Source organism: Pseudomonas sp. UFMG81 (genome assembly GCF_015354575.1).
Taxonomy (GTDB): Bacteria; Pseudomonadota; Gammaproteobacteria; order Pseudomonadales; family Pseudomonadaceae; genus Aquipseudomonas.
On sequence record NZ_JACAFQ010000050.1, the window covers coordinates 1 to 46,357 of the forward strand.

Annotated in this window: 31 protein-coding genes and 5 pseudogenes; 23 read left to right on the forward strand and 13 right to left on the reverse strand. The window is 65.2% G+C overall.

The genetic code is table 11. The features are described 5' to 3' along the window. Positions 1–119, forward strand: a pseudogene (locus IX761_RS25000) (LysR family transcriptional regulator); the annotation flags it as partial. 1,153 nt (positions 120–1,272) lie between these two features. Next, positions 1,273–3,453: an ATP-binding protein gene (locus IX761_RS25005; RefSeq protein WP_194792170.1), complete on the forward strand. Its 2,181-nt coding sequence runs from the start codon at positions 1,273–1,275 to the stop codon at positions 3,451–3,453. Between the two features lie 76 nt (positions 3,454–3,529). On the opposite strand, the gene IX761_RS25010 is transcribed toward IX761_RS25005, so the two are convergent. Further along, the gene (locus IX761_RS25010; RefSeq protein ID WP_194792171.1) at positions 3,530–3,946 is read right to left on the reverse strand and encodes a hypothetical protein; all 417 of its coding nucleotides are present in this window, start codon (positions 3,944–3,946) and stop codon (positions 3,530–3,532) included. 185 nt (positions 3,947–4,131) lie between these two features. Here IX761_RS25010 and pvdM point away from each other — a divergent pair, with 185 nt between their 5' ends. The 6 genes from pvdM (at position 4,132) to IX761_RS25040 (ending at position 13,287) form a co-directional block, all read left to right on the forward strand. Further along, positions 4,132–5,475, forward strand: coding sequence for a pyoverdine-tailoring dipeptidase-like protein PvdM (pvdM, locus tag IX761_RS25015; RefSeq protein ID WP_194792172.1), 1,344 nt, complete (start codon positions 4,132–4,134; stop codon positions 5,473–5,475). Positions 5,476–5,493: 18 nt separating this feature from the next. Then, positions 5,494–6,777 carry an aminotransferase class V-fold PLP-dependent enzyme gene (locus IX761_RS25020; RefSeq protein WP_194792173.1) on the forward strand — a complete coding sequence of 428 codons (1,284 nt, stop codon included), beginning with the start codon at positions 5,494–5,496 and terminating at the stop codon, positions 6,775–6,777. Between the two features lie 23 nt (positions 6,778–6,800). After that, entirely contained in the window at positions 6,801–7,697 is an 897-nt protein-coding gene (locus IX761_RS25025) for a formylglycine-generating enzyme family protein (protein ID WP_194792174.1), read from the forward strand. A gap of 82 nt (positions 7,698–7,779) precedes the next feature. Next, positions 7,780–9,111, forward strand: a complete 1,332-nt coding sequence (locus IX761_RS25030) for a lysine N(6)-hydroxylase/L-ornithine N(5)-oxygenase family protein (RefSeq protein ID WP_194792175.1) — start codon at positions 7,780–7,782, stop codon at positions 9,109–9,111. A gap of 9 nt (positions 9,112–9,120) precedes the next feature. Continuing rightward, a complete protein-coding gene (locus IX761_RS25035; protein WP_194792176.1) occupies positions 9,121–10,767 on the forward strand; it encodes a cyclic peptide export ABC transporter in 1,647 nt (548 codons plus the stop codon). A 129-nt stretch (positions 10,768–10,896) separates the two neighbouring features. Then, positions 10,897–13,287: a TonB-dependent siderophore receptor gene (locus tag IX761_RS25040; RefSeq protein ID WP_194792177.1), complete on the forward strand. Its 2,391-nt coding sequence runs from the start codon at positions 10,897–10,899 to the stop codon at positions 13,285–13,287. A gap of 263 nt (positions 13,288–13,550) precedes the next feature. Here the strand turns inward: IX761_RS25040 and IX761_RS25045 are convergent, their stop codons facing one another. Both IX761_RS25045 and IX761_RS25050 read right to left on the reverse strand, forming a co-directional pair. Beyond that, positions 13,551–14,015: a hypothetical protein gene (locus tag IX761_RS25045; RefSeq protein WP_323744614.1), complete on the reverse strand. Its 465-nt coding sequence runs from the start codon at positions 14,013–14,015 to the stop codon at positions 13,551–13,553. 4 nt (positions 14,016–14,019) lie between these two features. After that, positions 14,020–14,646 carry a glutathione S-transferase family protein gene (locus IX761_RS25050; RefSeq protein ID WP_194792178.1) on the reverse strand — a complete coding sequence of 209 codons (627 nt, stop codon included), beginning with the start codon at positions 14,644–14,646 and terminating at the stop codon, positions 14,020–14,022. 264 nt (positions 14,647–14,910) lie between these two features. On the opposite strand from IX761_RS25050, the gene IX761_RS25055 reads away from it, so the two are divergent. The 4 genes and pseudogenes from IX761_RS25055 to IX761_RS25070 form a co-directional block, all read left to right on the forward strand. Beyond that, the gene (locus tag IX761_RS25055) at positions 14,911–16,077 is read left to right on the forward strand and encodes a DUF1624 domain-containing protein (RefSeq protein WP_194792179.1); all 1,167 of its coding nucleotides are present in this window, start codon (positions 14,911–14,913) and stop codon (positions 16,075–16,077) included. Between the two features lie 62 nt (positions 16,078–16,139). Beyond that, on the forward strand, positions 16,140–17,483 hold the full coding sequence (locus IX761_RS25060) for an OprD family porin (RefSeq protein ID WP_194792180.1): 1,344 nt from the start codon (positions 16,140–16,142) through the stop codon (positions 17,481–17,483). 233 nt (positions 17,484–17,716) lie between these two features. Further along, positions 17,717–18,706: pseudogene (locus tag IX761_RS25065) on the forward strand (FecR family protein); the annotation flags it as partial. Between the two features lie 10 nt (positions 18,707–18,716). After that, positions 18,717–19,001 (forward strand): annotated as a pseudogene (locus tag IX761_RS25070) (peptide ABC transporter substrate-binding protein); the annotation flags it as partial. 177 nt (positions 19,002–19,178) lie between these two features. Here IX761_RS25070 and IX761_RS25075 read toward each other — a convergent pair. Together IX761_RS25075 and IX761_RS25080 are read right to left on the reverse strand one after the other, a co-directional pair. Next, positions 19,179–19,445: pseudogene (locus tag IX761_RS25075) on the reverse strand (Na+/H+ antiporter NhaC family protein); the annotation flags it as partial. Between the two features lie 32 nt (positions 19,446–19,477). Further along, positions 19,478–20,797 (reverse strand): Na+/H+ antiporter family protein, encoded by a 1,320-nt coding sequence (locus IX761_RS25080; RefSeq protein ID WP_194792182.1) that lies wholly within the window; start codon positions 20,795–20,797, stop codon positions 19,478–19,480. 586 nt (positions 20,798–21,383) lie between these two features. Here IX761_RS25080 and IX761_RS27760 point away from each other — a divergent pair. Together IX761_RS27760 and IX761_RS27765 are read left to right on the forward strand one after the other, a co-directional pair. Then, positions 21,384–22,349 (forward strand): annotated as a pseudogene (locus IX761_RS27760) (HAMP domain-containing protein); the annotation flags it as partial. A 102-nt stretch (positions 22,350–22,451) separates the two neighbouring features. Continuing rightward, the gene (locus tag IX761_RS27765) at positions 22,452–23,207 is read left to right on the forward strand and encodes a methyl-accepting chemotaxis protein (RefSeq protein ID WP_416366816.1); all 756 of its coding nucleotides are present in this window, start codon (positions 22,452–22,454) and stop codon (positions 23,205–23,207) included. A gap of 42 nt (positions 23,208–23,249) precedes the next feature. Here the strand turns inward: IX761_RS27765 and IX761_RS25090 are convergent, their stop codons facing one another. Then, the gene (locus IX761_RS25090; protein ID WP_194792184.1) at positions 23,250–25,166 is read right to left on the reverse strand and encodes a S8 family serine peptidase; all 1,917 of its coding nucleotides are present in this window, start codon (positions 25,164–25,166) and stop codon (positions 23,250–23,252) included. 111 nt (positions 25,167–25,277) lie between these two features. Continuing rightward, entirely contained in the window at positions 25,278–27,167 is a 1,890-nt protein-coding gene (locus IX761_RS25095; RefSeq protein ID WP_194792185.1) for a S8 family serine peptidase, read from the reverse strand. A gap of 168 nt (positions 27,168–27,335) precedes the next feature. Between IX761_RS25095 and IX761_RS25100 the strand changes: the two genes are divergently transcribed. The 5 genes from IX761_RS25100 (at position 27,336) to IX761_RS25120 (ending at position 32,091) form a co-directional block, all read left to right on the forward strand. Continuing rightward, a complete protein-coding gene (locus IX761_RS25100; RefSeq protein ID WP_194792186.1) occupies positions 27,336–28,349 on the forward strand; it encodes an ABC transporter substrate-binding protein in 1,014 nt (337 codons plus the stop codon). Continuing rightward, on the forward strand, positions 28,346–29,194 hold the full coding sequence (locus IX761_RS25105; RefSeq protein WP_194792187.1) for an ABC transporter permease: 849 nt from the start codon (positions 28,346–28,348) through the stop codon (positions 29,192–29,194). The genes IX761_RS25100 and IX761_RS25105 overlap by 4 nt, the downstream gene beginning before the upstream one ends. Before the next feature lie 105 nt (positions 29,195–29,299). Then, positions 29,300–30,163, forward strand: a complete 864-nt coding sequence (locus IX761_RS25110) for a LysR family transcriptional regulator (RefSeq protein WP_194792188.1) — start codon at positions 29,300–29,302, stop codon at positions 30,161–30,163. A 351-nt stretch (positions 30,164–30,514) separates the two neighbouring features. Next, entirely contained in the window at positions 30,515–31,432 is a 918-nt protein-coding gene (locus IX761_RS25115; RefSeq protein WP_194792189.1) for an AEC family transporter, read from the forward strand. Between the two features lie 47 nt (positions 31,433–31,479). Beyond that, on the forward strand, positions 31,480–32,091 hold the full coding sequence (locus IX761_RS25120; RefSeq protein ID WP_194792190.1) for a cell wall hydrolase: 612 nt from the start codon (positions 31,480–31,482) through the stop codon (positions 32,089–32,091). Between the two features lie 168 nt (positions 32,092–32,259). Here IX761_RS25120 and IX761_RS25125 read toward each other — a convergent pair whose 3' ends face one another. Next, positions 32,260–34,422: a TonB-dependent receptor gene (locus IX761_RS25125; protein ID WP_194792191.1), complete on the reverse strand. Its 2,163-nt coding sequence runs from the start codon at positions 34,420–34,422 to the stop codon at positions 32,260–32,262. A gap of 249 nt (positions 34,423–34,671) precedes the next feature. Between IX761_RS25125 and IX761_RS25130 the strand changes: the two genes are divergently transcribed. Further along, positions 34,672–35,529, forward strand: coding sequence for a CAP domain-containing protein (locus IX761_RS25130; protein ID WP_194792192.1), 858 nt, complete (start codon positions 34,672–34,674; stop codon positions 35,527–35,529). 10 nt (positions 35,530–35,539) lie between these two features. Here the strand turns inward: IX761_RS25130 and IX761_RS25135 are convergent, their stop codons facing one another. Both IX761_RS25135 and IX761_RS25140 read right to left on the reverse strand, forming a co-directional pair. Then, positions 35,540–36,232: a DNA-binding protein gene (locus tag IX761_RS25135; RefSeq protein WP_194792193.1), complete on the reverse strand. Its 693-nt coding sequence runs from the start codon at positions 36,230–36,232 to the stop codon at positions 35,540–35,542. A gap of 94 nt (positions 36,233–36,326) precedes the next feature. Continuing rightward, the gene (locus tag IX761_RS25140) at positions 36,327–37,265 is read right to left on the reverse strand and encodes a Dyp-type peroxidase (RefSeq protein WP_194792194.1); all 939 of its coding nucleotides are present in this window, start codon (positions 37,263–37,265) and stop codon (positions 36,327–36,329) included. A 296-nt stretch (positions 37,266–37,561) separates the two neighbouring features. Here IX761_RS25140 and IX761_RS25145 point away from each other — a divergent pair, with 296 nt between their 5' ends. Then, the gene (locus tag IX761_RS25145; protein ID WP_194792195.1) at positions 37,562–38,350 is read left to right on the forward strand and encodes a formate/nitrite transporter family protein; all 789 of its coding nucleotides are present in this window, start codon (positions 37,562–37,564) and stop codon (positions 38,348–38,350) included. 209 nt (positions 38,351–38,559) lie between these two features. Here the strand turns inward: IX761_RS25145 and cydB are convergent, their stop codons facing one another. The 3 genes from cydB to IX761_RS25160 all read right to left on the reverse strand — a co-directional run bounded on the left by cydB (position 38,560) and on the right by IX761_RS25160 (position 43,405). Beyond that, positions 38,560–39,576 carry a cytochrome d ubiquinol oxidase subunit II gene (gene cydB, locus IX761_RS25150; RefSeq protein WP_194792196.1) on the reverse strand — a complete coding sequence of 339 codons (1,017 nt, stop codon included), beginning with the start codon at positions 39,574–39,576 and terminating at the stop codon, positions 38,560–38,562. A gap of 14 nt (positions 39,577–39,590) precedes the next feature. After that, positions 39,591–40,982 carry a cytochrome ubiquinol oxidase subunit I gene (locus IX761_RS25155; protein ID WP_194792197.1) on the reverse strand — a complete coding sequence of 464 codons (1,392 nt, stop codon included), beginning with the start codon at positions 40,980–40,982 and terminating at the stop codon, positions 39,591–39,593. Between the two features lie 98 nt (positions 40,983–41,080). Continuing rightward, complete coding sequence (locus IX761_RS25160) at positions 41,081–43,405, reverse strand: FdhF/YdeP family oxidoreductase (protein WP_194792198.1); 2,325 nt, start codon at positions 43,403–43,405, stop codon at positions 41,081–41,083. Positions 43,406–43,679: 274 nt separating this feature from the next. On the opposite strand from IX761_RS25160, the gene IX761_RS25165 reads away from it, so the two are divergent. Next, positions 43,680–44,579 (forward strand): bestrophin family protein, encoded by a 900-nt coding sequence (locus tag IX761_RS25165; protein WP_194792199.1) that lies wholly within the window; start codon positions 43,680–43,682, stop codon positions 44,577–44,579. 90 nt (positions 44,580–44,669) lie between these two features. Continuing rightward, complete coding sequence (locus tag IX761_RS25170; protein WP_194792200.1) at positions 44,670–46,046, forward strand: OprD family porin; 1,377 nt, start codon at positions 44,670–44,672, stop codon at positions 46,044–46,046. Positions 46,047–46,357 lie beyond the last annotated feature (311 nt).

A 46,357-nucleotide genomic window follows, 5' to 3' on the forward strand; every position in this document is an offset into this window, starting at 1 on the left:
GTGCGTTACCGATTACCGATTGCCAGCGGCATTTGACCGAGACGCTGGTGTGCCTGAGCGAGCAGCGGACGCGGCGGGTGGTGGCTACGTTTCTGGAGATGGTGCGGGAGGGGGGGTGAAGTTCCGAGTTCCGAGTTCCGAGTTCCGAGTTCCGAGTTCCGAGTTCCGAGTTCCGCAATTTAGACTATTTGGGTGTTGGTATTGCGTGAATATCCGTTGGCGATGGAGACGCCTATTCACCTTTCCGCCCTTACGGCGGCTTACTTTTTTCTTGGAAAAAGTAAGCAAAACCGCCTGCTCCCATCATCCGGCCCCTACGCTTCGCTTCGGGGTTCCCTCACTCCGGCCTTGCTCCCGCGTGGACGCACCGAAGGGCCATCCATGGCCCATCGGTGCTCGATGGGCATCCATGCCCATCGCCCCGCTCCGCAAGTCCTACGCTCGGCCTCCTGAAGTCGCGTTTGGCGGTGACTGGACTATTGCGCGCTTAGAAGCAAGAGCAAGAGCAAGAGCAAGAGCAAGAGCAAGAGCAAGAGCAAGAGCAAGAGCAAGAGCAAGAGCAAGAGCAAGAGCAAGAGCAAGAGCAAGAGCAATGAGTGTTCAATTGTTATTGATGTATTGTTTGTAATGGCCTCATCGCCGGCAAGCCGGCTCCCACAGTGACCGCGTAAGTTTCGAGTTCAGCGCAGTACCTGTGGGAGCTGCGGTTCGCCGCTGCGACTTTCCAGCGATTGCAATTTGAAGTCCAACAAAACAATCAACTAGCGACAGCTGCGCCAATATAGGCGCCGCCCCTAACTTCGCGACTTCAGGAGGCCGATCGGAGGGCTTGCGGAGGGAGGCGACGGGCATGGATGCCCGTCGAGCACCGATGGGCCATGGATGGCCCTTCGGTGCGTACTCCCGGGAGCAAGACCGGAGTGAGGGAACCCCGGAGCGCAGCGCAGGGGCCGTATGAATGGAGCGAGCATTTTTTGGTTACTTTTTGATGCTTCAAAAAGTGACCCGCCGTAAGGGCGGAAAGGTGAATAAGCGTCACCAAAGCAAATGGATATGCTGGGAGTTATAAAAACCAATCCAAGCAATTAAGCAATTAAGCAATTAAGCAATTAAGCAATTAAGCAATTAAGCAATTAAATAAACTTGTAAGCAGACAAATAAGTGACAAGTGATTATTCATACCCCACCCCACCACGACCGTGAAAAAACCCTCGCCAACGCCCCCATCTCAGTGCACCCTGATATCTCCCCGCAAAAGGACCGGCACGACCCATGGCGAAATGGCTAGACGGCGGAGGCCTCATGGCCGATAGCATCCGCGATCACGACTGGGTATCGACCCCGCTCGGCCCACTGGACACCTGGCCCGACGTACTCAAGACCTCCGTCGCCCTGTGCCTGGCCTCGCGCTTCCCACAAGCCGTGCTGTGGGGCAATTCGCTGATCACCCTGCACAACGACGCCTTCACCCATATCCTCGGCGACAAACCCACCGCCCTGGGTCGGCCGTTCAGCGACGTCTGGCAGGAAGCCTGGAGCGAAATCCGCCACATGGCCCAGCGCGCCCTGGACGGCGAAGCGGTGTACATCGAAGACTTCCCACTGCTGATCGAACGCCACGGCAGCCCCGAACGCGCCTATTTCACCTTCTGCTACAGCCCCATTCGCGACCATGACGGCCGCGTCGTCGGCATGCTCGACACGGTCACCGAAACCACCGCCAGCGTGGTCGCCAACCAGCGACTCAACTTCCTCGACAGCCTCGGCCGCGCCGCCGCCAACGCCACCGACCCCGAACGGATCATGGCCACCACCACCCAGCTGCTGGGCGAGCACCTGCAACTGTCCAGTTGCGCGTACGCCGTCATGGACCCGGACGAAGACGGCTTCACCATCTGCGGCGACTGGGTCGCCCCCGGCTCGCCGCGACTGATCGGCCAGTACCGCCTGGCCGACTTCGGCCAGCTGGCGGTCAATCGCCTGCGCGCCGGCCTGCCCCTGGTGATCAACGACAACCTCACGCAGCTGGCGCCGCTCGAGTCGGCGACGTTCCAGGCCATCGGCATCACCGCGACCATCTGCATGCCACTGATCAAGGACGGCCACCTCACCGCGCTGATGGCCATCCACGACCGGCAGCCACGCAACTGGACCCACTACGAGCAAGCCCTGATCGGCGAGGTCACCGAGCGCTGCTGGGCGCATATCCAGCGCTTCCAGGCCCATGCCGAGGTCAACCAGGCGATGGCCGCCCTCGAAGCGCTCAACACCACCCTCGAACAACGGGTCGAAGAGCGCACCACGCAGTTGCTGCACACCGAGGCGGTGCTGCGCCAGACCCAGAAGCTCGAAGCCATCGGCCAGCTCACCGGCGGCGTGGCCCATGACTTCAACAACCTGCTGACCATCATCCGTTCGTCGATCCACTTCCTGCAGCGCCCGGACCTCGATGAAACCCGCCGCAGCCGCTACTTCAAGACCGTTGCCGACACCGTCGACCGCGGCGCCAAGCTGACCGGCCAGTTGCTCGCCTTCGCTCGCCGCCAGGCCCTCAGCCCGCAGGTGTTCGACGCAGGTCCCCGGCTCGAGGCCATGGCCGACATGCTCGACACCGCCACCGGCGCACGCATCCATATCCAGATCGAACTTCCCAAGCAGCCCTGCCACGTGCACGCCGACCTGGGCCAACTGGAAACCGCGGTAATCAACCTGATGATCAACGCCCGCGATGCCATGGCCGGCGAAGGCACGCTGTGCCTGCGCCTGGAGGCGGACAAAGCGCTACCCCTGCTGCGTGGCCAGGCCGCACAAGCGGGACCGTTCGCTGCGATCTCGGTGATCGACAATGGGGTCGGCATCGCCCCGCACCTGCTCGAGCGCATCTTCGACCCGTTCTTCACCACCAAGGCTGCCGGCCATGGCACCGGCCTGGGGCTGTCCCAGGTGTTCGGTTTCGCACGGCAGTCCGGCGGCGATGTGCAGGTGCACAGCGTCGAGGGCCAAGGCACCACCTTCACCCTGTACCTGCCACAAGTGCCCATGACCGAGGTGCAGGCCATCGGCCCGGGCACGCCGCTGGCCCCGCACGGCGCAAGGCGGCGCATCCTGGTGGTGGAAGACAACCCGGACGTTGGCGGCTTCACCGCGCAGATCCTGCGCGACCACGGCTACCAGATCAGCTGGGCAACCAGTGCCGAGGAGGCGCTGGGGCAGATCGCCACGGCGCAAGAGCCGTTCGATGCGGTGTTCTCTGACGTAGTGATGCCGGGCATCGGCGGCCTCGCCCTGGCCCGTGGCCTGCGCGACAGCCATCCGGCGCTGCCGGTGATCCTCACCTCGGGGTACAGCGAAGCCATCGCCGAGGGCGGGCACCAGGGGTTCGCATTCCTGGCCAAGCCTTATTCGGCCGAGCAGGTGTGCCAGATGCTGGGCAAGGTGCTGGGGGATACATGACGTATCGCGGGGCAAGCCCGCTCCCACAGTGAGGTTGTGGGAGCGGGCTTGCCCCGCGATAGTGCGCGCAGACCGATCAGGCCTGGGTGCTGACCATGCCGCCGGCGCTGCTGCCGCCGGTCTTGGTCAGGGCTTCGAGCAGCTCTGCGGTGGCCGCCTGGATCTGCCCGCTGAGGGTGGCGATATTGGCCTGCTGGGCGGTGATCGCCGCCAGCTTGGTGGCTTCGTCGGTCTTCTGCGCAGCGATCTGCGCCAGTCGCTTCTGCGCCTCGGCCAACTGCTTCTGCAGCTCTTTGATCATCTCGCGCATCTGCTGGATGTGCGCCGGCTCGCCACTGCCACCGCCCTCGGCCTTCTTGGCGTCCTGGGTCTTGCCCGTGTCACGCACGCCGCTCATGTCGACGCCCAGGGTCGCCTTGGCTTCGCCCTGCTCGCTGGCCTTGGTATTCGCGCTGGTGAGCGCGCCGATGTTCAGATTGCTGATACCTACCATGTCCTTTACCTGCCTTGGGTGGGTCCATTCGATAACCTGGCTATCGGCCATCTCGTGCAGAACTTGAACCACCGTTCAACGATAAATTTGCCCCCTCGCCATTCGTCCACCTGATACCCGAGCCCCGCCCGGGCGCACGTGCGCCGCCGGTGGGTCGATCCGATCAGCCCTGCAACGAGATGGCAATGACCAAGACCCGTTCCCGCAAAGCCCTGTACATCGGCCTGCCCCTGGCCCTGGCGGTCGCCCTGGGGAGTGCCGCCGGCTACTTCTACTGGCAGCAGGAGGCCGGCTACCCACGCAAGATCGTCCAGCAGGCCGACGCGCTGCACGAGCACATGCTGTCGTTCGACAGCCACATCACCGTGCCGCTGGACCTGGGCAGTGCCGGCAACGAGCTGGACAAGGACGGCCCGGGCCAGTTCGACCTGGTCAAGGCCAACCGCGGGCGCCTGTCGGGCGCGGCGCTGACCATCTTCGGCTGGCCGGAAATCTGGAACGGTGCCAACGCCCCGCACCGCCCTACCCCCGGCTTCGTCGATGCCGCGCGCAACGAACAGGAAGTGCGCTACAAGATCATCAGCGGCATGGTCCGCGACTTCCCCAACCAGGTGGGTATCGCCTACACCCCCGACGACTTCCGGCGCCTGAACGGCGAAGGCAAGTTCGCCATCTTCATCAGCATGCTCAACGCCTACCCGCTGGGCCACGACCTGTCGCAACTGGACCTGTGGGCCGCGCGCGGCATGCGCATGTTCGGCTTCAGCTACACCGGCAACAACGACTGGGCTGATTCCTCGCGCCCGCTGCCGTTCTTCAACGACAGCGCCGACGCCCTGGGCGGGCTGTCGCCGCTGGGCGAGCAGGCGGTCAAGCGCCTCAACGACCTGGGCGTGATCATCGACGTGTCGCAGATGTCCACCCTGGCCCTGGAAGACGTCGCCCGCCTGTCGCGCGCGCCCATGGTCGCCTCGCATTCGGCGCCACGGGCGCTGGTGGACATCCCGCGCAATCTCTCCGACAAGGAGATGCAGCTGATCAAGGACAGCGGCGGGGTGATCCAGGTGGTTGGTTTTGGCCAGTACTTGAAGCCGCTCGGCAAGCCGGTGCTGGACAAGCTCGACGCCCTGCGCGCGCGCTTCGACCTGCAACCGCTGCAAGGGCTGGCCAACGCCCTGATGCCGGGCGACGCGGTGATCGCCATCTGGCCCGAGGCGCGCTTCGGCGAATACGCAAGCTCGCTGTACGGCATCCTCGAAGAGGAGCCCAAGGCCACCCTCAAGCAATATGTCGATGCCATCGACTACACGGTGAAGAAAGTCGGCATCGACCATGTCGGCATCAGCTCGGACTTCAACGACGGCGGCGGCCTGGACGGCTGGAGCAACGTCGGCGAGATCCGCAACGTCACCGCCGAACTGCTCACCCGAGGCTACAGCGAAACGGATATCGCGAAGCTCTGGGGCGGCAACTTCCTGCGCGCCTGGGCACAGGTGCAAAAAGCCGCCCTCCCCGTCGCCAACCGTTGATCAAGGCCCACTACGTTCATGAGCAATCGCCGCAACTTCCTCAAGCAGGCCGGCCTGCTGGCCGCCACCCTGCCGATGCTGCCCCACGCCCTGGCCAACACCCAGGCCCCCGTCGCCCTCACCGGCAAGGACAAATGGCGCCAGCTGCGCAGCCTGTTCCCCCAGGCGCCGGAGGTGATCCACTTGTCCAACTTCCTGGTCACCACCCACCCGCGCCCGGTGCAGGAGAGCATCGACCGCTTCCGTGCAGAGCTCGACCGCAACCCCGCGCAGTGGATGGACTGGCACAGCCAGGCGGTGTGGAAGCGTGAAGCCGAAGTGCGCGACTGGGCCGCGCGCTACCTGGAGGTCAAGCCACGCCAGATCGCCCTGACCGGCAGCACCACCGAGGGCCTGGGCATGATCTACGCGGGGCTGCAAGTGGCGCCGCACCAGGAGATCCTCACCACCGAGCACGAACACTACTCGGCCAACACCAGCTTCGATTTGCGCCAGCGTCGCCAGGGCACCCAGGTGCGCAAGATCCGCCTGTTCGACGAGCCGTGGGACATCAGCACCGCGCGCGTGCTGGAAACCCTCGACAAGGCCATCCAGCCCAACACCCGCGTGCTGGCCATGACCTGGGTGCACTCGGGCAGCGGCGTCAAGCTGCCGGTGGGGCAGATCGGCGAACTGGTGCGCAAGCACAACCGCAACCGCGACGAGAAGGACCGGATCATCTACGTGGTCGACGGCGTGCACGGTTTTGGCGTGGAGAACGCACGCTTCGCCGATTTCAACTGCGACTACTTCATCGCCGGCACCCACAAGTGGATCTTCGGCCCGCGTGGCACCGGCCTGATCTGCGCCGCCAGCGAAAAGCTCCAAGAGCACCTGGTGCCGACCTTCGCCACCTTCTCCGAGGACGAGGACTTCGCCACCATCATGACCCCCGGCGGCTACCACGGCTTCGAGCACCGCTGGTCGGTGGGCAAGGCCTTCGAGCTGCACCTGCAACTGGGCAAGGCCGACGTGCAGGCGCGCATCCACCAGCTCAACGACTACTTCAAGGAACGCGTGCGGGAGAACAAGCAACTGCAATTGGTGACCCCGCGCGGCAACGAATACTCCGCCGGCTTCACCTTCTTCCGGGTCAAGGCCCAGGAAGACCAGGACCCGTACGCCAACTACCTGATCGAAAACAAGGTGATGGTCGACGCCGTGTACCGCGATGTCGGCCCGGTGATCCGCACCGCCCCGGGCCTGTTGAACAACGAGCAGGAGATCGACCGCACCCTCGCCCTGCTCACCCGCAAGCTCTGAAAGCCAAAGGAAGGAACTGCCCCATGCCAGTGAACCTGCTACGCCCGTTATCGCTGCTCGGCCTGCTCGGCTGCCTGCTCGCAGGCCCGGCGCAGGCCGCGCACGAACACAAGCCCGGCGAGGTGTTCAAGGACTGCAAGGATTGCCCCGAGATGGTCGTGCTGCCCGCCGGCAGCTTCCAGATGGGCAGCCCGCCCGATGAAGTCGGCCGCCAGGACGACGAAGGCCCGATGCACCTGGTGACCTTCAGCGACACCTTCGCCATCAGCCGCTTCCACATCACCGCCGGTGAGTGGCAGGCCTACCTCAAGGAGACCGGTACGGTCATCGCCGACGGCGACGACCGCCCCGGGCGCGAATGCAAGAACAGCATCCCGCGCTACAAGATGGGCCCGCGCCAACCGGCCGTGTGCATGAGCTTCAAGGATGTCGAGAACTATGTCGCGTGGCTGTCGAAGAAGACCGGCCACACCTACCGCATGATCAGCGAGGCCGAGCGCGAGTACGCCGCCCGCGCTGGCAGCACAGGGCCGTTCCCCTTCCCCATGGACCCGGGCGAGGACTACCAGATCACCCAGCACGCCAACGTGTATGGGCCGCGCGACGGCTACAGCTACACCGCCCCGGTGGGCAGCTACCCGGCCAACGCCTTCGGCGTCTACGACATGCACGGCAACGTCTACGAGTGGACCGCCGACTGCTACCACGACAGCTACGTCGGCGCCCCCAGCGATGGCAGCGCCTGGAAAGCGGCCAACTGCGAGCTGGTGCAACTGCGCGGCAACGACTGGGGCGAGGCGCCGGTGTTCTCCCGTTCGGCCAACCGCAACCAGACCTACCCCGAAGACCGTGGCGACTGGATCGGCTTTCGCGTAGTGCGTGAACTGCACGCTGAGAATCGTTCTAAATTGCACGGCTGACGGCTCGTTCTATCGGTGTACTTGTGCAGGACCGGGCGCCCCATGGGGCGCCCCACCTCCGACGAACCCGAGGAACCGCCCCATGAGCCAGACCCGCACCCCTGACACCCTCCACGACCTGATCGGCGTAGGCTTCGGCCCGTCCAACCTGGCCCTGGCCATCGCCCTGGAAGAACTCGCCGAAACCAACGGCTACGCCCTCGATGCGCTGTTCATCGACAAGCAGCGCGACTACCGCTGGCACGGCAACACCCTGGCCACCCAGAGCGAGTTGCAGATCTCCTTCCTCAAGGACCTGGTGTCGCTGCGCAACCCCACCAGCCCCTACAGCTTCGTCAACTACCTGCACCAGAAGCAGCGCCTGGTCGACTTCATCAACCTGGGCACCTTCTACCCCTGCCGCCTGGAGTACAACGACTACCTGCGCTGGGCCGCCGAGCACTTCGCCACCCAGGCCGCCTACGGCGAGCAGGTGCTGCGCATCGAGCCGGTGCTCGAAGGCGGGCGCATCGCGCACCTGGCGGTGATCTCCCGCGACGACAACGGCCATGAACTGCGCCGCCTGGCCCGTTCGGTAGTGGTCGGTACCGGCGGCACGCCGAAAGTGCCGGCGACCTTCGCCGCGTTCAAGGACGACCCACGGGTATTCCACCACTCCAGCTACCTGCAAAGCCTGGCCGCCCTGCCCTGCGCCGAAGGCAAGCCGATGCGCATCGCCATCGTCGGCTCCGGCCAGAGTGCCGCCGAGGCATTCATCGACCTCAACGACAGCTACCCGTCGGTGAAGGTCGACATGATCGTGCGCGCCTCGGCCTTGAAACCGGCCGACGACAGCCCGTTCGTCAACGAGATCTTCGCCCCGCAGTACACCGACCTGGTGTTCAACCAGACCCTGCCCGAGCGCAAGAAGCTGATCGACGAGTACCACAACACCAACTACTCGGTGGTGGACGTCGACCTGCTCGAGCGCATCTACGGCATCCTCTACCGCCAGAAGGTCGCCCACCAGTACCGCCACGCCGTGCTCTGCCGCCGCCAGGTGGAGGCCGCCACTGCCACCGCGCAAGGCATCGAGCTGACCCTGCAGGACCTGGCCACCCACCAGATGCAGACCCACCGCTACGACGCGGTGATCCTCGCCACCGGCTACGAGCGCCGCTCGCACCGCGACCTGCTGGCGCCGCTGCAACAGCACCTGAAGGACTTCGTGGTCGACCGCGACTACCGCGCCCTGGCCAGCGACGACCTGCAAGCGGCGGTGTACCTGCAAGGCTTCTGCGAAAGCTCCCACGGCCTGTCCGACACCCTGCTGTCGGTGCTGCCGATGCGCGCCAGCGAGATCGGCCAGTCGCTGTACCAGACCCTGGCCAGCCAGCGTGCCGGGCTGCGCGACGCCGTCGCGGCGCTTTCCTGAGGACGGCTGATGAGCTCCACTAAGGCAACCACCCGTGAACTGCTGGCGATCCTGCGCCCGCTGCTGCCGACCCTGGGGGTTTCGATCGTCCTGGGGATCGTCGGCGGCCTGAGCGTGACCGCCCTGCTGGCGCGGATCAACACCCTGATGCACAGCGGCGAGGCCATCGGCAGCGCCGTCATGCTCGGCTTTGCCGGGCTGTGTGCGCTGGCGTTGGGCTGCGCCATCGCCGCCAACATCGGCACCAACTACGTCGGCCAGCACGTGATCGCGCGCTTGCGCGTGGCGCTGGGCGGCAAGGTGCTGTGCGCGCCGATCGAACAGCTCGAACGCTACCGCAGCCACCGCCTGATCCCGGTGCTGACCCACGACATCGACACCGTCAGCGACTTCACCTTCGGCCTGCCGCAGTTGATCGTGTCGCTGACCGTGACCCTCGGCTGCCTGGGCTACCTGGCCATGCTCGACGGGCCGATGTTCCTGATCACCGCCAGCGCCGTGGTGCTGGGCTGTATCGCCCAGTACGTGGCACGGGCCAAGGGCATGGGCGGCTTCGAGGCCGCGCGCGAGGAAGAGGACCAGCTGCAGAAGTTCTACCGCGGCATGGCCGAGGGTGCCAAGGAGCTGCGCATGCACCGCCAGCGCCGACGCACCCTGTACCGCGAGCAGGTGATCCCCACCGTCGAGCGCATCGCCAAGCTGCAGATCCGCTCGGTGAACATCTTCCTCAGTGCCAGCACCTTCGGCTCGCTGCTGTTCTTCATGGTCATCGGCATCTGCCTGGGCCTGCAGACCTGGGGCGTACCGGTGCAGAGCAGCGTGCTCAGCGGCTTCGTCATGACCTTGCTGTTCATGAAGGGGCCGATGGAGTCGGTACTCGGCCTGCTGCCGCTGATCAGCCGCAACGCCGTGGCGCTCAAGCGCATCGCCGAGATGAACGCCGCCTTCTCCACCCCCGAGCCGCACCTGCTGCCCGACCGCGAGGCCGGCGAACGCCAGGCGCTGCACAGCCTGGAACTGCGCGAAGTCAGCTACACCTTCCCCAGCGTCGACGGCCTGGCGCCGTTTCGCATGGGCCCGCTGAACCTCAAGGTGCAGCCGGGTGAGCTGCTGTTCATCGTCGGCCACAACGGCAGTGGCAAGACCACCTTGATCAAGCTGCTGCTGGGCCTGTACGAGCCCGACGGCGGCGAGGTGCTGCTCAACGGCCAGGCGGTCGGCGCCGCCCAGCGCGACGACTACCGCCAGCTGTTCACCACGGTGTTCGCCGACTTCTTCCTGTTCCAGGAGCTGCTCGAACGCAAGGGCGTATTGCCCGAGCACACCCAGGCCTACCTGGAACGCCTGGAGCTTGCGCACAAGGTGACCATCCGCGACGGCGCCTTCACCACCACCGACCTGTCCACCGGCCAGCGCAAGCGCCTGGCGCTGCTGCACGCCTGGCTCGACGAGCGCCCGGTGCTGGTGTTCGACGAGTGGGCCGCCGACCAGGATCCGGCCTTCCGCAAGGTGTTCTACACCGAGCTGCTGCCGGACCTCAAACGCCAGGGCAGGACGGTGATCGTGATCTCCCACGACGACCGCTACTTCGACCTTGCCGACCAGCTGGTGGAAGTTCGCGGCGGCCAACTGCACCCCCTCACCGAACGCGCCTGAGCCCCAGGCGCGTTTTTTTTCGCGTTTGTGAAAAAAATGTTTTCCGGTTTCCAGAAGGCCATGCGTCTTCTTCTTGAATACGAACAACTCTCATTACCCAAAACTACAAGTTCCTTCGAAGGAAGCACGATGTCTGTCAAACACGCACTGTCACCTCTGGCCCTGGCCCTCCTGCTGCCATGCGCAGCCATCGTCCAGGCCCAGGAGATCCAGCTGAACATCCCGGCCCAGTCGCTGGGCTCGGCGTTGCAGGCCCTCGGCCAGCAGACCAACCTGCAGATTCTGTTCAGCCCCGACACCGTCGGCGGCAAGCGCTCCACCGCGGTCAACGGCCGCTACGAGCCACAGCAGGCCCTGCGCCTGATGCTGCAGGGCACCGATGTGCGCTACAGCGTCGACGGCTCGCAGGTCACCCTGCAGGGGCCCTCGAGCGGCGAAGCTCTGGAGTTGGGGAACGTCCAGATCGACGGCAAGGCGCTGACCGCCACTTCCGAAGGCACTCACTCCTACGCAGCCCAAGCCGTGACCATCGGCAAGGGCACCGAGCGTTTGAAGGACATCCCGCAGTCGGTGACCGTGGTCACCCGCCAGCGCATGGATGACCAGAACATGAACAACCTGCAGGACGCGATGCGCCAGGTCACTGGTGCCACCATCAAGACCTACAACACCGGCTCCAGCCTGAACGACGTGTACATGCGCGGCTTCCTGGTGGACCAGGTGCAGGTCGATGGCGTTTCGCAGATCACCGGCCAGGGCGACATGGCCACCAGCTTCGACCTGGCGATGTACGACCGCGTCGAAGTGCTGCGCGGCCCGAGCGGCCTGTACGCAGGCTCCGGCGAGCCGTCGGGGACCATCAACGTGGTGCGCAAGCGCGCCCTGGACAAGTTCGGCCTCAACGGTGAAGTGTCCGCCGGTTCCTGGGACCGCTACCGCACCATGGTCGACGTCACCGGCCCGCTGAACGACGCTGGCACCATCCGTGGCCGCGCGGTCACCGCCTACGAGAACAACAAGTCGTTCGTCGACCACGTCGAGAACGAGCGCCCGATGTTCTACGGTCGTCTGGAGTTCGACCTGGACCCGAGCACCACCCTGTCGATGGGCGGCGCCTACCAGAAGAACGACTCCACCCCGGCCTTCGGCCTGCCCGCCTACTCCAACGGCAAGCTGCTGGACGTGCCGCGCCACACCTACGTCGACGCCAAGTGGAACACCCTCAAGGAAGAAACCTGGGAGGCCTTCACCGAGCTCGACCACGCCCTGGACAACGGCGGCCAGTGGAAGACCTCGCTGACCTACCGCGACGCGCGCACCCCGACCCGCGAGTTCAGCTGGACCACCGACGGTGTCGACCCGACCACCAACACCGCCATGGCTTCGATGTACTCGTACTACACGCGCATCAAGACCCTGGGCCTGGACAGCTTCGTCACCTCGCCGTTCACCTTCGCCGGGCGCACCCACGAGTTCACCCTGGGTGGTGAATACCAGCACCTGGACAAGGCCTTCACCTACGGCACCGTGGATGCCGACGGCGACGGCTATGCCGATGGCTTCCCGATTGGTATCACCGGTGCCAACGACCTGCCGCACCAGGACATGCCGCACACCAACTTCAACTACTCCAAGAGCACCCAGTACGGCATCTACGGCCGCACCAAGCTCAACATCACCGACGAACTGGACGTGATCCTCGGCTCGCGGGTGACCTGGTTCGATGCCGATGCGAAGAACGCCAACACCTTCTTCAACAACTTCGGCAACCCGTCCACCGAAACCAACGCCAAGGCCATCCCGTACGGTGCCATCACCTACAAGCTGACCCCGGACCTGTCGGCCTACGCCAGCTACACCAGCGTGTTCCGCCCACAAAGCGAGACCGACGCCACCGGCAAGCAGATGGTCGGCCCGCACAAAGGCAAGCAGTATGAAGTGGGCCTGAAGCAGGAACTGCTGGACGGCCGCCTGAACGCGTCGCTGGCGATGTTCCAGATCTTCGACGAGAACCGCGCCCAGTGGAACGGCGTCAACGGCTACGAAGCCAGCGGCAAGGTGCGCAGCCAGGGCTGGGAAACCGAGTTGACCGGCAACCTGACCGACAACTGGAGCATCGTCACCGGCTACGCCTTCACCATGACCAAGCTGCTCGAAGACGACACCACCAACGGTGTGGCCAAGGGCAGCCAGTTCAGCACCATCACGCCGAAGCACAACTTCAACCTGTGGACCAAGTACGAGTTCCTCGACGGCTCGCTCAAGGGCTTCCATGTGGCCGGTGGTACCCGCGTGGTCAGCGCCACCCACTACACCCGTGGCGACGTTGATTTCGTCCAGGGCGGCTACGCGGTCAGCACCGCGCAGATCGGCTACAAGTTCAACGAGAACCTGAGCTCGACCCTGACCGCCAACAACATCTTCGACCGCAAGTACTACGACCGCGTCGACAGCGCCTGGGGTTCGAACTTCTACGGCGAGCCACGCAACCTGACCCTGACCCTGCGCGCCAGCTACTGATCGCAGGCAGGTAAAACAAAGCCGGAGTGCGCGCAAGCGCCTCCGGCTTTTTTGTGGGTGCGCGTTACTGCGGGAGCTGCGGTTCGCCGCTGCGACTTACCAGCGATGCGCCGCCGGGCGGCGCTCGATCGCGAGGGCGCTTAAGATCTGTCGGCAGGCGCGTGGTGGCCTACATGCGATCCCAAGACAGATACTTGGGCGCCATACCGCTGCCCCTCAATGATCAAACTCGCGCGGCACCCTGCAGGCGCAGTGCTGCCGCCTCAGCGGCTGTCCTGGCCGCCGAAGATGTTCTGCCGGCTGCGCGTGGTCTTGCCATTGCTGTAGCGCGTGTCCTGGCCACCGTGGATGTTGGCGCGACTTCTGGAAGTGCTGCCATCGCTGTAGCGGGTGTCTTGACCACCGTGAATGTTCGAATGGCTGGTGGAGGTGCTGCCATCACTGTAGCGGGTGTCCTGGCCACCGTGAATGTTCGCACGGCTGCTGGAGCGACGGCCATCGCTGTAGCGAGTGTCAAAGCCGCCGTGGATATTGCTGCGGCTGGACGATGTGGTGCCGTTGCTGTAGCGACAATCCTCGCCGCCATGGATGTTCGGCCGGCAGCTGTCGGCCAGGGCCGAGGCGCAGGGCAAGGCCAGCAGCAGCGCGAACAGCAGAGCCGCGGGTGTGCTGGCAATCGTAGGAGCCGGCTTGCCGGCGAACTGGCCTGTGCTGGCAAAATCAACCACGGCCTCACCCCGCCGCACGCGGCATCAGCTCATACGGGTGCTTCCACCCCGGCACCGCCTGGATCCGCTTCTTCCACGCCTCGATATGGGTGAACTCGGTCACCTCAAGCCCGGTGTCTTCGGGCATGAACACATACCCCGCCAGCGACAGATCGGCGATGGTCAACCGCCCACCGACCATGAACGGCTGCTTGGCCAGGTGTGCATCGACGATCTGGTATGCCGCCCGGGCGCGCTCGCGCAGGAACCGGGTGATGTCCGACTCGCCCATCTTCTTCAGGCAGAAGATGAACCGTAGCGCGGCGTAGTAGCTGGTGAACTTGTGGTTGTCGAACAGCATCCAGCGCCAGATCTCGCGCCGCTCGGCGTCATCGCGCGGACCATACTGGCCAGTGCGTTCGGCCAGGTATTCGAGAATCAGCGCCGACTGGGTGAGTTTCTCGCCGGCATGCTCCAGCACCGGCACCTCGCCCTGCTCGTTGACCGCCTCGCGCCAGTCCTCCCCGCGGGTCTGGCCGTGGAAGAAATCGACGAACACCGGCTGCCAATCCTGGCCGGTGAGTTCGAGCATCAGCGCGGCCTTGTAGGCGTTACCGGATTCTGCGAAGCAGTGGAGCCTGTATTCGGACATGAGCGTTCATTCCCTGGCGTTGCCGTGGCGGTGGACGCCACTGTAGCCGAGTTCGCCGCATCTGATCACGCTCCCTGTAGGAGCGGGCTGGCCCCGCGAACACAGGCAAAGCCTGTGCCATGCACCTGGGCGCCTGCCCGGTAACGCATCCCGAAGAGCCGGGTTAACACCCATAAAAATGCAAGACAGCGCTGTTCATACGCCACCATAGAGTTATAAGATAACGTTTCATTTGACATTCATTCTTGCCTGCGACCCTTGCCAATGACCAGCGCCACCGCCTCCCCCACCCTGCTCACCCAGCGCCTGCAGAGCATCGACGCCCTGCGCGGCCTGGTGATCCTGTTCATGCTGCTCGACCACGTGCGCGAAACCTTCTTCCTGCACCGCCAGGTCAGCGACCCGATGAGTATCGACGCCACCGACCCCAGCCTGTTCGCCAGCCGCACCCTGGCCCACCTGTGCGCCCCGGTATTCGTGCTGCTGACCGGGCTGTCGGCCTGGCTGTACGGCGAAAAACACCAAGGCCGTGGCGATGTGGCGACGTTCCTGTTCAAGCGCGGGCTGTTCCTGGTGGTGCTGGAGTTCACCCTGGTCAACTTCGCCTGGACCTTCCAGCTGCCGCCGAGCGTGATCTACCTGCAAGTGATCTGGGCCATCGGCGTGAGCATGATCGCCCTGTCACTGCTGGTGTGGCTGCCACGCCCGGCGCTGTTGGCAGTGGGTGCGGCGATCGTCGCCGGGCACAACCTGCTCGATGGTGTGCACTTCGGGCCGGGGTCGGCGCTGCACGTACCGTGGGCGATCCTGCATGACCGTGGCTGGCTCGAAGCGAGCGACAGCCTTCGCCTGCGCACCTCGTACCCGGTGCTGCCATGGATCGGCGTGATCGCCCTGGGCTACGGCATCGGCCCCTGGTTCGGCCGTGGCGCCGATGCCGCCACCCGCCAGCGGCGGCTGTTGCTGGCCGGCGCCGCCGCCCTGCTCGGTTTCGTCGTACTGCGCTTGCTCAATGGCTACGGCGAGGCGCCCTGGAGCGTATACCCGACGATCACACAGACACTGATGAGCTTCTTCAACATCACCAAGTACCCGCCGTCGCTGCTGTTCCTGGCCCTGACCCTGGGCGCCGGGCTGTTGCTGCTGCGCGGCTTCGAGCGTGCCGGCAGCGCCCGCTGGATCGGCCCGCTGGCCGTGTTCGGCGCAGCGCCGATGTTCTTCTACCTGCTGCACCTGTATGTGCTCAAAGTGCTGTACCTGGCCAGCGTCGCCCTGTTCGGGCACAACCACGGCGACTACTTCGGCTTCGACGGTATCGCTGCGGTGTGGCTGACCGCCGTGCTGCTGGCGATCGCCTTGTACCTGCCGGTGCGTTGGTTCGCCCGCCTCAAGGCCCGCCGTCGCGATATCGCCTGGCTCAAGTACTTCTGAAACCGGCCCGGAGGTGGCCATTGCCGGCCACCTTCCCCTCTTCTTCCCCTGGACGCTCTACCATGCCGCCGCGCGCCACCGCCCTGCTGTTCCTCCCGCTTGCATCCGCCACTTGCGCCTTTGCCGATTCCGCCCAGTCACAGGCCAACGGCTTCATCGACGACAGCACCTGGAACCTGCTCAACCGCAGCGTGTTCGACCAGCGCGACTACCGCCACGGCGGGCGCAATGGCGCCGCGCGCAACGCCTACAAACCCCGCACCGAGCGCAGCGGCAAGGCCGAGGAATGGGCCTACGGCTTGATGGGCACGTTCAACTCCGGCTTCACCCAAGGGCTGGTCGGCGTCGGTGTTGACGCCCACGCCTACCTCGGCGTGCAACTGGACAGCGGCGGCGGCCGCGCCGGCAAAGCCCGGTTGCTCGGTGTCGACAACGACGGGCACCCAAAGGATGAATACAGCCGGGCCGGCGCGGCGGTGAAACTGCGCATGGCCAACACCGTGCTGTCCTACGGCGAACAGCGGGTCAAGACCCCCGTGTTCAGCTCCTCCGACAGCCGCCTGCTGCCCGAGACCGCCACCGGTTGGTTCCTCACCTCCAACGAGATCGACCGGCTCAAGCTGGTGGCCGGGCACTTCACCGAAAGCACCGACCGCAACGCCAGCAGCCACGACCAGGGCTTCGTGGTGAACTACTCCAACGGCCGCCAGGGCAACACCCTCGACCTCGCCGGCGCGGTGTGGAGCCCCAGCGCCAATGCCAGCGCCAGCCTGTACACCTCGCGCTACGAGGACAGCTGGAACCAGCACTACCTGGGCAGCACGCTCAGCCATGCGCTCGACGCCCAGCGCAGCCTGGGGCTGGACCTGAACCTGTACCGCACCACCGACACCGGCAAGGCCCTGTCCGGGCGCATCGACAACACCACCTGGAGCCTGATCGGGCGCTATGCCCAGGGGCCGCATACCTTCAGCCTTGGCTGGCAGCAAGTGGATGGGAACACGCCGTTCGACTACGTGACACGGGGGGCGATTTTCCTGGGTAACGCCGTGCAGCTGTCCGACTTCAATGCGCCGAACGAGAAGTCGTGGCAGGCGCGCTATGACCTGAACATGGGGGTGTATGGCGTGCCGGGGTTGAGCCTGACGGCGTTGTATGTGCGCGGGTTCGACATTGATGGGACGCACGTGGATCAGCGCGGTGGGTATGCATATCTGGGGTATGGCAAGGACGGTCGGCACTGGGAGCGGGACCTGGAGGCGCGGTATGTGGTGCAAGCCGGGAAGGCCAAGGATACCGCCTTCTCGCTGAGGTACAACGTGCACCGGGGCAGTGCTGCTCAGGCTGAGCTGGACGCGGACCAGATCAGGCTGGCAGTAGAATGGCCAGTGGCTGGAAGGCTTTAAACACCCACTCAACTAAGGATCAGCGCGCATTCCTGTGGGAGCGGGTTTGCGAATCCCGTACTGCTACCAGTGGCTCTGAACTGACTCAGTCATTCTGCTTCGCGATCAGCCCAAAGCAGATGGGAGCCATGCGCAACTACGAGGAAATTTCCTACAATTGATAGTCATTCGCCATTAACTCGTTCTCGGAACCCCGCCCCAAGGGGTAGAATGCCGCAAAACCGGGAGCCGCAATGAACCAGGACCGCCTCAACCCCAGCGAAGACGATGCCATTACCGATGCCGCCGCGCATTGGTGCATGCGCCTGCACGCCGACGATTGTTCGGCGGCGGAACGCGAGGCGTGCCAGCGCTGGCAGGCGGCTGATCCGCGTCACGCCGCGGAATACCAGGCGATGCTGGAGATCTGGCAAACCGCCGACCTGTTGCCACGCAGCGCCCAGGTGGTCGAGTTCAAGCCCCGCCAACAGGCCCCCGCCCGTCACTGGCGGCCGTTCGCCTCGGCGGCGGCCATCGCCCTGCTCGCCCTGCCCCTGGCCGGCTGGGTCGGTTGGGAGCAAGGCTGGCTACCCAACAGTTACCAGCACTTCGAAGCCAGCAACCAGGTGCGCCAGGTTCAGCTGAGCGACGGCAGCCAGGTGGAGCTCAACCTCAACAGCGAGCTGCGCTTTCTCAATTACAAGGACGAGCGCCGGGTCAAGCTGATCAAGGGCGAGGCGTTCTTCAAGGTCGAGCACGACAGCAGCCACCCGTTCATTGTCCGCGCCGGCAACGGCCAGACCCGGGTCACCGGCACCCAGTTCAACGTGTGGAAATACGAGGACCAGGTCAAGGTGACGCTGGTGGAAGGCTCGGTGCTGGTCAGCAACGATGGCAACGCCGGCGGCTACCGCCTTGGCCCGGGCATGCAGGCCAGCTACCACAAGGGTGATTTCGAACCCTCGCTCAGCCAGAGCGACGACTTCGGCAACAGCCTGGCCTGGCGCAACGGCAAGCTGGTGCTGGACAACCTGACCCTGGCCCAGGCGCTGCCGGTGATCAACCGCTACCTGGAACAACCCCTGCGCCTGGCCGACGACAGCACCGCGAAGATCCGCATCAGCGGTATCTACAACACCCGCGAAGTGTCGCGCCTGGTCGATACGCTACCCAAGGTGCTGCCGGTGTACCTCACCCGCAGCAAGGACGGCAGCACCGTCCTCAACCGCATCGTCCCGCCCCCAAGCCNTCAGCCAGAGCGACGACTTCGGCAACAGCCTGGCCTGGCGCAACGGCAAGCTGGTGCTGGACAACCTGACCCTGGCCCAGGCGCTGCCGGTGATCAACCGCTACCTGGAACAACCCCTGCGCCTGGCCGACGACAGCACCGCGAAGATCCGCATCAGCGGTATCTACAACACCCGCGAAGTGTCGCGCCTGGTCGATACGCTACCCAAGGTGCTGCCGGTGTACCTCACCCGCAGCAAGGACGGCAGCACCGTCCTCAACCGCATCGTCCCGCCCCCAAGCCGCGGCTGAGGCCGCTCAGCGCGCGCCCTGTAGGAGCGGCCTTGCCGGGGCGCCGGACCGGCCGGAAAGGGGCGCGCAGCGGCCCCGGCGATCTTGGGCGTACTCGAGATCCTGGGGGCGCTACGCACCCCTTTCCGGCCGGTCCGGCGCCCCGGCAAGGCCGCTCCTACAGGCTGCGCGTCAATCCTACAACGTCATCGCCGCCAACCAGCCAAACGCCAGCAACGGCAGGTTGTAGTGGATGAAGGTCGGCACCACGGTGTCCCAGATATGGTGGTGCTGGCCATCCACGTTCAGCCCCGAAGTCGGCCCCAGGGTCGAGTCCGAAGCCGGTGAACCCGCATCGCCCAGCGCCCCGGCGGTACCGACGATGCACACCGTGGCCACCGGGTCGAAGCCCAGCTGCACGCACAGCGGCACGAAGATCGCCGCCAGGATCGGCACGGTGGAGAACGNAGGCCGCTCCTACAGGCTGCGCGTCAATCCTACAACGTCATCGCCGCCAACCAGCCAAACGCCAGCAACGGCAGGTTGTAGTGGATGAAGGTCGGCACCACGGTGTCCCAGATATGGTGGTGCTGGCCATCCACGTTCAGCCCCGAAGTCGGCCCCAGGGTCGAGTCCGAAGCCGGTGAACCCGCATCGCCCAGCGCCCCGGCGGTACCGACGATGCACACCGTGGCCACCGGGTCGAAGCCCAGCTGCACGCACAGCGGCACGAAGATCGCCGCCAGGATCGGCACGGTGGAGAACGACGAGCCGATGCCCATGGTCACCAGCAACCCCACCAGCAGCATCAGCAGCGCACCGACACCCTTGCTGTGGTCGATCCACTGCGCCGAGGCCTCGACCAGGGTCTTCACCTCGCCGGTGGCCTTCATCACATCGGCGAAGCCCGAGGCGGCGATCATGATGAAGCCGATCATCGCCATCATCTTCATGCCCTCGGTGAACAGGCCATCGGTCTCCTTCCAACGCACGATGCCCGACAGCGAGAAAATCAGGAAGCCAACCATCGCGCCGATGATCATCGAGTCCAGCCACAGCTGGATGACGAACGCCGCGGCGATCGCCACCCCCGCCACCAGCAGGGTCAGCGGGTTGTACTGCACGCTGACCTGCTCGACCTGCTCGATGCGCGCCAGGTCGTAGTCGCGCTTCTTGCGGTAGCTGAAGAACACCGCCAGCAACAGGCCAGCCAGCATGCCCGCCGCCGGAATGGCCATGGCGTGGGTGACGTTGACCCCGCTCACGTCCACACCCGCACGGCTGACGTTGGCCAGCAGGATCTCGTTGAGGAAGATGTTGCCAAAGCCCACCGGCAGGAACATGTACGGGGTGATCAAGCCGAAGGTGATCACGCAGGCGATCAACCGGCGGTCGATGCGCAGGCGGGTCAGCACATACAACAGCGGCGGCACCAGCAGCGGAATGAAGGCGATATGGATCGGCAGGATGTTCTGCGACGACACCGCCACCACCAGCATCAGGCCGATCAACAGCCATTTCACCTTGCCGCCGTCGGCGTGGCCCTGGCGGTCGATCATCGCCAGGGCGCGGTCGGCCAGGGCATGGGCCATACCGGACTTGGCGATGGCCACGGCGAAGGCGCCGAGCAACGCGTACGACAGCGCCACCGTGGCGCCGCCCCCCAGGCCGCCGTTGAAGGCTTTGAGCGTACCCTCGATACCCAGGCCGCCGACCAGGCCACCGGCCAGGGCACCGACGATCAGGGCGATGACCACATGCACGCGGGACAGGCTCAAGACCAGCATGATCCCGACCGCGGCAATCACTGCATTCATGGTGTGCAAACCTCTTTACGACAGACAAAAAGCGAGCGTTCCGGCGACAGCTGCACGCAGGCAGTGGCCGGACCAGGGGATGTTGTTATGAAGGGCGCACACTCTGAAGCACGGGCCAGCAGAAGTCAAAAGCGTCTGTGCCGCACCTTCCTGTAGGACATAGACGAAAGTCGCGGGATTAAATTGAACGTTTGAATAAAGAAAACCCCGCGCAGGCCGACACAGTCGGCAGCATCAAATCTATTACAAGGGATCCGCCCCCATGCCTTTGCTGCGACAACTCTCCATCCAATGGAAGATCACCCTGCTGGCCGGCCTGTGCCTGGCGAGCATCGTCACCCTGCTGGTCGGCCTTTCGCTGTACCGCATGGACCACAGCTCGGACCTGGTCAAGGCCAGCAGCATGCAGATGCTCACCGAGGCCGCGCAGTCGCGCATCGAGTCCCAGGGCGAGGTCCAGGCCCTGAACATCCGCCGCCAGTTCATGGACGCTTACCAGTACGGTGCCGGCTTTGCCCGCCAGGTGCTGTTCCTGCGCGAACAGGCCGAGAAGCGCTTCCTCGACGCCTACGACCTGCGCCAGGACATGACCGCCCAGGTGCGCGCCGCGCTGCAGGCCAACCCCGACCTGCTCGGCCTGTCGCTGGTATTCGAGCCAGGCGCGCTGGATGGCAAGGACCAGCTGTTCGCCGGGCAGGCGGAACTGGGCAGCAACGAGACTGGGCGCTTCGCCCTGTACTGGTCGCAACCACGCGCCGGCCAGCTGACCTCGATGGCACTGCCCGAGCACGACATGGCCAACACCGAGATAGGCCCCAGCGGCCAGCCGGCCAACACCTGGTGGACCTGCCCGCGCAGCACCGGCACGGTGTGCGTGGTCGAGCCGTACTTCTATGACATCGACGGCCAGCGCGTGCTGATGACCAGCATCGTGTTCCCGCTCAAGAACAACGGCAAGGTGATCGCTACCCTGTCCATCGACATCAACCTCAACAGCTTGCAGGCCCTGAGCGAGTCGGCCAGCCGCGGCCTCTACGAGGGCCGTACCACGGTCGGCATCCTCAGCCCGGTCGGTTTACTCGCCGGCTACAGCGCCGACGCCGGCAAGCTGGCCCAGCGCCTGGACCAGGTGGACGTCGCCCAGGGTGCGGAGCTGGTGCGCAAGCTGGCCGAAGGCAAGCTGCAGATCCTGCACGGCGAGCAGCGCCTGAAAGTGCTGGCCGCCTTCGAACCGATCCCCGGCGGCAAGCCCTGGGGCGTGCTGCTGGACGTGCCGGAAAGCGCCCTCACCGGCCCGGCCGAAGCCCTCAAGGACGAACTCGACGCCCTCAACACCAGCGGCACCTTGCTGGAGCTGGGCCTGGGCCTGGCCGCCGCCATCGCCGGCCTGTTGCTGGTGTGGCTGATGGCCCGCACCGTCACCAAGCCCATCCTCGGTGTGGCTGCCATGCTCAAGGACATCGCCAGTGGCGAAGGCGACCTGACCCGCCGCCTGCAATACGACAAGCGCGACGAGCTGGGCGAGCTGGCCGGTTGGTTCAACCGCTTCCTCGACAAGCTGCAACCGACCATTGCCGAGGTGAAACGCTCGGTGCAGGCCGCCCGCGGCACCGCCGACCAATCTGCGGCCATCGCCGCCGAAACCAGCGCCGGCATGGAGCAGCAATACCGCCAGGTCGATCAGGTGGCCACCGCCTCCCACGAGATGAGCGCCACCGCCCAGGACGTCGCCCGCAGCGCCGCCCAGGCGGCCCAGGCCGCGCGCGACGCCGACCAGGCCACCCGCGAGGGGCTGGCGGTGATCGAGCGCACTACCACCAGCATCGACACCCTGGCCGCCGACATGAGCAATGCCATGGCCGAGGTCGAGGGCCTGGCGCACAACAGCGAGAAGATCGGTTCGGTGCTGGAGGTGATCCGCTCGATCGCCGAGCAAACCAACCTGCTGGCGCTCAATGCGGCTATCGAGGCCGCCCGCGCCGGCGAGGCCGGGCGCGGTTTCGCGGTGGTCGCCGACGAGGTGCGCAACCTTGCCCGTCGCACCCAGGAGTCGGTGGAAGAAACCCGTCAGGTGATCGAGGCCTTGCAGGCCGGCACCCGCGAAGTGGTCGGCGCCATGGACAGCAGCCATCGCCAGGCCCAGGGCGGCGTCGAGCAGGTCGGCCAGGCGGTCACTGCGCTGCAACGCATCGGCCAGGCGGTGACGGTGATCACCGACATGAACCTGCAGATCGCCAGCGCCGCCGAAGAACAGAGCGCGGTGGCCGAGGAGATCAACAGCAACGTCGCCACCATTCGCGATGTCACCGAGTCGCTCTCCGGCCAGGCCAACGAGTCGGCGCGGGTCAGCCAGTCGCTGAACAGCCTGGCCAACCAGCAACAAGGGTTGATGGATCAGTTCCGCGTCTGACCCACCCTCACGCGGCCAGGGAGCGGCCGCGTGCACCGTGCCTCACAGCTCCTTCTTGGGCGAATGGAAGCGCCCCCCGCCGAGAATCCGGTCAAGCAGCACCAGTGCCCCCTCCACGTTCGGCCTGGCCCCCATTGGCAACACATCGGAGCCTGGGCCGGTGGCCTCCTCGTACCCCGCCTGCATGACCAGCAGGTGCAGCTGATTGACGTCCAGGTAGAGGTGATGCTGTTGCATGGCATAGGACTGGATCAGGCACAGCGCGCCTGCCACCAGCGGCGTGGCACTGGAGGTGCCGTTGTAGCGCGCCGTGTAGTCCCTGTCGTTGCCAGGCTTGTCCTGCAGGTCGCCGAAGCCGAGGGTCACCACGCCATCACCCCAGGCGTTGAGCATGCGGTAGGGGTAATGGTGGTTCGAAGCGGTGTGAGCCTTGCCCGTGACAGAGTCGCAGGCCCCCACCAGAATCACGTTGGCCTCACCATGGTCAATGTGGAAACGCCCCGCTGACAGATCGACCCCGGTAGCTTTCTTCGCGCCGCTGCGCGCATCGTCCTTTTCATGCCCGTTGCCGGCCGCACAGACGATTACCGCGCCCTTTTCGGCGAGCAGCTTCAGATGCGTCCAGAACATCTTGTTGTGCACGAAAGGCAGATTGGTGCCGGGCAAGTCATGATCGCGCAGCTGCTGAGGGATCACCACGATATCGCCTGCCGCCACCTGTTCGTGCAGCGCGCGCAGGACCCGCAATTCACCTTGGGCATTTTCCGCACGGGCATGGTGCACACGCACTTCACTGGCATGGCAAATCCCAGTGATGCCCAGCTTGCCTGGATTGGCCACGAGAATGCCGGTCGATGCGGTGCCATGCCGAGGGTCATCGTTGTTGCCCAGCTCGACGACATGCAAGTCTGGGTTGTGCCGCAAGTCTTCGTGCTGGGCGAACAGGCCACCGTCCACCAGGTGCACGCGCACGCCCTTGCCGGTTACCTGCTTGGCCCAGGCCTTGCGGATGTTCAGCCCGCGCTTGGTGCTGCCAGGCGCATCCAGGTAGGTCTGCAAGGCGCCGAAATCGGGCGTCGGCGCCTCGGCAGTGGCCGTGGGGAACAGCCGGTTGCCGAGCATCAGGCCCAGTTCGAACATCACGTTGTAGTGCCTGAGCTTCTCAATGCTTTGCAGCAGCGAGAAACCCTCGACCAAGGTCGGTTCCAACTGCACCGACTCGACATAGTCCAGTGCCGCCAGGGTATTGCCCAGTGCCAGGTAGGTGTCATTGAGCAGGCTCGGCAGGTGCTCGATCAGGTAGAAGCACTTCAGCGCGGCAGGCAGGTCACCCCCAGGGTGGTAGGGCCGCGCGACGATCAGCCGCCCGATCCCTGGCCAACGACGCACCAGCAGTGAGCGGGACTCGGGTTGCAGATCATGCTGGAACTGCTCGAAGCCACCCGCTGAAAATTCGACTACCAGCGGTGGCAATGCGGGTTGCAAATTGATCGCCGGGTGGCCCCCGAGCAGGCTATCGAATGATGTCGCCCTGCCCGTGCCCACCTGCTCCGCGCTTTCGACAGAGCGCTTGGCGCGCGTGATGAAACCGCCCAGTGGCACCTTGTCGAGAATCGACCGGGAAGCCTCCTCCTCGCCGATCACCAACACCAACGGCGCAAAGCTCTGCTCGCCACCGCCCGCAGCCTGGGTCAGGGTAACGCGCGGGGTGATGCTGTACTGGCCCGACAGCTGGGTGACGGTGAACACCGCCGGGCAACCCAGGTCAGCCAGCTTGCCGCTGCGCACATGGGACTGCACCGTCTGGTCGGCTAGGCGCTTGGGGCCCTGCGGGTCAACCCTGCGCAACACATAGTGGACCTTGTCGACCTTGCCCAGGTCCTTGCCCAGGCAGCGTACATGCAACTTGCCGTCGAAGCGGAAATTGCGAAAGTAGTTGAAACCAATATCGATACTCACCGTGCAACTCCTTGTCGCGCGATTGATTCAATTGTTTGTGACGCCCGGGGAGAGGGTCGGCGCCAACGCGGCGCAATGGCGCCTGACCGAAATCTCACCCGGCATGCCGATTCAACGATTGTGGAATCGTCCACCACCCAGGATGCGATCGAGCAGGTCGAGTGCACCATGCACATTGGGCCTGACGCCCATGGGCAAGGTGTCGTGTTGCGGCAAGGTGGCATCCTGATAACCGCTGGCACTCACCAGCAGATGCATCTGGTCACTGTTGAGGTAGATATGGTGCTGCTGCATGGCATAGGACTGGATCAGGCTCAATGCACCGGCCACCATCGGAGTCGCAGCGGACGTACCGCTATAGTAATCGGTGTAATCCCTGTCGGTGCCAGACAGGTCCTGCAGATCGCGGTCCACGACGGCGCCCAACGTCACGACTTCATCCCCCCAGGCATTGAGCATGCGGTGGGGATAGTTGTAATTGGAGAATGCTGAAGGCGTGCCATCCCGCGATTCACAGGCTCCGACCACAATGGCACCGGCATCACCGTGATTGTCGAAATAGCGCCAGCTGCCCAGGTCGACCCCCCGCCCACTCACCGCGCCTGTCGACCGGTCATTTTTCTTGTGGCCATTGCCAGCAGCGCAGACCACCACCGCTCCGCGTTCCACCAATTGCTTCATTGCATCCCACCAGAGCCACGAATGCAGGGTTGGCAGGCGCGTATCGGGGGCGAGGGGATCCGCGACTTCCCGGTTGAACACCACAACATCGCCCGGAATCACCTGCTGCATCAGGGCTTGCAACGTCGTTTGCGTCGGCGCCCGGTTTTGATACAGGTACAGCGCCGACTCATGACATATGCCGGTCGCGCCCAGGCCGTTCGCGCTCGCCACCAGGATCCCGGCCGACGCGGTGCCATGCACAGGATCGTCGTTGGGTTGCGACTCGACCAGGTGAATCAAGGGGTTGCCACGCAAGTCTTCATGGTTCGGACTGAGGCCGCCATCGGTGAGGTGCACGCGCCCCCCCTTGCCTTTCACGTCCTGTGCCCAAGCCCTGCGAATATTGAGGCCCTTGGTCTGCGGCCCAGGCGCATCCAGGTAGGTCTGCAGGTGTTCGTAATCGGATGTCGGCCTGGCGTTCTCCTCGGCTCGGTTACCAAGCACCACGGCGGTGCCGGTCAACAAGGTCGCCAGGCCGGCGGCGGCCGCCAGGAACACGTACGGGTCGCTTTCGGCGTCAGGCTGCAGGTGCACGCCTTCGACATAGTCCAGCCCTGCCAGACTCCTGCCCAGCGCGATGAAGGTATCGTTGAGCATGCTTGAGGGCTGCTCGATACGGTAGTAGCCCGCCAGCGCCTCGCTGCCTGCGGCCTGCTCGAAACAGGCTTGCCAGTGAATGATACTGGCAAGCCCTGGCCACAGGCGCAGCACCGCGCTGTCGGAAGGCGCTTGCAGGTCTGCCGCGAAGCGCTCGGCGCCGCCTGCGGCGAACTTGACCAGCAACGGCCCGAGCGCCGGCCTGCGATTGATTTCGGTGTGACCTACCAGCGGGCCTTGGTGCAGCTCGAAGGCCGCCGGCAACTTGCCCCCTGCCCCAGGCGCTTCACGCTTGCGTCGAGCAATGGAACCATCCAGCGGTACCTTGTCGAGGATCTTGCGATTGGACTCCCCCGGCTGAATGTCGAACAGCAGGGGGGCGAATGCCTGGCTACCGCCGCCAACACTGTCCAGCCAGGTCACGGTCGGGGTAACCGAAAATTGCCCGTCCAAGTCGGTGGTGCGGAAGGTGACCGGGCAACCGTAGTCGGCCAGCGCGCCACTGTCGGCCTGGGCGCGAGCGATGTGATCATCGAGGCGTCGGGGCTTGCCGCCTTCGATTTTGCGCAGCACATAGCGGACATGCTTGACCTTGCCCAGATCGACGCCCATGCAGCGTACGAACAGAAAGCGGTCAAAACTAAAATTGCGGTAATGCAAGAAGCTCAGGTCGTTATCCATGACATCCATCCTTGGTGGGTGAAAAATGGCGCACCTAAATGCGCCTGAACCTCGATGCTCGCATTGGCGTGCCAGCCGCGGCAGGCAGAAGCGATTCCCTGCCCACATGCCGCCTGAGCCGCTGGTCTACACTTGCCGGCTCACGGACCGGCAACCCACGAGGCGTCGATGAAGAAGTTCCCCACCTTGCTGGCCAGCCTGCTGCTGGCCTTCGGCCTGGCCAGCACCGACACGGCAGCCGCCGCAGAACCTGCCCCCATCCACTTCGGCGCCATCGGCTGGGAAAGCGGCGCACTGACCACCGAGATCCTGCGCCTGATCGTCGAGAAGGGTTACGGGCTGCCCACCGACACCCTGCCCGGCAGCACCGTGAGCATGGAAGTGGCGCTGGCCCGCAACGACCTGCAAGTGATCGCCGAGGAATGGGCCGGGCGCAGCCCCGCCTGGGTCAAGGCCGAACAGGCCGGCCAGGTGTTCGCCCTGGGCGACACGGTGAAAAACGCCGAGGAAGGCTGGTGGGTGCCGGCCTACGTGATCAAGGGCGACCCGGCGCGCCAGCTCAAGGCACTGGCCCCGGACCTGCACAGCGTCGACGACCTCAAGCGCTACCCGCAGCTATTCAAGGACCCCGAGGCGCCCGGCAAGGGTCGCTTCCTCAACAGCCCCAGCGGCTGGACCTCCGAGACGGTCAACAGCCAGAAGCTCAAGGCCTATGGCCTGGACGGCCTGTACAACAACTTCCGCAGCGGCTCCGGCGCGGCGCTGGACGCCGAAATAGGCTCGGCGATCCGCCGCGGCCAGCCGGTGCTGTTCTACTACTGGAGCCCGACCCCGCTGATGGGCCGCTACGAGCTGGTGCGGCTGGAAGAGCCGCCGTTCGACGCGGCCGCCTGGGCCACCCTCACCGATGCCAACAACCCCGCCCCCAAAGGCAGCCGTTCGCTGCCGGCCAAGCTGTCGATCGGTGTGTCCAAGGCGTTTCGTGACGCCCATCCCGAACTGGTCGCGGTGTTCGAAAAAGTCGACCTGCCCATCAAAACCTTGAACAAGGCCTTGGCCCTGATGAGCGAAACCCGCCAACCGCCGCGCGAGGCCGCCCTCGCCTTCTTGCGTGACAACCCTGCGGTGTGGAAGGCCTGGCTGCCCGCCGAAAACGCGGCCAAGGTCGAGGCCGGCCTGTGAGCGGCGGCTTCCCCGAAGCCCTGCAGCTTTCTTTCGCACCTTCGATCAACCGCCTGGTCGATTGGCTGGTGCTGCACTACGGCGATCATCTGCGCAGCATTTCCGACCAGTTGCTGCAACTGCTGGTGGGCCTGGAGCACCTGCTGCGCCTGCTGCCCTGGTGGTTGCTGTTGCTGCTGGTCGGCCTGCTCGCCTGGCACGCCAGCCGCAGCCTGCTGCGCGCCGTGACCCTGACCGCGCTGCTGGCGCTGATCGGCGTGCTGGGGCTGTGGGACAAGCTGTTGCAGACCCTCGCTTTGGTACTGGTGAGCACTGGCCTGTGCGTGCTGGTCGGGGTGCCGCTGGGCATCCTCCTGGCCACCCGGCCACTGGCCCGACGCCTGCTGCTGCCGCTGCTGGACGTGATGCAGACGCTGCCGGCGTTCGTCTACCTGATCCCGGTGCTGATGCTGTTCGGCCTGGGCAAGGTGCCGGCGGTGTTCGCCACCCTGGTCTACGCCTTGCCGCCCCTGGTGCGCCTGACCGAGCTGGGCCTTGCACAGATCGACCCGTCGCTGTTGCAGGCCGCCCACGGCCTGGGTGCCGGCCGCTGGCAACGCTTGCGGCGCATCGCCCTGCCACTGGCGCTACCGAGCATCATGGCCGGGCTCAACCAGTCGGTGATGATGGCCCTGTCGATGGTGGTGGTGGCTTCGATGATCGGCGCCCGCGGGCTGGGCGAGGATGTGCTGGCCGGTATCCAGACGCTCAATGTCGGCCAGGGCGTCGAGGCGGGGCTGGCGATCGTCGCCCTGGCGATGGTGATCGACCGTATCAGCCAGGCCTATGGCCGGCCTGGGCGATGAACCAGGCCCCACGGGATCAGCCACTCCCTTGCGGGGAGCTGGCTTGCCAGCGATGAGGCCAGCCCAGAAAATGCAGCTCAAATCGCCACCCCGGAACCCACCGCCGTGTCCCTCAAAGCCCTGCGCACCCTGGTGACCATTGCCCGCCACGGCACCTTCGCCCGCGCCGCCGACCTGCTCAGCCTCACGCCCTCGGCGGTGAGCCTGCACATCAAGACCCTGGAAGACGAACTTCAGGTCAGCTTGTTCGACCGCAGCCGACGGCAAGTGGTACTGACCGAGGCCGGGCAGTTGGCCGTGGCCCGCGCCGAGGCCATCCTCGCCGCCTACGACGAACTGGCCGACACGCTCGCCAGCGGGCCGGCCTTGCGCGGGCGGCTGCGCATCGGCGCGATCCACACCGTGCTGGCACGGCGCCTGCCACGGGCGCTGGTATGGATCAAGGCGCACCATCCGCAATTGCATGTGAGCGTGGTGTCGGGGATGTCGGCGGAGCTGGCACGGCGGGTCGAGGATGGCGAGCTGGACGCGGCGATCACCACCGAGCCGGTCAGCCCCTATCCGCAGAGCTTGCAGTACACGCCGCTGTTCGAGGACCGTTTCTGGGCCATCGCCAGCCCCGAGCTGGCCGGCCAGGGTGTGGCCGAGCTACTCGCCAGCCAGCCATTCCTGCGTTTCGACAAGCGCGCCTGGGCCGGGCGGCAGATCGAGCAGGAGCTGCGCCGCCAGCGCCTGACAGTCAGCGAACAGATGGAGCTGGACAGCCAGGAAGCGCTGGCGCGCATGGCGGCCATGGGGCTGGGCGTGGCAATCATTCCCATGAGCGACGACGACCTCGCCCGGTTGCCGCCGGCCAGTGTGCAGCCGTTCGGCGAGCCACAGCTGACCCGGCGGGTGGTGTTGCTGGAGCATGAGAAAAGCCAGCGCCGGCACTTGAGTGCGGTGTTGCGCACGGCGTTGGAGGGGTGAGCCCGGGGGCCGCTGTGCCGCCCTATCACCGGCAAGCCCCCCTCAAGCTTGCACCTCACCTGTAGGAGCGGCCTTGTGTCGCGAAAGGGGTGCGCAGCGCCCCCAGGATCTCGAATACGCCCAAGATCGTCGGGGCCGCTCTGCGGCCCTTTCCGACCGGTCCGGCGCCCCGGCAAGGCCGCTCCTACAGAGACCGCGCAAAATGTGGGAGCCGGCTTGCCGGCGATAGGGCTGCGCAGCAGCCCCAGCAACCATGAAGTTTTTCTCAACGGTCACTGCAGAAAACAGCGTTTTTTTCTGCGCACTCCCCTCCGCTACCCTGTGCCGGTACCTGACCAAGGACCGCCGACCATGCGCCACCTGCTGCTCACCACCCTCGTCCCGATCATCCTGCTCATCGCCCTGGGCGCCTGGCTGCGGGTACGCGGGTTTCTCGCCGAACACTTCTGGCCCGGCGCCGAGCGCCTGAGCTACTACGTGCTGCTGCCGTCGCTGTTCCTCCACGGCCTGGCCACCGCCAACCTCGATGGCGTGCCAGTGCTGGGCATGGTCGGCGTGCTGATGCTCTCCACCCTGCTCGGCGCCCTGCTGCTGGTGCTCTACCAAGGGGCCGCCAGCCACGACGGCGCCGACTTCACCTCGGTGTTCCAGGGCGGTGTGCGCTTCAACAACTACATCGGCGCCACCCTGGCCGCCGGCCTCTACGGCAGCGCCGGGATCGCCCTGGCGGCGGTGGCCAACGCCGCCATCGTGCCGCTGGTCAACCTGCTCTGCGTGCTGGTGTTCGCCCGCTTCAGCGCCCGTCACAGCTCGCCCGCCACGGTGTTCAGGGCGATCTTCGCCAACCCGCTGATCGTTGGCTGCGCCGGTGGCCTGTTGCTGCGGGTGACGGGCATCGGCCTGCCGGCGGGGCTGGAGCCAACCCTCAAGGCGCTCGGCCAGGCCGCCCTGCCCCTGGGCCTGCTGTGCGTGGGCGCGGCGCTGGGCGGGGCGCGCCTAGGGCAGCAGGTCAAGCCGCTGCTGGCCGCCTCGCTGTTCAAGTTCCTGGTCATGCCGGTCACCACCTGGGGCTTGTGCCGCTTGCTCGGCCTGGGTGGCCAGGCGGCGGTGGTGGCGGTGCTGTTCCAGGCCCTGCCCACCGCCTCGTCGTCCTACGTGATGGCCCGGCAGATGGGCGGCAATGCGCCGTTGATGGCCACCATCATCGCCCTGCAAACCGTGGCCGCCGCCGTCACCCTGCCCCTGGTGCTGAGCCTGACGCTGAATTGAGGCGGCACGGCTAGACTGTGATCAGCCCACCACACGGAAACACCGCCATGCGCCTCTCGTGGATGCTGTTCGGTTTATCGCTGGCCCTGCTCGCAGGCCCGCTCACCGCCGCCGACAGCCAGAAGGCCGCGGTTGCCGAAGACAAGGCGCAGGAACTGGAAAAGAAGGTGGTGGAAGACGCGCCGCCACCGAAAAAACAGGAAACCATCACCCCCACCGAAGTGCAGGCCGTCGACCCGGCCGGGCAGGCGCCGATGGACGACAGCATCACCTGCCTGGCACGGACCATCTACTGGGAGGCCAAGGGCGCCGACGCCGAGGACATGAGCGCGGTGGCCAGCGTGGTGCTCAACCGCCTGGGCCACGAGGGTTTCCCAAACACCATCTGCGGGGTGGTCAAGCAGGGTGTGGAGAGCAAGAGCTGCCAGTTCTCCTGGTGGTGCGACGGGCGCCCGGATCAGGTGGAGGAAGAACAACGCTATGGGGTGGCCAAGGAGATCGCGCGCAAGGCGCTGAACCAGCAGCTCAAGGACCCCACCGGCGGTGCGCTGTACTTCCATGACCGCACCGTGCACCCCGACTGGGCCAAGACCTACCGCAAGACGGCGCAGACCACGCATTTTCTGTTCTACAAGCCCAACCAGGCGCTGGCGCGCTGACGCACATTTTCAGGTGGGCGCACTGTTTTTTGTAGGAGCGGCCTTGTGTCGCGAAAGGGCTGCGCAGCAGCCCCAGGATTTCAAATACGCTTCAAGATTGCCGGGGCTGTTTCACAGCCCGTTCGCGGCACAAGGCCGCTCCTACAGATGATGGGTCACAACGCGGCCCTAGAAATCAATGCTCCCGGAGAACTTCACCAACCGTGGATCGCCTTGGGTCAGGTAGCCACCGTTGGCCGACGCCCAGTAGTTCTTGTCGGTCAGGTTCTCCACGTTGACCCGCAGCGTCACCGCCTTCTCCTGCACCTTGAAGCGGTAGCGCGCGCCCACGTCGAAGCGGTTCCAGGTCGGCAGGCTGAGGGTATTGGCCGGGTTGGCGTACTGCCCGCCGGTGCGCAGCATGCGCGCGTTGAGCGCCACGCCTTCAAGCCCCGGCACATCCCAGTCGACGCTGGCGTTGAGCTGGAAGGTGGGCACCCCGACGGCATGATTGCCGTCATTGTTGCCGCCCTGGGTGTTCTTCAACTCCGTGTCCATGCGCGTACCGCCAGCCATCAGGCGCAGGCCCTGCAGCGGCTCACCGAACACGCTGAGCTCCAAGCCCTTGTTGACCTGCTCGCCATCCTGGACGAACAGATTGCCCTCGACGAAGCCGTCGGTGGGCCGCTCGATGCGGAACACCGCCAGGTTGGCACCGAAGCTCTGGTAGTCGAGCTTGACCCCGGCCTCCACCTGCTTGGTCTTGGCCGGCGCAAACACTTCACCGGCATTGATCACCTGGCCGGAGGCCGTCGCGCCCTGGGCCAGGCCTTCGATGCGGTTGGCGTACAGCGAGATCGATGGGTTGAGCTTATAGACGATGCCGTACACCGGGGTGGTGACCGCTTCGTCATAGAACGCGTTGCGCCCAAGGTCCGGTCCTGGATTGTCGTAGGCGTAGCCCTCAACCCGCAGTTGCTGGCGACGCACGCCGACGGTGAGCAGCAGGCTGTCGTCGAACAAGCCGATGGTGTCGGACAACGCAAGGCTGCGGTTGCGGGTCTTGCCGGTCACGCCCGGGTCGTCCAGCTTGCCGCCGGTGAAGGTCGGGGTGGTCGGTTTGGGCAGCGGGTCGGTGTGGTAGATGTTGGTGTCTTGCGAGTTGTAGAAGACGAAGGCGTTCTCCTGCTGGGTCCAGATGCTCGCCGCACCCAGGTTCAACTGGTGGCTGACCGGGCCAGTCTGGAAACGGCCGTTGATGCCCGCCATGAAGGTGGTGTTGTCTTCGTTGTGCGGGATCTTCGAGCCGCCGATAGTGGCATCGCCGGTGGCCGCGTCGGTGAGGATCGGCGTGCCGTAGAAGCCATTCTCGTGGGTGTGCTTGACGCCGCCGGCCAGGTAGCCGCTCCAGTTGTCGTTGAAGTCGTAGTCGCCGCGGACCATGCCGAAGGTGTCCTCGGTCTCGGTCCAGGCCCAGTCCTGGCCGTAGTTGTGGTCGGCATCGGGCGCACGCGGAATATCGGTGAGGCCGGCGCCCAGGCGCACCGAGTTGCGCATGTGGTTGACCCGCTGCTTCTGGTAGCCGAAGTCGCCGGAGAGGCGCAAGTTGTCGCCCCGGTAGTCGAGCCCGGCGACGAACAGCTTGCTGCGCTGGTCCTGGTCATCGACCGCGGTCTCGCCCTCGCGCTGGGACAGGTTCAGGCGCACGCCGAAGCGGTTGTCGGCACCGAAACGCTGGCCGATATCCAGGTGCTCGCCGATACGGCCGTCGCTGCTGATGTCCTGGGTGTAGCGGCGGGTCGGCACGTCGCCGGCGCGCTTGGGCTGCAGGTTGACGTTGCCGCCCAGCCCGGTACCGGTGGGGCTGGCGCCGTTGAGGAAGGCGTTGGGGCCTTTGAACACCTCCACCCGCTCCACCGCGTCGGTAGAGATCATCTGCCGTGGCAGCACCCCATACAGGCCGTTGAACGCCACATCGTCGCCATTGAGCGGCAGGCCGCGAATGACGAAGACCTGCGACTGGTTGCCAAAGCCGAACGACTGGCGCACCGAGGGGTCGTTGAGCAGCACGTCGCCGATGTCCTCGGCCTGCTGCTCCTCGATCAGCTGCGAGGTGTAGCTGGTCATGGTGAACGGCACGTCCATCATGTCCTGGTTGCCCAATATGCCCATCTGCCCGCCACGTGCCACCTGGCCGCCGGCAAAGGCTTCGGGCGGCTCGTTGGCAGCGGGCTTGGCCGCCTCGGCATTGATCGCGGTGGGGTCCAGTTCAATGGCGCCATCGGCGGCATGGCCGTTGAACGCAACGGAACAGCAGACGGCGAGCAGGGTCGATTGATACGCACGTGCCATGAAACGGCTCCCGGTGGTGAGTGAGGGCCTTCCTGGCGGATGAGAAACTTAAGGTGATCGAGTGTTGTTTCTAGCTGATGTTGCGAATTATTACCAAACGATCGCACTTTCTTGCCGACCAGCGGTCTACCCCCTCTTTTGCCGCGCTCACCCATCAGCGCGGTCCCACACATCGCCGGGCCAAAAGCCTTGCGCTTGTGTAGGATGAGCAGCGCACCACCTGACGCTGCCAGTCACAGGGAGATCCACATGCGCGTCCCATCCGTTGCCTGCCTTATCGGCCTGTCGCTGGGCCTGTTCGCCGCCAATGGCGCCCAGGCCCTCACCGGCGAGGAGGCGCAACTGATCGATACGATCAACGTCTACCGCAGCCAGGCCCAGCGTTGTGGTGGCGAAGCCTCGCTGGAGCTGCCGCCGCTCAACAGCGACACCCGCCTGGCGCTGTCGCCGGAAGGCACCCGCGACCTGCAGCAGGCCATGAGCCGCGCCGCCTACCCCATGGTCAACGTGCAGGCCATCAGCCTGTCTGGCCCGCGCGATGCCAAGGCGGCGATGAAGGCCATCGAGGAAAGCTTCTGCCAGGTGGTGCTCGACCCGCAGTTCGTCGATATCGGCGTCAGCCAGGAAGGCCGCGACTGGCGCATCGTGCTCGCCCGGCCGCTGCTCAGCGGGCGCCTGGGCGACTGGCAGGCCGAGGGGCAGAAACTGCTGCAAGAAGTCAATGCCGCGCGCAAGGTGCCGCGCCAGTGCGGCGGCCAGCCCTACCCCGCAGCACCGGCGCTGGCCTGGAACACCACCCTGGCCGGGGTGGCCGCCGACCACACACGCCATATGGCCAACCAGAACTTCTTCGACCATATCGACCGCGACGGCCGCACGCCGGGCGACCGTGCGGAGCTGGCAGGCTATCAATACCGGCAGATCGGCGAGAACATCGCCGCCGGGCGCGACTCGGCGCGCAAGGTGGTCGATGGCTGGCTGGCCAGCCCCGGCCATTGCGCCACATTGATGAACGCGGATTTCCGTGAGATGGGCGCCGCCTACGCGGTGGACCCGAAGAGCGATGCGGGGATCTACTGGACCGGGCTGTTCGGCGCGGCGCAATAACCCACTGACGTCAGGCCTTGGCCGCCAGTTGCCGACGTATCTCGTCACTGGCGCCCTGAACCTGGGCGAGCATGGCGCGCAAACCCTGCACCTGGGCGTCGCGCTGCTCCAGTTGCTGCTCCAGCAGGCGTAGTTGCGCGGTGGCCTGGCGCTGCTCGGCCAGCAGTTTTGCGTTATCGCGGTGCAGGCGGGTCGCCTCCTCGTCCCGGGCCAGTGCCCCCTGTTGCAAGGTTTGCAGTTGCCCTTGCAACTGGCGCACCTGGGTCTGCACGCGGCGCTGTTCCTGCTCGCGTTGTTCGCGTTGATCGCCGCTGGCGACGCGGTAGTGCTCCAGGGCCGCGCACGCTTCCTGGTGCTTGGCCTCGAGTGCGCCAAGCTGCCGATCCCTGGCGGCCAACTGCCCCTGCAACTGCGTGAGCTGCGCACGCAACCCCGCTTCTGCGGCATCGATCCGCGCCCGCCCTTCAGCCTGCAACTGCGCCGCCAGCTGCTCCACCAGCCGCGCCAGGGGCGCGCTCAGGGTCGTCGTGCCTTCGCCTGTCGGCGTCTCGGCCAGCTCGCGCAGGTAACGGTGCAGGGTGGTCTTGGAGCCGGTGTTGCCCAGCTCGATACGTACCGCATCGATGCTCGGGTGCTCGCCCCGGGCCATCAACGCATCGCGCGCCCGCTCTACCATTGCCTTGCTGACGCCAACCCGGGCCATCGTTTCACTCCGCTGATTTCGTACCGTGCTACGTACCGTTCAAAACCGGCGAATAGTGAACCTGCGGCCAGGGGAATTCAAGGTGCGCAGCGCGTCAATCACCGAGGCTTTCGAGGAAGTCCACCGGCGGCACGAAGAACAGCCCACCGGTTACCGCACGGCTGAAGTCCAGCAGGCGGTCGTAATTGCCTGGGGGTTTACCGACGAACATGTTTTCCAGCATCTGCTCGATCGGTGCCGGCGAACGGGCGTAGCCGATGAAAAAGGTGCCGAATTCACCCGCGCCCGGGCGGCCGAAGGGCATGTTGTCGCGCAGGATCTTGATCTCCTGGCCGCCCTCCTCCAGCGTGGTCAATGCGCTGTGGGAATTACTGGGTTTTGTCGATTCGTCCAGTTCGATATCGGCAAGTTTGGTGCGGCCGATGACACGCTCCTGTTCGGCCGTGGACAACGCCTCCCAGCCGGCCATGTCATGCAGGTACTTCTGCACCAGGACATAACTGCCGCCGGTAAATGCCGGATCTTCGTCGCCGACCAGGGTGAACCGCGCCACATCCCGTGGCCCGGGGTTCTCCGTGCCGTCGACGAAGCCGATAATGCTGCGCATGTCGAAATAGCGGAAACCCTGCACTTCATCAACCACCGTCACCGCCTGGCCGAGGCGCTTGACCACCAGCGCGGCCAGCTCGAAGCACAGGTCCATGTGCTCGGCGCGGATATGCAACAGCAGGTCACCCGGCGTGGCGATCGCCTTGTGCTTACCGCCGTCGAACTCGCGAAACGCATGCAGGCCCGCGGGTCGCGGCGTACCGAACAGCCCTTCCCAGACCGCCGCACCGAAGCCGATGACACATGACAGGTTGCCCGACGGCACCCGCTTGCCCACCGAGCGCACCAGGCCGCCCAGGTCGTCGCACAGGGCGCGCACGGTGTCGCGGCTGTCTGATTCAGGATTCAGCGTGGCCACCAGGAAGATCGCGCTGCGGGTGACCGGACTGTCGACGGCCTGGGGTTCAATCGCCTGAGCATCCATTTAAGTCTTACCTTCAATACACGTTCTGAACTTGGGGTTTCACTAATGCGAGCAACTTGACGAACCTGTTCGGTATAGCACAGGTTATTGTTCGCAGCGCAGGTCATAGATGAGATCTATCAACTCATCCAACCTATCGATTTGACTGCGGCAATTTGCCTCATATAACTTGCACGCGTCTTCGAAGTTATCTCGAAACTGCCTGTCACCTTATCCCTGCTGCACTTCCCGCTCCTGTCCAACCCCGACCGCGGTTACGCCTGGCGTGCCGTCGCTCACGCGTTCGAGTTGCAAAAATGTCCGTCAATGCCCCCGCCCTGATCACCGAACTTGTTATCGAAGCCGGTACCAAGAAAGCCCAACTGCCCACCCGCGCGACCCTGATCCTGGGTTTTCTCGCCGGTGCGTTCATCTCGCTGGGGTTCCTCCTGGCGATCCACGTCAGCACCATGATCCCCGCGCCATGGGCCTCGTTCGGCACCCTGCTGGGCGCGGCGGTGTTCCCCATCGGCCTGATCCTGGTGATCCTGGCCGGTGGCGAGCTGCTCACCGGCAACATGATGAGCCTGCCGCTGGCCCTGTTCGCCCGGCGCATCAGCCTGGGCGCGGTGGCGCGCAACTGGCTGCTGGTGACCGCAGCCAACCTGCTGGGAGCGCTGTTTGTGGCCTATTGCTTCGGCCATTTGCTGGGGCTGACCGAAGGCCCCTACCTGGGCAAGACCCTGGCGGCGGCCACCAGTAAGGTCAACGCCGACTTCCTGCATGCGTTCGTCTCCGGCATCGGCTGCAACTGGCTGGTGTGCCTGGCGGTGTGGCTGTCGTATGCCAGCCGTGAAATGAGCGGCAAGATCCTCGGCATCTGGTTCCCGATCATGGCCTTCGTCGCCATCGGCTTCCAGCACGTGGTGGCCAACATGTTCCTGATCCCGGCAGCGATCTTCGCCGGCTACCTGAGCTGGATGCAGTTGGTGGAGAACCTGGTGGCAGTGTTTTTGGGCAATGCGGTGGGCGGGGCGATTTTCGTCGGGCTTGCGTATTACGTATCGTTCGGCGCCCCGATGGAGAAACAGGCCGCATTACCGTGAGGCGGGGTTCGCCGGCAAGCCGGCTCCTACGCAACAGTGGTAGGCGCCGGCTTGCCGGCGTAGCTGCTAGGCTCTGTACGAAAAGCCTTGATACTCGGTGATGCTGCGTTGAAAACAGCCTCGGAATGCTCATTTACAACCCGTAAACTCCGCTTCCTCGGCTGTTTTCGCCTTGCCTGACCTTCGTCTCAAGACTTTACGTACAGACCCTAGTGGTAGGCATCCCCCGGCTGCACCTTGCCGCGGAATACGTGGTAGCTCCAGAAGGTGTACGCCAGGATGATCGGGATGATGAACAGCGCCCCGATCAGCGCGAACAGCTGGCTGGTCAGCGGCGCGGCGGCCTGCCACAGGGTCAGGCTCGGCGGCACGATGTTCGGCCAGATGCTGATCGCCAGCCCCAGGTAACCCAGGAACACCAGCCCCACCACGGCAATGAACGGCATGTGCGAGTGACGCATGCGCAGGGTTTTCTGGATCACCACCACGGCCACCACCGCCAGCACCGCGATCAATGCCGAGCGCAGCCAGTGACTGGCACCGAACCAGCGTTGGGCGATGTCGTCATGCAGCCAGGCGGTCCAGGCGCAGATCACCACGATCACCAGCGCCAACAGGTAGGTCAGCGGGCGGCTGTAGTGGCGCATGCGCGATTCGAGCATGCCGTCGGTCTTGATCAGCAGCCAGGTGCTGCCCAGCAGCGCGTAGGTCAGCAGCAGGCCAACACCGCAGAACAGCGGGAACGGCGCCACCCAGTCCCAGCCGGAGCCGACGAACTGACGGTCCACCACCGGGATGCCGCTGATGTAGGTGCCGATGGCCACGCCCTGGAAGAAGGTCGCCAGCACCGAGCCGCCGATGAACGCCTTGTCCCACAGGTGACGCTTGCTCGGGTGGGCCTTGAAGCGGAACTCGAAGGCCACGCCACGGAAGATCAGCCCGGCCAGCACCAGCACCAGCGGCAGGTACAGGGCTTCGAGGATCACCGAGTAGGCCAGCGGGAAGGCGCCATACAATGCCGCCGCGCCGAGCACCGCCCAGGTCTCGTTGCCGTCCCACACCGGTGCCACGGTGTTCATCATCACGTCGCGATCGCTGGAGTCGCCGATCAACGGGAAGAGAATCCCCAGCCCCAGGTCGAAGCCGTCCATGATCACGTACATCATCAGCCCGAAGGCGATGATCACGCCCCAGATGACCGAAAGGTCGATACCTTGAATTGCCATTTGCCTGTTCCTTCTCAGTCGGCGACGGACAGCGGGCGACGCGCGGTGGCCAGCGATTCCGGTTGGTCGGGGCTCGGCAGTTCCTCGTGCGCGGATGGGCCCTTGCGCACCAGGCGCATCATGTAGCCGATCCCCACGGTGAACACCGAGAAGTAGATGAGCACGAAGGCCGCCAGGGTCAGGCTCATCTGCATGGCGCTGTGGTTGGAGGCCGCCTCGGTGGTGCGCAGCATGCCGTAGACCACCCAGGGCTGACGGCCCACTTCGGTGGTGAACCAGCCGGCCAGCAGGGCGATCAGGCCCGACGGGCCCATCAGCAGGGCGAACCAGAGGAAGGCGCGGTTACGGTACAACGCGCCATTGCGCCGCAGCACCAGGGCCAGCAGGGCGCAGGCCAGCATCAGCATGCCCAGCCCGGCCATGACCCGGAAGCTCCAGAAGATGATCGTCGAGTTGGGGCGGTCTTCCTTGGCGAAGCTCTTGAGCGCCGGGATCTGCTTGTCCAGGCTGTGGGTCAGGATCAGGCTGCCCAGGTACGGCACCTCGAGGCTGTAGCGGGTGGTTTCGGCGGCCATGTCCGGCAGGCCGAACAGCACCAGCGGCGAGGCTTCGCCCGGCTTGTTCTCCCAGTGCCCTTCGATGGCGGCGATCTTCGCCGGCTGGTGCTCCAGGGTGTTCAGGCCGTGGGCGTCACCGACCACCACCTGCACCGGCGTTGCCACCAGGATCATCCACATGCCCATCGACAGCATCTTGCGGATCTGCGGCGTGTTGCGCCCGCGCAGCAGGTGCCAGGCCGCCGAGGCCGAGACGAAGAACGCGGTGGAGAGGAACGCGGCCAGCGCCATGTGCGCCAGGCGGTACGGGAACGACGGGTTGAACACGATCTTGAACCAGTCCAGCGGCATCACCCGGCCATCGACGATCTCGATGCCCTGCGGGGTCTGCATCCAGCTGTTCGAGGAGAGGATCCAGAACATCGAGATCAGCGTACCGATGGCCACCATCACCGTGGCGAAGAAGTGCAGCCTGCGCCCCACCCTGCCCCAGCCAAACAGCATCACCCCCAGGAAGCCCGCTTCGAGGAAGAACGCGGTGAGCACCTCGTAGGTGAGCAACGGCCCGGTCACGCTGCCGGCGAAGTCGGAGAAGCGTGCCCAGTTGGTGCCGAACTCGTAGGCCATGACCAGGCCCGAGACCACACCCATGCCGAAGTTGACGGCGAAGATCTTCGACCAGAACTTGTACAGGTCCTTGTAGACCGAGTGGCCGGTTTTCAGCCAGCAGCCTTCGAGCACGGCCAGGAAGCTGGCCAGGCCGATGGTGATGGCCGGGAAAATGATGTGGAACGAGACCGTGAAGGCGAATTGCAGCCTTGCCAGGTCCAGTGCACTCAGATTCGACATGACGATATCCTTGTGGACAGGCAGGCCCCTCCCGGGCGGCGGCCGTTACGGCGCCGCACACCCAGGGGCCTGCAGTCGATTGATGAAAGCGTTCGGGGTTACGCGCTGACGGCGTGGATCAGGGCATCGGCCTGTGCAGGCTCGAGGCGGATGGCGACGAACTTCGAGGTCGGCGTGAAGGTCTGGTCACCATAGCTCTCCAGCGGTACCAACGGGTTGGTCTCCGGGTAGTAGGCGGCCGCCTGGCCAGCGGGGATGTCGTAGGCCACCAGGGTAAAGCCGCTGACCCGACGCTCCAGGCCGTCTTCCCACAGCGACACCATGTCCACCTTGTCACCGGGCGCGAAGCCCAGGCGCTGGATGTCGGCCGCGTTGGCGAAGACCACTTCGCGCAGGCCGAACACCCCGCGGTAGCGGTCGTCCAGGCCGTACAGGGTGGTGTTGTACTGATCGTGCGAACGCAGGGTCTGCAGGATCAAGTCCGGCGTCTCGCCACGGGCCAGCACCGTTTCGTTGACCAGTTGCGCCGGCAGCTGGCTGGCGGTGAACTGCGCCTTGCCACTGGCGGTGTTCCACTCGCGCTCGGCGGCGGCGTTGCCCAGGTAGAAGCCGCCCGGATGCTGCAGGCGCGCGTTGAAGTCGGTGAAGCCAGGGATGGTGTCGGCGATCAGGTCGCGAATGCGTGCGTAGTCGGCCACCACCCAGTCCCAGTCGATCGGCCGGTCGCCCAGGGTGGCCTTGGCCATGCCAGCGATGATCGCAGGTTCCGAGCGCAGCAGCGGCGAGCGTGGTTTGAGCTGGCCGTGGGAGATGTGCACCATGCTGAAGGTGTCTTCCACGGTCACACCCTGCGGCCCTTCGGCCTGGATGTCGATTTCGGTACGGCCCAGGCACGGCAGGATCAGCGCATCGCGCCCGGTGACCAGGTGCGAACGGTTGAGCTTGGTCGAGATGTGCACGGTCAGCTCGCAGTTGCGCAGCGCCGCATGGGTGCGTGGGGTATCCGGGGTGGCCTGGGCGAAGTTGCCGCCCAGGGCGATGAACACCTTGGTGCGGTACGCTTCCATGGCCTGGATCGCCAGCACGGCATTATGCCCGTGGCGGCGCGGCACCTCGATGCCGAAGCGATGCTGGATGTTGTCCAGCAGCCAGGTCGGCGGCTTCTCGTCGATGCCCATGCTGCGGTCGCCCTGCACGTTGCTGTGGCCGCGCACCGGCGACAGGCCGGCGCCCGGACGGCCGACGTTGCCGCGCAGCAGCTGCAGGTTGACGATCTCCTGCACGGTCGGCACCGAGTGGCGGTGCTGGGTGACGCCCATGGCCCAGCACATGATCACCCGTTCGGCCTTGCGGTACATGCGCGCGGCCAGCTCGATCTCGGCCTTGCTCAGGCCCGACTGCTCGACGATGTGCTCCCAGGAAGTGGCGTCCACCTGTGCCAGGTAGTCGTCCATGCCGTTGGTGTGGGCCTTGATGAAGGCGTGGTCGAACACCGGCGGCATGCCGTTGGCCTGGGCCTCGCGCTCCCACTGCAGAAGGAACTTGGCCATGCCGCGAAAAGCCGCCATGTCGCCACCCAGGGCCGGGCGGAAGTAGGCGGTGTTGGTCGGTTCGGAGCCATTGCTGAGCATTTCGAACGGGTGCTGCGGGTGCTGGAAGCGCTCAAGGCCGCGCTCCTTGAGCGGGTTGAAGCACACCACCTGGGCGCCGCGCTCCACCGCCTCGCGCAGCGGTTCGAGCATGCGCGGGTGGTTGGTGCCGGGGTTCTGGCCGATGACGAAGATCGCGTCGGCCAGTTCCAGGTCATGGAACACCACGGTGCCCTTGCCCACGCCGAGGGTTTCACCCATGCCCAGGCCGCTGGCCTCGTGGCACATGTTCGAGCAGTCGGGGAAGTTGTTGGTGCCGAAGCTGCGCACGAACAGCTGGTACAGGTAGGCCGCCTCGTTGCTGGCCCGGCCCGAGGTGTAGAAGTCGGCCTGGTCGGGCGACTCGAGGCTGTTCAGGTGCCTGGCGACCAGGGCGAAGGCCTCGTCCCAGCTGATCTCGACGTAGTGGTCGGTGCTGGCGTCGTAGCGCATCGGATGGGTCAGGCGGCCCTGGTACTCGAGCCAGTAGTCGCTCTGTTCGAGCAGCGCGCTGACGCTGTACTTGGCGAAGAAGTCAGGGTCGACCGAACGGCCGGTGGCCTCCCAGTTGACCGCCTTGGCGCCGTTCTCGCAGAACTTGACCATGCCGTTCTCGGGCGACTCACCCCAGGCGCAGCCCGGGCAGTCGAAGCCGTTGTTCTGGTTGGTCTTGAGCATCGCACGAACGTTCTTGACGGCGTTCTCGCTGCCCAGCCAGGCCTTGGTCACGCCCATCAGCGCACCCCAGCCGGCGGCCGGTCCGTTATAACTTCTAATATGTTCTTCGTCGCTCATCAGGATCACCCTTGGTCGCGGCAGGCTAATTAACACGTTCGAAGTTTCATTGAGTTCAAACAATCAACTTCGACACTGCTGACCCGTGCAGGCTATTTTCACGGTGCACTAGCGTCAAATCGAAAGTAATTAAGACTTCATTGGCAATCTCTATCACCGGCCGTGATAAGTATTTTTGATCACCTGGTCATTAAATATGATTGGACGCTGTTACCCGCACTTTCTAGTCTGCTGCCGCGCTCCAACTTCGCCTGATGAACCCGCGGGTATTGCCATGATCGTCCACGCCAAACCCAACCTGCTGAACGTGCTGATCACCCTCAAGGGGTCGATTGCCCGGCGCATTGCCCGGCGCACCCTGATGGTCAGCGCGCTGGCCTCGCTGATCGTGCTGGTGGAGACCCTGCACCCGGCCTTCTACGCCAAGGTCAATGCCACACCCTTCACCCTGTTGGGCATCTCGCTGTCGATCTTCATGAGCTTTCGCAACAACGCCTGCTACGACCGCTGGTGGGAGGGCCGCAAGGCCTGGGGCCAGGTGGTCATCGAGGTGCGTTCGTTCATCCGTGCCAGCTGCGTGATCGCCAACCCCGAGCAGCGCGCCCTGTTGCTGCGCGGACTGTGCGGCTACACCCATGCCCTCGGCGCACGGCTGCGCGGCGAGGACGAGCTCAGGGCCGCCACGCCCTGGGTCGGCGATGCCGCCAGCCTGCCGCCGCATAACCTCAGCGACGGCATCCTGCAATCGCTGGGCGCACGCATCTCGCGTTTGGCCCAATACCAGCAGATCAGCGAATGGCGCTACGTGACCCTGGAACAGCGCCTGCAGGGGCTGTCCGAGGCGCAGGCGGCCTGCGAGCGGATCAAGGCCACGCCGCTGCCCTTCCCCTACACCCTGCTGCTGCACCGCACCATCTACCTGTTCTGTGTGCTGCTGCCGTTCGCCATGGCCGAGCCGCTGGGCTGGCTGGCGCCGCTGTTCACCGCCATCGTCAGCTACACCTTTTTCGGCCTGGATGCCATCAGCGACGAGCTGGAAGACCCGTTCGGCCGTGACGAGAACGACCTGCCCCTGGATGCCATCGTGCGTACCGTGGAGCGCGACGTGCTCGGCGCCCTGGGCTGCACCGAGCTGCCACCAGCGCTGCAGCCGGTGGACCACATCCTCAGCTGACCCCCCGAACACCCTGCCCGCCCCGGCCAGCATCGCTGGCCGGCGGCGTTCGCGTGCGCGTCACCCCATCACAACAATGGAGCAGCCCCCATGCAACGCACCACCCTGTCCGTGGCCGTTTCCCTGGCCACCCTGGCGAGCCTCGCGCCCTTGTGCAGCCACGCCGCTGGTTTCATCGAAGACAGCAAGGCCAGCCTGGCCCTGCGCAACTTCTACATCGACACCGACAATCGCAACGGCAGCGCCGCGCCGAGCAAGCAGAACGAATGGGGCCAGGGCTTCATGCTCAACTACGCCTCGGGCTACACCCAGGGTACGGTCGGCTTCGGCGTCGACGCCCTGGGCCTTCTGGGCGTGCGCCTGGATGGTGGCGGCAAGGCTGGCAAGGCCAACGTCGAGCGCCAGCCCGGCACGATCTTCCCGCTGGAGCACGATGGTTCGGCGGTGGATGAGTTCAGCAGCCTCGGGCTGACCGCGAAGATGCGCATCGCCCGCAGCGAGCTGCGCTACGGCACCCTGCAGCCGAAGCTGCCGGTGGTGGTGTCCAACGATGCTCGCCTGCTGCCGCTGACCTATGAAGGCACCCAGCTGACGTCCAACGACTTCGCCAACCTGACCCTGACCGCCGGCCAGCTGGAGCACACCCGCGGGCGCAACTCCACCGACCTGCGCGCCCTGAGCATCGCCGGGGCCAATGGCAGCACCGCCAAGAGCCGCGACAGCAACCACTTCTACTTCGCCGGCGCCGACTACAAAGCCAGCAAGCAGTTGCTGCTGCAGTACTACTACGGCGAGCTGGACGACTTCTACAAGCAGCACTTCTTCGGCCTGGCGCACAACCTGCCGCTGGGGCCGGGCAACCTGAAGACCGACCTGCGGGTGTTCCTCAGCGACAGCGACGGCAAGAATGCCAGCGCCGCCGGGCGCCGGGACAACTACCTGAGCAGTGGCTATTACGGTGGTGAGGTGACCAAGGGTGAGGTGGACAACCAGGTGTACAGCGGCCTGTTCACCTACAGCCTGAGCGGGCACAGCCTGGGGGCGGGGTATCAGGTGCTGACCGGTGACAGCGACTTCCCGTACTTGAACCGGGGCGATGGCGAGGGCACCAGCACCTACCTGGTCACCGATGCGCAGTTGCTCAAGTTCAACCGGGCCGGGGAGCGGACCTGGCTGGCGCGGTATGCCTACGACTTCGCCGCTGCCGGGGTGCCGGGGCTGAACTTCAGCGTGCTGTATCTGAAGGGGAATTCGATCGACACGGCCCATGCTGACCGTGACGAGTGGGAGCGGGATATCGCGCTGAGCTATGTCACGCCGTCCGGGCCGTTCAAGGGGCTGGGGCTGGCGTGGAAGAATGCCAGCCTGCGCAGTGGGTTGCCCGCCGGGACCGTGGAGGGTTATGCGGCGCAGCGGGATCAGGATGAGAATCGGGTGATTGTGAGTTATACGGTGCCGTTGATGTGACGGGATTGGCGCGTCAGGGCTTCGCTCCTGACATTCCTTTCAAGGTTCTGATCGCTATCGCATGAGGGCGACCAAGGGCTTGCCGGTGTTCTTGCATCGCTCTTGAGATCGAGCGCCGCCCGCGCGGCGCATCGCTGGCAAGCCAGCTCCCACATCTGTTTCGGGCCAATCCATCCTGTGAGGTCTCCACTGTCCGCCTTGGTGCATGTCTTGAGTCATGTGGGGCGGCGGTAGCGTCCATGCAAAAACCGCGTCGTACAAACAGGGCGGACAGTGGAGATGGGCCAGGAGTAACTGGCCCGAAACAGATG

Excerpts from the sequence above, each read along its gene's own strand:
- IX761_RS25005 (WP_194792170.1), top strand. The coding sequence starts at position 1,273 with ATGGCGAAATGGCTAGACGGCGGAGGCCTCATGGCCGATAGCATCCGC.
- IX761_RS25010 (WP_194792171.1), bottom strand. The coding sequence starts at position 3,946 with ATGGTAGGTATCAGCAATCTGAACATCGGCGCGCTCACCAGCGCGAAT.
- pvdM (WP_194792172.1), top strand. The coding sequence starts at position 4,132 with ATGACCAAGACCCGTTCCCGCAAAGCCCTGTACATCGGCCTGCCCCTG.
- IX761_RS25020 (WP_194792173.1), top strand. The coding sequence starts at position 5,494 with ATGAGCAATCGCCGCAACTTCCTCAAGCAGGCCGGCCTGCTGGCCGCC.
- IX761_RS25025 (WP_194792174.1), top strand. The coding sequence starts at position 6,801 with ATGCCAGTGAACCTGCTACGCCCGTTATCGCTGCTCGGCCTGCTCGGC.
- IX761_RS25030 (WP_194792175.1), top strand. The coding sequence starts at position 7,780 with ATGAGCCAGACCCGCACCCCTGACACCCTCCACGACCTGATCGGCGTA.
- IX761_RS25035 (WP_194792176.1), top strand. The coding sequence starts at position 9,121 with ATGAGCTCCACTAAGGCAACCACCCGTGAACTGCTGGCGATCCTGCGC.
- IX761_RS25040 (WP_194792177.1), top strand. The coding sequence starts at position 10,897 with ATGTCTGTCAAACACGCACTGTCACCTCTGGCCCTGGCCCTCCTGCTG.
- IX761_RS25050 (WP_194792178.1), bottom strand. The coding sequence starts at position 14,646 with ATGTCCGAATACAGGCTCCACTGCTTCGCAGAATCCGGTAACGCCTAC.
- IX761_RS25055 (WP_194792179.1), top strand. The coding sequence starts at position 14,911 with ATGACCAGCGCCACCGCCTCCCCCACCCTGCTCACCCAGCGCCTGCAG.
- IX761_RS25060 (WP_194792180.1), top strand. The coding sequence starts at position 16,140 with ATGCCGCCGCGCGCCACCGCCCTGCTGTTCCTCCCGCTTGCATCCGCC.
- IX761_RS25080 (WP_194792182.1), bottom strand. The coding sequence starts at position 20,797 with ATGAATGCAGTGATTGCCGCGGTCGGGATCATGCTGGTCTTGAGCCTG.
- IX761_RS27765 (WP_416366816.1), top strand. The coding sequence starts at position 22,452 with ATGGAGCAGCAATACCGCCAGGTCGATCAGGTGGCCACCGCCTCCCAC.
- IX761_RS25095 (WP_194792185.1), bottom strand. The coding sequence starts at position 27,167 with ATGGATAACGACCTGAGCTTCTTGCATTACCGCAATTTTAGTTTTGAC.
- IX761_RS25100 (WP_194792186.1), top strand. The coding sequence starts at position 27,336 with ATGAAGAAGTTCCCCACCTTGCTGGCCAGCCTGCTGCTGGCCTTCGGC.
- IX761_RS25115 (WP_194792189.1), top strand. The coding sequence starts at position 30,515 with ATGCGCCACCTGCTGCTCACCACCCTCGTCCCGATCATCCTGCTCATC.
- IX761_RS25120 (WP_194792190.1), top strand. The coding sequence starts at position 31,480 with ATGCGCCTCTCGTGGATGCTGTTCGGTTTATCGCTGGCCCTGCTCGCA.
- IX761_RS25125 (WP_194792191.1), bottom strand. The coding sequence starts at position 34,422 with ATGGCACGTGCGTATCAATCGACCCTGCTCGCCGTCTGCTGTTCCGTT.
- IX761_RS25130 (WP_194792192.1), top strand. The coding sequence starts at position 34,672 with ATGCGCGTCCCATCCGTTGCCTGCCTTATCGGCCTGTCGCTGGGCCTG.
- IX761_RS25135 (WP_194792193.1), bottom strand. The coding sequence starts at position 36,232 with ATGGCCCGGGTTGGCGTCAGCAAGGCAATGGTAGAGCGGGCGCGCGAT.
- IX761_RS25140 (WP_194792194.1), bottom strand. The coding sequence starts at position 37,265 with ATGGATGCTCAGGCGATTGAACCCCAGGCCGTCGACAGTCCGGTCACC.
- IX761_RS25145 (WP_194792195.1), top strand. The coding sequence starts at position 37,562 with ATGTCCGTCAATGCCCCCGCCCTGATCACCGAACTTGTTATCGAAGCC.
- cydB (WP_194792196.1), bottom strand. The coding sequence starts at position 39,576 with ATGGCAATTCAAGGTATCGACCTTTCGGTCATCTGGGGCGTGATCATC.
- IX761_RS25155 (WP_194792197.1), bottom strand. The coding sequence starts at position 40,982 with ATGTCGAATCTGAGTGCACTGGACCTGGCAAGGCTGCAATTCGCCTTC.
- IX761_RS25160 (WP_194792198.1), bottom strand. The coding sequence starts at position 43,405 with ATGAGCGACGAAGAACATATTAGAAGTTATAACGGACCGGCCGCCGGC.
- IX761_RS25165 (WP_194792199.1), top strand. The coding sequence starts at position 43,680 with ATGATCGTCCACGCCAAACCCAACCTGCTGAACGTGCTGATCACCCTC.
- IX761_RS25170 (WP_194792200.1), top strand. The coding sequence starts at position 44,670 with ATGCAACGCACCACCCTGTCCGTGGCCGTTTCCCTGGCCACCCTGGCG.